The organism is Streptomyces sp. NPDC027189, from assembly GCF_055566975.1.
Window position 1 is genome coordinate 287,118 of record NZ_JBVHRI010000004.1, and the last position, 57,671, is coordinate 344,788.

Annotated in this window: 47 protein-coding genes, 2 tRNA genes and 1 pseudogene (1 of these 50 only partly in view); 20 read left to right on the forward strand and 30 right to left on the reverse strand. The window is 68.9% G+C overall.

Features of this window, described 5'->3' with window-relative positions; genetic code table 11:
- Positions 1-311: 311 nt before the first annotated feature.
- The 13 genes from ACZ4RZ_RS12240 to ACZ4RZ_RS12300 form a co-directional block, all read right to left on the reverse strand.
- Entirely contained in the window at positions 312-2,372 is a 2,061-nt protein-coding gene (locus ACZ4RZ_RS12240) for a restriction endonuclease (RefSeq protein ID WP_467744324.1), read from the reverse strand.
- A 465-nt stretch (positions 2,373-2,837) separates the two neighbouring features.
- Positions 2,838-4,802 (reverse strand): TIGR03960 family B12-binding radical SAM protein, encoded by a 1,965-nt coding sequence (locus tag ACZ4RZ_RS12245; protein ID WP_467743894.1) that lies wholly within the window; start codon positions 4,800-4,802, stop codon positions 2,838-2,840.
- A 70-nt stretch (positions 4,803-4,872) separates the two neighbouring features.
- The gene (locus ACZ4RZ_RS12250; RefSeq protein ID WP_467743895.1) at positions 4,873-6,387 is read right to left on the reverse strand and encodes a CYTH and CHAD domain-containing protein; all 1,515 of its coding nucleotides are present in this window, start codon (positions 6,385-6,387) and stop codon (positions 4,873-4,875) included.
- Positions 6,388-6,604: 217 nt separating this feature from the next.
- Entirely contained in the window at positions 6,605-7,804 is a 1,200-nt protein-coding gene (gene rodA / locus ACZ4RZ_RS12255) for a rod shape-determining protein RodA (RefSeq protein ID WP_467743896.1), read from the reverse strand.
- 69 nt (positions 7,805-7,873) lie between these two features.
- Positions 7,874-10,129, reverse strand: a complete 2,256-nt coding sequence (gene mrdA, locus ACZ4RZ_RS12260; RefSeq protein ID WP_467743897.1) for a penicillin-binding protein 2 — start codon at positions 10,127-10,129, stop codon at positions 7,874-7,876.
- Between the two features lie 212 nt (positions 10,130-10,341).
- Positions 10,342-11,013, reverse strand: coding sequence for a rod shape-determining protein MreD (gene mreD / locus ACZ4RZ_RS12265; RefSeq protein WP_467743898.1), 672 nt, complete (start codon positions 11,011-11,013; stop codon positions 10,342-10,344).
- A gap of 18 nt (positions 11,014-11,031) precedes the next feature.
- Positions 11,032-11,970, reverse strand: coding sequence for a rod shape-determining protein MreC (gene mreC / locus ACZ4RZ_RS12270; RefSeq protein WP_467743899.1), 939 nt, complete (start codon positions 11,968-11,970; stop codon positions 11,032-11,034).
- Between the two features lie 251 nt (positions 11,971-12,221).
- A complete protein-coding gene (locus ACZ4RZ_RS12275; RefSeq protein ID WP_037747701.1) occupies positions 12,222-13,241 on the reverse strand; it encodes a rod shape-determining protein in 1,020 nt (339 codons plus the stop codon).
- 374 nt (positions 13,242-13,615) lie between these two features.
- Entirely contained in the window at positions 13,616-14,029 is a 414-nt protein-coding gene (gene ndk / locus ACZ4RZ_RS12280) for a nucleoside-diphosphate kinase (protein WP_467743900.1), read from the reverse strand.
- A gap of 210 nt (positions 14,030-14,239) precedes the next feature.
- Positions 14,240-14,641 (reverse strand): DUF4233 domain-containing protein, encoded by a 402-nt coding sequence (locus tag ACZ4RZ_RS12285; protein WP_467743901.1) that lies wholly within the window; start codon positions 14,639-14,641, stop codon positions 14,240-14,242.
- A gap of 5 nt (positions 14,642-14,646) precedes the next feature.
- Positions 14,647-16,185: a bifunctional tetrahydrofolate synthase/dihydrofolate synthase gene (gene folC / locus ACZ4RZ_RS12290; protein WP_467743902.1), complete on the reverse strand. Its 1,539-nt coding sequence runs from the start codon at positions 16,183-16,185 to the stop codon at positions 14,647-14,649.
- A gap of 205 nt (positions 16,186-16,390) precedes the next feature.
- Positions 16,391-16,894 carry a sensor histidine kinase gene (locus tag ACZ4RZ_RS12295; RefSeq protein WP_467743903.1) on the reverse strand — a complete coding sequence of 168 codons (504 nt, stop codon included), beginning with the start codon at positions 16,892-16,894 and terminating at the stop codon, positions 16,391-16,393.
- A 38-nt stretch (positions 16,895-16,932) separates the two neighbouring features.
- Positions 16,933-19,557, reverse strand: a complete 2,625-nt coding sequence (locus ACZ4RZ_RS12300) for a valine--tRNA ligase (protein ID WP_467743904.1) — start codon at positions 19,555-19,557, stop codon at positions 16,933-16,935.
- A gap of 136 nt (positions 19,558-19,693) precedes the next feature.
- Here ACZ4RZ_RS12300 and ACZ4RZ_RS12305 point away from each other — a divergent pair, with 136 nt between their 5' ends.
- Positions 19,694-20,650 carry a hypothetical protein gene (locus tag ACZ4RZ_RS12305; RefSeq protein ID WP_467743905.1) on the forward strand — a complete coding sequence of 319 codons (957 nt, stop codon included), beginning with the start codon at positions 19,694-19,696 and terminating at the stop codon, positions 20,648-20,650.
- A gap of 547 nt (positions 20,651-21,197) precedes the next feature.
- On the opposite strand, the gene clpX is transcribed toward ACZ4RZ_RS12305, so the two are convergent.
- The 5 genes from clpX to ACZ4RZ_RS12330 form a co-directional block, all read right to left on the reverse strand.
- On the reverse strand, positions 21,198-22,484 hold the full coding sequence (gene clpX, locus ACZ4RZ_RS12310; RefSeq protein WP_189185069.1) for an ATP-dependent Clp protease ATP-binding subunit ClpX: 1,287 nt from the start codon (positions 22,482-22,484) through the stop codon (positions 21,198-21,200).
- Between the two features lie 160 nt (positions 22,485-22,644).
- Positions 22,645-23,325 (reverse strand): ATP-dependent Clp protease proteolytic subunit, encoded by a 681-nt coding sequence (locus tag ACZ4RZ_RS12315; RefSeq protein WP_266624702.1) that lies wholly within the window; start codon positions 23,323-23,325, stop codon positions 22,645-22,647.
- Between the two features lie 117 nt (positions 23,326-23,442).
- Positions 23,443-24,051 (reverse strand): ATP-dependent Clp protease proteolytic subunit, encoded by a 609-nt coding sequence (locus tag ACZ4RZ_RS12320; RefSeq protein ID WP_189185427.1) that lies wholly within the window; start codon positions 24,049-24,051, stop codon positions 23,443-23,445.
- A gap of 418 nt (positions 24,052-24,469) precedes the next feature.
- The gene (tig, locus tag ACZ4RZ_RS12325) at positions 24,470-25,870 is read right to left on the reverse strand and encodes a trigger factor (protein WP_467743907.1); all 1,401 of its coding nucleotides are present in this window, start codon (positions 25,868-25,870) and stop codon (positions 24,470-24,472) included.
- Positions 25,871-26,072: 202 nt separating this feature from the next.
- Positions 26,073-26,149, reverse strand: a tRNA-Pro gene (locus tag ACZ4RZ_RS12330).
- Between the two features lie 154 nt (positions 26,150-26,303).
- On the opposite strand from ACZ4RZ_RS12330, the gene ACZ4RZ_RS12335 reads away from it, so the two are divergent.
- A tRNA-Gly gene (locus ACZ4RZ_RS12335) sits at positions 26,304-26,377 on the forward strand.
- Between the two features lie 578 nt (positions 26,378-26,955).
- On the opposite strand, the gene ACZ4RZ_RS12340 is transcribed toward ACZ4RZ_RS12335, so the two are convergent.
- Positions 26,956-27,150, reverse strand: coding sequence for a hypothetical protein (locus ACZ4RZ_RS12340; RefSeq protein WP_016435177.1), 195 nt, complete (start codon positions 27,148-27,150; stop codon positions 26,956-26,958).
- Between the two features lie 624 nt (positions 27,151-27,774).
- On the opposite strand from ACZ4RZ_RS12340, the gene ACZ4RZ_RS12345 reads away from it, so the two are divergent.
- Positions 27,775-28,953 (forward strand): acyltransferase family protein, encoded by a 1,179-nt coding sequence (locus tag ACZ4RZ_RS12345; RefSeq protein ID WP_467743908.1) that lies wholly within the window; start codon positions 27,775-27,777, stop codon positions 28,951-28,953.
- Between the two features lie 106 nt (positions 28,954-29,059).
- Here the strand turns inward: ACZ4RZ_RS12345 and ACZ4RZ_RS12350 are convergent, their stop codons facing one another.
- The 4 genes from ACZ4RZ_RS12350 to ACZ4RZ_RS12365 all read right to left on the reverse strand — a co-directional run bounded on the left by ACZ4RZ_RS12350 (position 29,060) and on the right by ACZ4RZ_RS12365 (position 31,486).
- On the reverse strand, positions 29,060-29,515 hold the full coding sequence (locus ACZ4RZ_RS12350) for an HD domain-containing protein (RefSeq protein WP_467743910.1): 456 nt from the start codon (positions 29,513-29,515) through the stop codon (positions 29,060-29,062).
- Positions 29,512-29,655 carry a hypothetical protein gene (locus ACZ4RZ_RS12355; RefSeq protein WP_467743912.1) on the reverse strand — a complete coding sequence of 48 codons (144 nt, stop codon included), beginning with the start codon at positions 29,653-29,655 and terminating at the stop codon, positions 29,512-29,514. The genes ACZ4RZ_RS12350 and ACZ4RZ_RS12355 overlap by 4 nt, the downstream gene beginning before the upstream one ends.
- The gene (locus ACZ4RZ_RS12360; RefSeq protein ID WP_467743913.1) at positions 29,652-30,098 is read right to left on the reverse strand and encodes a hypothetical protein; all 447 of its coding nucleotides are present in this window, start codon (positions 30,096-30,098) and stop codon (positions 29,652-29,654) included. The genes ACZ4RZ_RS12355 and ACZ4RZ_RS12360 overlap by 4 nt, the downstream gene beginning before the upstream one ends.
- Positions 30,099-30,313: 215 nt before the next feature.
- On the reverse strand, positions 30,314-31,486 hold the full coding sequence (locus ACZ4RZ_RS12365; protein WP_467743914.1) for a SpoIIE family protein phosphatase: 1,173 nt from the start codon (positions 31,484-31,486) through the stop codon (positions 30,314-30,316).
- A gap of 160 nt (positions 31,487-31,646) precedes the next feature.
- Here ACZ4RZ_RS12365 and ACZ4RZ_RS12370 point away from each other — a divergent pair, with 160 nt between their 5' ends.
- Complete coding sequence (locus ACZ4RZ_RS12370) at positions 31,647-32,876, forward strand: GNAT family N-acetyltransferase (protein WP_467743916.1); 1,230 nt, start codon at positions 31,647-31,649, stop codon at positions 32,874-32,876.
- Positions 32,877-32,889: 13 nt separating this feature from the next.
- Here the strand turns inward: ACZ4RZ_RS12370 and ACZ4RZ_RS12375 are convergent, their stop codons facing one another.
- Both ACZ4RZ_RS12375 and ACZ4RZ_RS12380 read right to left on the reverse strand, forming a co-directional pair.
- On the reverse strand, positions 32,890-33,699 hold the full coding sequence (locus ACZ4RZ_RS12375) for an Fpg/Nei family DNA glycosylase (protein ID WP_467743918.1): 810 nt from the start codon (positions 33,697-33,699) through the stop codon (positions 32,890-32,892).
- A 212-nt stretch (positions 33,700-33,911) separates the two neighbouring features.
- On the reverse strand, positions 33,912-34,400 hold the full coding sequence (locus ACZ4RZ_RS12380) for a ribose-5-phosphate isomerase (protein ID WP_189185060.1): 489 nt from the start codon (positions 34,398-34,400) through the stop codon (positions 33,912-33,914).
- 206 nt (positions 34,401-34,606) lie between these two features.
- Here ACZ4RZ_RS12380 and ACZ4RZ_RS12385 point away from each other — a divergent pair, with 206 nt between their 5' ends.
- The gene (locus tag ACZ4RZ_RS12385; protein ID WP_467743920.1) at positions 34,607-36,082 is read left to right on the forward strand and encodes an amino acid permease; all 1,476 of its coding nucleotides are present in this window, start codon (positions 34,607-34,609) and stop codon (positions 36,080-36,082) included.
- A 140-nt stretch (positions 36,083-36,222) separates the two neighbouring features.
- Here ACZ4RZ_RS12385 and ACZ4RZ_RS12390 read toward each other — a convergent pair whose 3' ends face one another.
- Complete coding sequence (locus ACZ4RZ_RS12390) at positions 36,223-38,358, reverse strand: protein kinase domain-containing protein (protein ID WP_467743922.1); 2,136 nt, start codon at positions 38,356-38,358, stop codon at positions 36,223-36,225.
- 231 nt (positions 38,359-38,589) lie between these two features.
- On the opposite strand from ACZ4RZ_RS12390, the gene ACZ4RZ_RS12395 reads away from it, so the two are divergent.
- Complete coding sequence (locus ACZ4RZ_RS12395; RefSeq protein WP_467743923.1) at positions 38,590-39,312, forward strand: LPXTG cell wall anchor domain-containing protein; 723 nt, start codon at positions 38,590-38,592, stop codon at positions 39,310-39,312.
- Between the two features lie 87 nt (positions 39,313-39,399).
- On the opposite strand, the gene ACZ4RZ_RS12400 is transcribed toward ACZ4RZ_RS12395, so the two are convergent.
- The gene (locus tag ACZ4RZ_RS12400) at positions 39,400-39,585 is read right to left on the reverse strand and encodes a hypothetical protein (protein WP_467743925.1); all 186 of its coding nucleotides are present in this window, start codon (positions 39,583-39,585) and stop codon (positions 39,400-39,402) included.
- A 38-nt stretch (positions 39,586-39,623) separates the two neighbouring features.
- Entirely contained in the window at positions 39,624-40,214 is a 591-nt protein-coding gene (locus ACZ4RZ_RS12405; RefSeq protein WP_467743927.1) for a biotin transporter BioY, read from the reverse strand.
- A 644-nt stretch (positions 40,215-40,858) separates the two neighbouring features.
- Between ACZ4RZ_RS12405 and ACZ4RZ_RS12410 the strand changes: the two genes are divergently transcribed.
- From ACZ4RZ_RS12410 to ACZ4RZ_RS12440, 7 genes and pseudogenes are all read left to right on the forward strand, one after another.
- A complete protein-coding gene (locus tag ACZ4RZ_RS12410; protein WP_467743928.1) occupies positions 40,859-42,082 on the forward strand; it encodes an ROK family protein in 1,224 nt (407 codons plus the stop codon).
- Positions 42,083-42,289: 207 nt separating this feature from the next.
- The gene (locus tag ACZ4RZ_RS12415) at positions 42,290-43,357 is read left to right on the forward strand and encodes an ABC transporter substrate-binding protein (RefSeq protein ID WP_467743929.1); all 1,068 of its coding nucleotides are present in this window, start codon (positions 42,290-42,292) and stop codon (positions 43,355-43,357) included.
- Positions 43,354-44,205, forward strand: a complete 852-nt coding sequence (locus ACZ4RZ_RS12420; RefSeq protein ID WP_467743931.1) for an ABC transporter permease — start codon at positions 43,354-43,356, stop codon at positions 44,203-44,205. Before ACZ4RZ_RS12415 ends, ACZ4RZ_RS12420 begins: the two co-directional genes overlap by 4 nt.
- Positions 44,181-44,915, forward strand: coding sequence for an ABC transporter ATP-binding protein (locus ACZ4RZ_RS12425; RefSeq protein ID WP_467743933.1), 735 nt, complete (start codon positions 44,181-44,183; stop codon positions 44,913-44,915). Before ACZ4RZ_RS12420 ends, ACZ4RZ_RS12425 begins: the two co-directional genes overlap by 25 nt.
- Positions 44,912-46,234 (forward strand): annotated as a pseudogene (locus ACZ4RZ_RS12430) (LLM class flavin-dependent oxidoreductase); the annotation flags it as partial. The gene ACZ4RZ_RS12425 and the pseudogene ACZ4RZ_RS12430, both read left to right, overlap by 4 nt.
- Before the next feature lie 24 nt (positions 46,235-46,258).
- Positions 46,259-47,152 carry a TauD/TfdA dioxygenase family protein gene (locus ACZ4RZ_RS12435; RefSeq protein ID WP_467744326.1) on the forward strand — a complete coding sequence of 298 codons (894 nt, stop codon included), beginning with the start codon at positions 46,259-46,261 and terminating at the stop codon, positions 47,150-47,152.
- Positions 47,153-47,273: 121 nt separating this feature from the next.
- Positions 47,274-48,668 carry an amino acid permease gene (locus ACZ4RZ_RS12440; protein WP_467743935.1) on the forward strand — a complete coding sequence of 465 codons (1,395 nt, stop codon included), beginning with the start codon at positions 47,274-47,276 and terminating at the stop codon, positions 48,666-48,668.
- A 93-nt stretch (positions 48,669-48,761) separates the two neighbouring features.
- Here ACZ4RZ_RS12440 and ACZ4RZ_RS12445 read toward each other — a convergent pair whose 3' ends face one another.
- On the reverse strand, positions 48,762-49,391 hold the full coding sequence (locus ACZ4RZ_RS12445) for a histidine phosphatase family protein (protein ID WP_467743937.1): 630 nt from the start codon (positions 49,389-49,391) through the stop codon (positions 48,762-48,764).
- Entirely contained in the window at positions 49,388-50,851 is a 1,464-nt protein-coding gene (locus ACZ4RZ_RS12450) for an FGGY-family carbohydrate kinase (protein WP_467743939.1), read from the reverse strand. Before ACZ4RZ_RS12450 ends, ACZ4RZ_RS12445 begins: the two co-directional genes overlap by 4 nt.
- 272 nt (positions 50,852-51,123) lie before the next feature.
- Between ACZ4RZ_RS12450 and ACZ4RZ_RS12455 the strand changes: the two genes are divergently transcribed.
- The 7 genes in view from ACZ4RZ_RS12455 to ACZ4RZ_RS12485 are tightly spaced (at most 23 nt apart) and all read left to right on the forward strand, a layout consistent with a single transcriptional unit that may run on beyond the window.
- Complete coding sequence (locus tag ACZ4RZ_RS12455) at positions 51,124-52,545, forward strand: ABC transporter substrate-binding protein (RefSeq protein ID WP_467743940.1); 1,422 nt, start codon at positions 51,124-51,126, stop codon at positions 52,543-52,545.
- A gap of 5 nt (positions 52,546-52,550) precedes the next feature.
- Positions 52,551-53,507 carry a carbohydrate ABC transporter permease gene (locus tag ACZ4RZ_RS12460; RefSeq protein WP_467743941.1) on the forward strand — a complete coding sequence of 319 codons (957 nt, stop codon included), beginning with the start codon at positions 52,551-52,553 and terminating at the stop codon, positions 53,505-53,507.
- Positions 53,504-54,364 (forward strand): carbohydrate ABC transporter permease, encoded by an 861-nt coding sequence (locus tag ACZ4RZ_RS12465; RefSeq protein ID WP_467743942.1) that lies wholly within the window; start codon positions 53,504-53,506, stop codon positions 54,362-54,364. The genes ACZ4RZ_RS12460 and ACZ4RZ_RS12465 overlap by 4 nt, the downstream gene beginning before the upstream one ends.
- Complete coding sequence (locus tag ACZ4RZ_RS12470; protein WP_467743944.1) at positions 54,361-55,476, forward strand: ABC transporter ATP-binding protein; 1,116 nt, start codon at positions 54,361-54,363, stop codon at positions 55,474-55,476. The genes ACZ4RZ_RS12465 and ACZ4RZ_RS12470 overlap by 4 nt, the downstream gene beginning before the upstream one ends.
- A complete protein-coding gene (locus ACZ4RZ_RS12475; protein WP_467743946.1) occupies positions 55,473-56,282 on the forward strand; it encodes a DeoR/GlpR family DNA-binding transcription regulator in 810 nt (269 codons plus the stop codon). Before ACZ4RZ_RS12470 ends, ACZ4RZ_RS12475 begins: the two co-directional genes overlap by 4 nt.
- 23 nt (positions 56,283-56,305) lie before the next feature.
- The gene (locus tag ACZ4RZ_RS12480) at positions 56,306-57,394 is read left to right on the forward strand and encodes an ABC transporter ATP-binding protein (RefSeq protein WP_467743948.1); all 1,089 of its coding nucleotides are present in this window, start codon (positions 56,306-56,308) and stop codon (positions 57,392-57,394) included.
- Positions 57,391-57,671 carry the start of a 2-hydroxyacid dehydrogenase gene (locus ACZ4RZ_RS12485; RefSeq protein ID WP_467743950.1) on the forward strand. It continues 760 nt past the right edge of the window, so only the first 281 of its 1,041 coding nucleotides appear in the window; it begins with the start codon at positions 57,391-57,393; its stop codon lies off the right edge, out of view. Before ACZ4RZ_RS12480 ends, ACZ4RZ_RS12485 begins: the two co-directional genes overlap by 4 nt.

Consider the following 57,671-nt stretch of genomic DNA (forward strand, 5'->3'; position numbering starts at 1 on the left):
CCGACTGAATGGCTGCCCTACTCCCCAGCATGGGCAAAGGCGTACGGGAGGAGGCCGACAGCACCGGCCGACGCGGACGCGGAACACCCGCCGCAGCCATCAGCGCAGCCACCTCCTCTTCGCTAGCCCCCGCCAGCGCCTCAATCACCCGATCGAGTGCCCCGCTCACGTCAGTGCGTGTGACCACTCGATGCGGGCGCCGGACCAGCGTTCTTGACCGTCAGCGGCAGCAGCTTCTTGCCGGTCGGGCCGATTTGTATGGCCGTGTCCATCTGCCGGCAGGCGCAGCAATAGTCACGACATCACCCGGGCTACTCCACCTCGATGCCGTAATCCTGGACGAGCTCCTCCAGGCCTCCCCTGTAGCCCTTTCCGCCCAGTACAAAGTCCCAGTCGCCACTTGACCTGCGGCGGAAAGAACCGAGGACCAACGCCGTTTCGCCTGCGCGGCCGTCAGAGACCTCAAGTCGGTCGAGGTCGCTCATCGACCGGTCGAGCAACCGGATACAGGCATCAGTGAAGCCGGAAAGATCCGCGTCCGGATTGACCTCAGGGTCCACGGCCGCGACCAGGACGAACCGGTCAGCGCCCTGCGGCAGCGCGTCGAAGGCGACTCTGATCGCCGCTTTGTCCGGCGCCGAGGCCGGCACCGCACGTACCGAACCATCCGGTGTCTGCGGGTTGTTGAAGAAGACGAAGTGGTCCTCGCTGAGGACCCGGTTCCCCGTGCAGACCAGTGCACAGACGTCCAACGCGACGTTGCCGGACCACATCATGCCGAGCACGTTGTAGTCATCAGGCGGAGTCGCGGGCCCGGGCGGCGCGGGCTGCGCGGGAGCCGGTCTCCCACCTTCTCCCAGACGTCCACGGAGCCCGTGCCGGTGCAGCAGGTCTACGAGTTCGCCGCCCGAGATCAGCTCCAGCGGCTTGCCGCGGGCGAAGGTGTGCGAACCGGGGCCGAATCCCGACGTCGTCACCAGAACGCCCTTGTTGGCGCCCGCGTCCTGGACCGTGCCGTACAGGTCGCGTACCGCGGTAGGCGGCACGGTGTTGCGGTAGCGCTTCACCTGGACGACGATCTTGCCGCCCCGGATGGGAGTCGGGTCCAGCGCGTCGACGTCCACGCCACCGTCGTTCGAACGCTGCGTCGTCACTGCCTGCATACCCATGGCACGGAACAGGTCGGCGACGAGGGCCTCGAACGCGATCGGATCCATGTCGTACAGGTCCGGCTCCTCGCCCCCGCCGCCATGGGTGACGACCTGATTCCCGACCTCCTCGGGCTGCCGACTCGGCCGCACCGAGGTGAGCTGGTCAGGACGGGTCGTGAGCTGCCCCCGAAGTGCCTCCGTCAGGCAGCTGGTCGCGTCCACCTGTTCCAAGTACAAGTCCGTGAAGGCGGCTCGCTGAGCCATGACGGTGGCCAGGTAGATGTGGGACTGCCTACCGGTCGCGGGGTCGGGGGCGTCAACGAAGCCGTTCAACGCCACCGAATCCACAATGCCGTGCTCATCCGCAGCGAAGAGCTGGTGCAGAACCAGCAGCACGCTCTGCGCCAGTACCTCTCGATACAGTGCACGGCGCTGCGTCACGGGGCGCGCCGTCTCCTTGTCCTGGTCCTGGGCCGGTACGTACTTCACCGCCTTGGCCTCCGGCGCGACGTCGTAACCCGGCAGCTCCCAGTTCAGCACCAACTGCCTGGCCGCCGGATCGAAGGCGGCCGCCAATTGCCGGGGAAAGCCTTCAGGCCAGGCGGTCGACGCGTAGAGGGCGGCGGAGAAGTACTCGACCACAAGGTCAGGGTCACCCCGCCTGACACCTGCCGTCACCTCGGTGATGCTCGCGTTGTGCCGTCGCACCTCGGCTCTCTGCGCCTCGGCCCTCTGCTCGTAGTCCCTCTGGAAGGCGGCCAGTTGCTGTTGCCGTTGCGCTTCGGCAGCCTGTGCCTGGTGCCAGTCGTGCTCGAAACGGGCCCGTGCCTCGGCCTCCGCCTGTGCACGCCGGTTGGCCGTCCAGCCGCCCTGCGCCCGGTACTGATTCTGGTCAGGCATGCGGACGGGCCACGCGAGCGGGCCCGGGTCGAACGGCGGGATGTTTTCCACACTCATCAAGGACGCTGCACTGAAAGCCGGCGCCCGGCATCCTTCGGTCAGAAGCCCCTGCAGTGTCGCGACCTGTGCGTCCAGCTCCTCGGTCCGTCGCCTGGCCTCCGCCTGCCGGTACTCCCGGTACTCCTGGGCCGCTCGTCGCTGGTGGGCACGCGCCGCTCGGTCTTCCTCTCGACGCCGTCTCTGCTCGGCCTCGATCTGGCGCTGATGCGTGCGCTGCGCCTCGGCCCACGTGTTGACGAAACCAGCAGAGCGACGACTCATGCGCTCAGGCCCTCCCCAGGACGTCGGCAGCACCGACCAAACTTTGGTTGCCCCCGCAACCAGTTGTGACAAACCGACTTTATCCAGCAATCACCGTCCCGGACATCCGCTTGCCACGGGCGACTCAAATCAGTGGTCCGCGCAGGTCCCAGCGCGCGCACAGCACGGCGACGCCATGTCCTGCGAGGCCTCCAGCCCCACCCAGAAACGACGGAGCCCCCTCCAAGTCGAAGGGGGCTTCGCGAGGTCTACAGCAGGCCTCACAGCGTCGCGAAGGCTCAGACCCACTCCACTTCAGAGTGGATGTCCGAGGCTCCCCTAGGCTCCGGCAGAGGCGTGTGCGGTACAACCGGGAGTACTGGCAGCCGACGGCTCGACGGACCCATAGCAGTCAGCACAGCGACCACCTCGTCCTCACTCGCCCCAGCCAAAGCCTCAACCACCCGATCGAGTGTCTCGCTCACGTCAGTGCGAGTGCCCGCTAGGCGCCGGCGCCGAGTTCTTGACCGTCAGAGGCAGGAGCTTCTTGCCGGTCGGGCCGATTTGTATGGCCGTGTCCATCTGCGGGCAGACGCCGCAGTCGAAGCACGGGGTCCAGCGGCAGTCCTCGACCTCGGTCTCGTCGAGGGAGTCCTGCCAGTCCTCCCAGAGCCAGTCCTTGTCGAGGCCGGAGTCGAGGTGGTCCCAGGGGAGGACTTCCTCGTAGGTGCGCTCGCGGGTCGTGTACCAGTCGACGCCCACGCCGAAGGCGGGGAGGGTCTTCTCGGCGCAGGCCATCCAGCGGTCGTACGAGAAGTGCTCGCGCCAGCCGTCGAAGCGGCCGCCGTCCTCGTAGACCGCGCGGATGACGGAGCCGATGCGGCGGTCGCCGCGGGAGAGCAGGCCCTCGACGATGCCGGGCTTGCCGTCGTGGTAGCGGAAGCCGATGGAGCGGCCGTACTTCTTGTCGCCGCGGATCTTGTCCCTCAGCTTCTCCAGGCGGGCGTCCGTTTCCTCCGCCGAAAGCTGCGGGGCCCACTGGAAGGGGGTGTGGGGCTTCGGGACGAAGCCGCCGATCGACACCGTGCAGCGGATGTCGTTCTGCCCGGAGACCTTGCGGCCCTCGGCGATCACTTTCATCGCCATGTCGGCGATCTGGAGGACGTCCTCGTCGGTCTCCGTCGGCAGGCCGCACATGAAGTACAGCTTCACCTGGCGCCAGCCGTTGCCGTAGGCGGTGGAGACCGTGCGGATCAGGTCGTCCTCCGAGACCATCTTGTTGATGACCTTGCGCATGCGCTCGCTGCCGCCCTCCGGCGCGAACGTCAGGCCCGAGCGGCGGCCGTTGCGGGTCAGCTCGTTCGCCAGGTCCACGTTGAAGGCGTCCACGCGGGTGGAGGGGAGGGAGAGGCCGATCTTGTCTTCCTCGTACCTGTCCGCCAGGCCCTTGGCGATGTCGCCGATCTCCGAGTGGTCGGCCGACGACAACGAAAGGAGGCCCACCTCCTCGAAGCCCGTTGCCTTCAGGCCCTTCTCCACCATGTCGCCGATGCCGGTGATCGAGCGCTCGCGCACGGGGCGCGTGATCATGCCCGCCTGGCAGAAGCGGCAGCCGCGCGTGCAGCCGCGGAAGATCTCGACCGACATGCGCTCGTGGACCGTCTCGGCCAGCGGGACCAGCGGCTGCTTGGGATACGGCCACTCGTCGAGGTCCATGACCGTGTGCTTGGACACGCGCCACGGGACGCCCGACTTGTTCGGGACGACGCGGGCGATACGGCCGTCGGAGAGGTACTCGACGTCGTAGAAGGCCGGGATGTAGACCGAGCCCGTCTTCGCGAGGCGGAAGAGGACCTCTTCGCGGCCACCCGGGCGGCCCTCCGCCTTCCAGGCGCGGATGATCTCGGTCATGTCGAGCACGGCCTGCTCGCCGTCGCCGATGATCGCCGCGTCGATGAAGTCGGCGATCGGCTCGGGGTTGAAGGCCGCGTGGCCGCCGGCCAGCACGATCGGGTCGTCGAGCGTTCGGTCCTTGGACTCCAGGGGGATCCCGGCCAGGTCCAGCGCCGCCAGCATGTTCGTGTAGCCCAGCTCCGTGGAGAAGGACAGGCCGAAGACGTCGAAGGCCTTCACCGGGCGGTGGCTGTCCACCGTGAACTGGGGAACCCGGTGCTCGCGCATCAGCTCCTCCAGGTCCGGCCACACGCTGTACGTGCGCTCGGCGAGGACGCCCTCGCGCTCGTTCAGTACCTCGTAGAGGATCATGACGCCCTGGTTGGGCAGCCCCACCTCGTAGGCGTCGGGGTACATCAGCGCCCAGCGGACGTCACAGGCGTCCCAGGGCTTGACCGTGGAGTTGAGCTCTCCGCCGACGTACTGGATCGGCTTCTGCACATGCGGGAGCAGAGCTTCGAGCTGCGGGAAGACCGACACAGCGGATTCGGCAGGCATCTCGCGAACCTTCGTGAGCTGACAGGGGTGACCATCTAGCGTAACGCGGCCGGAGGGACCCCCCGGACCGTCAGACCGCTCCCTGCCCCTCGATGGCCTCCCAGGCCTCCGGCAGCGCGGCTTCGACCGCCGCCGCCCGCTGCTCCTCGCGCCCGTACAGCACCCCGTACGTGAAGGAGCTCTCTCCCGCCGCGTACGCCAGCTCCGCGATTTCGCGCAGACTGTCACGGGCCATGACGCTGTCCTGGTGTTCGCCGAGCAGACTCTGCAATGACTTCATCGACTTGACCAGGGACTCGGCGGGCTTGCCCAGCGCGGGAGCCGCAGCCTCCGCCGCGTACCTGGTGCGCTTGGCCTTCTTGCGGGCCTCGTGCATCGCGTGGTCGCGGTCGGTGCCGGGCGGCAGGTCGAGGGCCTGCTCCACCAGGGCGGAGACCTTCTTCAACTCCTTCCGTACGGCTTTGGCGAGCACCTTCTCCGGATCGCTCGCGGCCGCCTGGCGCAGGGGGGGCTCCGCGAGGAGCGTGTCCTGCGCGGAGAGCAGGTCCAGGTACCGCTTGCCGTCCAGTACGGCGATCAGCCGGTCCCTGGAGCCGCTGCGCCGATCACGGGACCAGGTCTCCACGCGGTTGCGGACCGGGCCGACGACCAGGGCGTGCGACAGCTCGTCGAGCGCCGCCGTGAGCCGCTCGGTGAGTACCTCCTGGTCGCGGTCGACGCCCAGCTCGCCGGCAACCCACTTCAGCTCGTCCGCGATCGGATCGGTGACGGCACGGTCCAGGACCTTGCCGTACGAGCGGAAGGTGCTGCGCATCCGGCGGGTGGCGACGCGCATCTGGTGCACGGAGTCCTCCACCTCGAGGCGGACCGCTGGGTCGAGTTCCACGATCGCGTCGCGCTGGGCACGGACATAGGCGAGTACATGGTCCCCGGCGGTCGCCGGAGGCTGCTCCACGATCGTCTCGTGCTGCTTCTTGCCGCCGGTCTCCTCCAGCGCCCTGGCCAGCTTGGACGGCGACGTGGACCGGCGCAGTCCGGCCTTGCGGAGCTTCTTCTCGACCTTGTCGAGGAAAGCCGGGTCGCCGTCGTCGGCCAGCTCCACCTCCATCTCGGTCCACTCGGCGGTGCCCTCGTCACCGCTGAGCCGCTCGGCGCGGACGCGGTCGAGGCTGGCCTCGGCGAGCAGGGCGCCATCGGCGTCCACGAGGTGGCGGATGTCGCGGGTCGACCGCAGGCGGACGAGGGGGACGAGTTCCGCATCGCGCACGCGGGAGCGTACGAGGCCCTTCAGCGACTGGGGCAGGTCGTCGGAGAGCGGTGCGTGGACTTCGTCACGCACGCCCTCGGAGACGGGGAGTTTGAGGTGCCAGCCCGCGTCGGCTCCGCCGGTGCGGTGGCGGAGGGTGATGGAGGCTGCGGCGAGCCGCTGGTCGGGCGTGTCGTAGTAGGTGGCGTCCAGTTCGGCCACGCCCTTGTCGATGACGCCGGAGACTCCGGAGACGCCGGTCAGGTCCGGCAGGTCGGCGTCGTCGCCGGCCGGGGGGCCCTCGTACTTCCGCTCGATTTCGCGCTTTGTGTCCGCCATGAACTGAATCTAGTGGCAGCGGGGCCGGGATGGCAGTGCCGGAGCCCGCCAGGAAGGAACGGTTTTTCGCCCCCTTCGCCCCTACCCGTCACGTACCAGCCTTTCGGCTGCGGGTGGGTGGGGCTTGTCGCGCAGTTCCCCGCACCCCTGAAAGCGGCCCCCAGGGACGCTGCGGGTAGGGGCGGAGGGGGCGAAGACCCACCACCCCCACCCCGCCCTACGCCGACATGGGCCGCTGCACCCTGATCGACTGCAGCAACCCCACCGCCACCCACACCGCGAACATCGACGAGCCGCCGTAGGAGACGAAGGGCAGTGGGAGGCCCGCGACCGGCATGATGCCGAGGGTCATGCCGATGTTCTCGAAGGACTGGAAGGCGAACCAGGCGATGATGCCGGCGGCGACGATCGTGCCGTAGAGCTCGGTGGTCTCGCGCGCGATGCGGCAGGCGCGCCACAGGACCACGCCCAGCAGGAGCAGTATCAGGCCCGCGCCCACGAAGCCCAGCTCCTCGCCCGCGACCGTGAAGACGAAGTCCGTCTGCTGTTCGGGGACGAACTGGCCCGTCGTCTGCGAGCCGTGGCCGAGGCCTGTGCCGAAGAGGCCGCCCGAGCCGATGGCGATGCGGGCCTGGTTGGTGTTGTAGCCGACGCCGGCCGGGTCGAGGTCGGGGTTGGCGAAGGCGGCGAAGCGGTTGATCTGGTACTCGTCCAGGATGTGGAGCTGCCAGACGGCGATCGCGCCCAGAGCGCCTGTGGCGAGCAGGCCGAAGACCCAGCGGTTGGAGGCCCCCGACGCCAGCAGTACGCCCAGGATGATGATCACCATGACCATGACCGAGCCGAGGTCGGGCATGAGCAGGACGATCATGATCGGGACGGCGGCCAGGCCGAGGGACTGCAGCACCGTGCGGTGATCCGGGTACTGCTTGTCACCGGCGTCGACCCTCGCCGCCAGCAGCATCGCCATGCCGAGGATGATCGTGATCTTCACGAACTCCGACGGTTGCAGGGAAAAGCCGCCGCCCAGGACGATCCAGGCGTGCGCGCCGTTGACCGTCGCGCCCAGCGGGGTCAGCACCATCAGGATCAGGGAGACCGAGAGGCCGTACAGGATCGGCACGGCCGTGCGCAGGGTGCGGTGGCCGAGCCAGATCGTGCCGATCATCAGGCCGAAGCCGATGCCGGTGTTCATGAGATGGCGGATGAGGAAGTAGTACGGATCGCCCTGGTTGATCTCGGTGCGGTTGCGGGTCGCCGAGTAGACGAGCGCCGAGCCGATCATCGAGAGCGCGATGGCCGAGAGGAGTATCGGCCAGTCGAGGCGGCGGGCGAGCGAGTCGCGGGCGAACAGGCGGGTCCAGCGCGCACGCTCGGGTCCGTATCCGGAGACGGAGAAGTTGTTCGCTCCGGTCACGTCAGCCTCCCCCGCCGCTTCGTCACTCTGGTCATGTCTGGTTCCTCTGCCGCTGCGTCGCTCCGGTCGTCATGTCAGGAGCCTCCGCCTCTTCTTCGGGCGGGCCGTGCGCCTACGGGTATCGCGGTTGCTGTCGGTCGGCGACGGCGTCGTACCGGCGGGCAGTTGCTGGTCGGTGGCCCCGGGTGAGGGGGACGCACTGGCGTGCTGGTCCTTGGCCGGGTCCTTGGAAATGGCCGGGGCGTCGATCGAGCCGTCGGACTGGATCTTCGGCAGGCTCTTCTCCGGGGTGGGCAGCAGGGCCTTCTTGTTGTCGATCGAGCCGTCGGACTGGACGCCATACAGCGCGTTGTAGATGTTGCGCACGGCCTCACCGGAGGCGCCGGATCCCGTACCGGCCTGGGCGATCGTCATGACGACCGTGTAGTCCTTGCTGTACGTGGAGAACCACGACGTGGTCTGCTTGCCGTAGACCTCGGCAGTACCCGTCTTGGCGTGCAGCGCGATCTTGTCCTGCGGCCAGCCGCCGAACTTCCAGGCGGCGGTACCACGGGTGACCACGCCCGCGAGGGCCTCGTCCATGCCCTTGAGCGCCGCCTTGTTGACCGGCAGCTTGCCCTTGGCCTTCGGCTTGATGTCCTGGACGGTCTTGCCGTCGGGGCTGACGATCGCCTTGCCGATGGTCGGCTGGTACATGGTGCCGCCGTTGGCGAGCGCGCCGTAGATCACGGCCTCCTGGATCGGCGTGACGAGGGTGTCACCCTGGCCGATGGAGTAGTTGATCTCGTCACCCTCGCGCATCTTGTTGCCTTCGAGGCAGTTCTCGTACGCGATCTTCTCAACGTAACTGCCGTCCTTCTTACCCGTCTTGCACCAGGCGTCCTTGTTGGCCTTCCAGTAGCTCTCCTTCCACTGGCGGTCCGGGACGCGGCCGGTGACCTCGTTGGGCAGGTCGACGCCGGTCTCCTTGCCGAGGCCGAACTGGTGGGCGGCCTTGAAGAAGTAGTCCTTGGGCTCGCCCTTCTTCGGGTTGATGCCGCCGTCCTTCTTCCACTCCCTGTCGGCGAGGCCGTAGAAGACGGTGTCGCAGGAGACCTCCAGGGCGCGGCCGAGCGAGATCGGGCCGAAGCTCTCCCCCTCGAAGTTCTTGAAGACCTGACCGCCCACCGAGTACGAGCTGGTGCACGGGTAGCCGCCGTCCCACTCGTAGCCGGCCTCGACCGCGGCGGCCGTGGAGACCACCTTGAAGGTCGAACCGGGCGCGGACTGACCCTGTATGGCCCTGTTGAGCAGCGGGTAGTCGGATTTCTTCCCGGTGAGGTTCTTGTAGTCCTTGGCGGAGATGCCGCCGACCCAGACGTTCGGGTCGTATGTCGGAGCGGACGCCATGGCGACGATCCGGCCGGTCTTGGCCTCCATCACGACGACGGCGCCCGAGTCGGCCTTGTAGTTCTCGCCGGTGATCTTGTCGAACTGTTGACGGGCGACCTTCATCGCGTTGTTCAGCTCGTATTCGGCGACGCGCTGGACGCGGGAGTCGATGCTGGTGACGAGGTTGGAGCCGGGCTCGGCGGCGTCGCTCTCGGCCTTGCCGATGACCCGGCCGAGGTTGTCGACCTCGTAGCGGGTGACGCCGGCCTTGCCGCGCAGCTCCTTGTCGTACTGGCGCTCCAGGCCGCTGCGGCCGACCTGGTCGGAGCGGAGGTAGGGCGAGTCGCTGTCCTTGGCCTTGGTGATCTCGTCGTCGGTGACGGGCGAGAGGTAGCCGAGGACCTGCGCGGTGTTGGACTTGCCGGGGGCGGCGTAGCGGCGCACGGCCTCGGGCTCGGCGGTGATGCCGGGGAAGTCCTCGGAGCGCTCGCGGATCTGCAGAGCCTGCTGGGTGGTGGCCTCGTCGGTGACGGGGATCGGCTGGTAGGGCGAGCCGTTCCAGCAGGGCTGCGGCGTCTTGGCGTCGCAGAGGCGCACCTTCTCCATGACCTCTTGGGGCTTCATGCCCAGGACCCCGGCGAGCTTGGTGAGGACGGCCTTGCCGTCGTCCTTCATCTTCAGCAGGTCGGTACGGGAGGCGGAGACCACGAGCCGGGTCTCGTTGTCGGCGATCGGCACCCCGCGCGCGTCCAGGATCGAGCCGCGCACGGCGGGCTGCACGACCTGCTGGACGTGGTTGCCGGACGCTTCCTTGGCGTACTCGTCGCCGTTGCGGATCTGGAGATACCAGAGGCGTCCGCCGAGGGTGCCGAGGAGGGAGAGTACGAGAATCTGGATGACGACGAGTCGGATCTGGACCCGTGGGGTCCGACCGGTCTCGGGGATGTTGGTCACTGCTGCTGCCTCCCCCTCTCAGTGTGTGTACGAGACATACGAGTACACGGTGAACCTGTGTGCGGCGACGCCGCGGTCGCCCAACTTCCGTGACACGAGCGGCGCTTGAGGTCCCCGCACGGCTGTCCTCACGGCTCTCCTCACGGCTGTGCGCGCAACCGCACTCGCAGGTGTCCGCGCAGTTGTCCTCACCGCCGTCCTCACCCCTGTCCTCACAGCCGCTTGACCCCCTTGATGCGTCCCGCGCGGGCGACGCGCGCCTTGGCGGCCTTCACCCGAAATCCGCCGCGCTGCCTGCCGATGCGCAGCCCGGTGCCGGACGACAGCCAGCCCGCGGAGACGTCGGCCGCCTTGGCGGATGTGCCAGCCTCGGCGAGCGGATTGTTCTCGGCGCGCCGGGCCAGGGCCATCAGCGCCGGGACGACGAACGGCGCGAGCAGCAGGTCGTACAGGGCTGCCGTGAACAGCAGGCTGCCGAGGCCGACATGGCGGGCTGCGGTGTCGCCGACGAGGGCGCCGACACCGGCGTACAGCAGGGTGGAGCCGACCGCGGCGGCGACGACCACGGCCATCGGGCCGGTCGCGGACTTGAGCTGGCCGTTCTCCGGCTTCACCAGTCCGGCGAGGTATCCGATGACGCACAGTACGAGGGCATAGCGCCCGGCGGCGTGGTCGGCGGGTGGGGCGAGGTCGGCGAGCAGGCCCGCGCCGAAGCCGATGAGGGCGCCGCTGACATGGCCGTAGACCATGGCCAGGGCCAGCACGGTCAGCAGCATCAGGTCCGGGACGGCGCCCGGGAGGTGGAGTCGGGCGAGCACGCTCACCTGGATCACCAGGGCGACGACCACCAGGGTGGCGGAGAGCAGCATCCGGTTGAAACGCATGGGATTCGGCTCCTCCTGCTACTGCTGCTGGTCGTCGAAGGACACGGACTCCGAGGGGGTGACCGTCACGGTCACCGTCGGTCTGGGCGTCGGCTTGGGTTTCGGCGGCAGCACGGTGTCGCGCGGGTCCTTACTGGGGGCTTGTACGACGACACCGACGATGTCGAGCTTGGTGAACGAGACGAAGGGCTTGACGTAGATCGTGCGGGTCAGGTCGCCGCCGGAGGGGTCCACGCGGGACACCACGCCGACCGGGACGCCGGGCACGAACGGCTTGTCGGCCTGCGAGCCGAAGGTGACCAGACGGTCGCCCTTGTTGATCTTCGCCTTGCCGTTGAGCAGTTCCACCCGCAGCGGGCGGTCGCCCTGTCCGGAGGCGAAGCCGAGTTCGTCGCTCGTTTCCATCCGCGTACCGACGGTGAAATCGGGGTCGTTGGCGAGCAGCACGGTGGCCGTGTTCGGCCCGACGGTGGTGACCCGGCCGACCAGACCGTCCCCGTTCAGCACGGTCATGTCGCGCTTGATGCCGTCGTTGGCGCCGACGTCGATGGTCACGGTCCAGGAGAAGCCCTGGGCCGCCCCTATGGCGATGACCTCGGCACCCTTGATGCCGTACTGGCCCTCGGCCGCCACGTTGATCATCTTGTTGAGCTGCTTGAGGCGGCTGCGGTTGCGGTCGTCGCTGCCGAGCTTCGCCTTCAACGCGGCGTTGTCGTGCTCGAGTTGGGCGATGCGGTCGTGCCGGTCGCCCGAGTCGCGAATCGCCGAGATCGCGTTGCCGACGGGATCGACCGCGGACGACACCCCGTTCTCGATCGGGCCGAAGACCGTCGCGGCGGCCTGGCGGGCACCGTCGACCGGTGAGTCCTGCCCACCGCGGATGTCCACCGTGATCAGTGCGAACGCGATGGCGATCAGCAGCACCAGGAGCAGCCGGCTCTCTCGTGTGTCCCTCACGTGCGGCGGCCGTGCCTTCCTCATTGGATTGGGTCAACAGGGGCGCACCCCGAGCAGAAGAACGCCCATGGGTGTGATGAGGCTGTTATGGGGGGGTGTTGTGCGTGGCTGGTGTGGAGGCCGTTGTGGGGCTTGTGTGGGGGCTGTTATGGGAGAGCTTATGACTCTATGCCGGAGGAGTTTATGCCTCCATACCAACGATCCGCCGTACGAGAAGGGTTCATCTCGTACGGCGGAATCGAAGTGTTGCTTCATCTGCGCGGCTGGGCGTCCAGGACCTGCTGGAGCGCCTCGAACTCCTCGACGCACTTGCCGGAGCCGAGCGCCACGCTGTCCAGCGGGTCCTCGGCGATGTGGATCGGCATACCGGTCTCGCGGCGCAGCCGCTCGTCGAGGCCGCGCAGCAGGGCGCCGCCGCCGGTCAGAACGATTCCACGGTCCATCACATCGCCGGACAGCTCCGGCGGACACTTGTCGAGGGTCGTCTTCACGGCGTCGACGATGGCGTTGACGGGTTCCTCGATCGCCTTGCGCACCTCGGCCGCCGAGATGACCACGGTCTTGGGCAGCCCGGAGACAAGATCCCGGCCGCGGATTTCGGTGTGTTCGTCATTGTCGAGGTCGTACGCCGAACCGATCGTGATCTTGATCTGTTCGGCAGTCCGCTCACCGAGAAGAAGGCTGTACTCCTTCTTGATGTGCTGGATGATTGCGTTGTCCAACTCGTCGCCCGCGACGCGGATGGACTGGGCGGTGACAATGCCGCCGAGCGAGATGACCGCGACCTCCGTGGTGCCGCCGCCGATGTCCACCACCATGTTGCCCGTGGCCTCGTGGACCGGCAGGCCGGATCCGATGGCCGCGGCCATGGGCTCCTCGATGATGTGCACCTGACGTGCGCCGGCCTGGGACGACGCCTCGATGACGGCACGGCGCTCGACACCCGTGATGCCCGAGGGCACACAGACGACGACACGGGGGCGGGCGAGGTAGCGCCGCTTGTGAATCTTCAGAATGAAGTAGCGGAGCATGCGCTCGGTGATCTCGAAGTCGGCGATGACACCGTCCTTCAGCGGGCGCACTGCAACGATGTTGCCCGGCGTCCGCCCGATCATCTTCTTCGCTTCCGCGCCGACCGCGAGGATCCCGCCGGTGTTGGTGTTGATCGCGACGACGGACGGTTCGTTGAGTACGATCCCGCGACCCCTGACGTACACCAGCGTGTTGGCGGTCCCGAGGTCGACAGCCATGTCACGGCCGATGAACGACATTGAGTTCCCCATCAGGATTCGTCTGGCCTTCCCAAGTGGAGCTTTGACGGCTTTTTAGGACGGCGAGTTGGGTGCAGTGACGTGAAGGCTTCCATCGTAGACGCGCCTGCCCGAACACTGCGCGAGGGTCTTCGCCATTGTCAGCAGATGACGAGCCGCCCCGCTTGTGGAGACGGTCCATCGGGGGAACGCGTTCCCCCGATCGGCACGCATATGCCACGGGACGACCGAAAAGAATCGGCCGTCCCAGGTCAGGCATCCGAGTGACGTGACGGTGCCTCAGAAAAAATGTTGGAAAATTGATCTCGGCGTGATGTCCGCGCGGCGCTTCGAACGACCCCCGTGCGACGCTTCGGACGATGTCCGGAGGACGCTCAGACGCGGCCGGGGAAGAAGATCTTCAGCTCGCGCTCGGCGGACTCCTCGGAGTCGGAGGCGTGGATCAGGTTCTCGCGGACGATCACGCCGTAGTCGCCGCGGATGGAGCCGGGGGCGGCCGCGATCGGGTCGGTCGGACCCGCCAGCGCCCTGAGGCCCTCGATCACGCGCTCGCCCTCGACGACCAGCACGACGACGGGCCCGGACGCCATGAACTCCACCAGCGGCTCGTAGAAGGGCTTGCCCTTGTGCTCTCCGTAGTGCTGCTCCAGCGTGTCCTGGTCCAGCGTCCGCAGCTCCAGCGCGGTGATCTGCCAGCCGGCCTTGCGCTCGATACGGCTGATGATCTCGCCGGTCAGGCCGCGACGAACGGCGTCGGGCTTGAGAAGGACGAGGGTGCGCTGGCTCACGGGGTGGCTCCTTCAGGTCACAAGTGTGCGGGTCACCGAGGCTACAGGGCGTAGCCGGGTGCCCTTTCAGCCCGTCCGACGTTTGGCCTGCAGCCCGTCCGGCGTTTGAGGATGAGGCCGTTCAGGCCGAAGCGGGGGGTCTGGGGGGCGCCAGCCCCCGGATGCGGGACGGGTAGGGGCGGAGGGGGCGATGAAACGCGACGGCCACCCCTACGCCGGGTTCCCCCCGGCCTCGGCCGGCGTGGACGCCGACGCCTGCGCCTGCGCCTGCGCCTGCGCCTGCGCCTGCGCCGCAAACCTCGCCTTCGCCTCGTCGATCTTCCGCCCGTAGTGCACCGACGCCCACCACAGCGCGGCGAAGATCGCCCCCAGGAAGAACATCGACGGCACCACGAACCCACTCGCGATCAGCGCGATCTGCAGCGCCCAGCCGAGCTGGACACCCCCGGGCCGCGTGATCATGCCGCACAGCAGCACGCTCAGCGCCATGACGACCCCGCAGACCGTCCACACCGTGGACGTCGAAAGGTCGGGGTCCTTCATGGCGACGAGCCCGGCGAAGCCGATGACGAAGAACTCGCCGATCAGCGTGGAAGCACAGAGCGTACGCACAGTGGTCAGCCCCTCCCCAGGAGCAGTCGGGCCTCGCCGACGGTGATGACGGAACCGGTGACCAGTACGCCCCCGCCCGCGTACTCGCCCTCTTCCTCGGCGAGCGTGATCGCGGCCTCCAGCGCGTCGTCGAGCCGCGGCTCGACCTGCACCCGGTCCTCGCCGAAGACCTCCACGGCGATCCCGGCCAGCTCGTCCGCGTCCATCGCGCGATGACTGGAGTTCTGCGTGACGACGACCTCGGCGAAGATCGGCTCGAAGGCTTCGAGCAGCCCCCGTACGTTCTTGTCGCCGCTCGCGCCGACGACCCCGATCAGCCGGCTGAAGTCGAAGACCTCGCTGACGGCCTCGGCGGTGGCGCGGGCGCCCGCCGGATTGTGCGCGGCGTCCACGACGACGGTCGGCGAGCGGCGTACGACCTCCAGACGGCCCGGCGAGGTCACCGAGGCGAAGGCCTTGCGGACGGTGTCGATGTCGAGCCGCTGGGCGTGCGCGGAACCGACACCGAAGAACGCCTCGACGGCGGCGAGCGCCACGGCCGCGTTGTGCGCCTGGTAGGCGCCGTGCAGCGGCAGGAAGATCTCTTCGTACTCGCCGCCGAGTCCGCGCAGCGTCACCAGCTGCCCGCCCACGGCGACCTGTCGCGCGACCACCCCGAACTCCAGGCCCTCCCGGGCCACGGTGGCGTCGACCTCGACGGCTTTCTTCAGCAGCACCTGGGCCGCGTCCACCGGCTGCTGCGCCAGGATGACTGTGGCGTCCTGCTTGACGATGCCGGCCTTCTCCGTGGCGATCTCGCCGGGCGTCTCGCCGAGCCGGTCGGTGTGGTCGAGATCGATGGGCGTGACGACGGCGACGTCTCCGTCGATGACGTTGGTGGCGTCCCAGCTGCCGCCCATGCCGACCTCGACGACGGCTACGTCGACGGGAGCGTCCGCGAAGGCCGCGTAGGCCATGCCGGTCAGCACCTCGAAGAACGACAGCCGGTACTCCTGCTGCCCGTCGACCATCTCCACGTACGGCTTGATGTCGTTGTACGTCTCGATGAACCGCTCGGCGGAGATCGGGGCGCCGTCGAGGCTGATCCGCTCGGTGATCGACTGCACGTGGGGGCTGGTGTAGCGGCCGGTGCGCAGGTCGAAGGCGCCCAGCAGGGCCTCGATCATGCGGGCGGTGGAGGTCTTGCCGTTCGTGCCCGTGATGTGGATCGAGGGGTACGCGCGCTGCGGCTCCCCGAGGACGTCCACCAGCGCGGCGATACGGCTGACCGACGGCTCCAGCTTGGTCTCGCCCCAGCGGGTCGCCAGCTCCGCCTCGACCTCGCGCAGTGCCTTGTCGACCTCGGGGTCGGCCGGGCGGACGGGGACGTCGGCCTGCCGGCCGTCGGCGCCCTGCGTGCGCAGGGTGCGGCTGCCGGCCTCGATCACCGCGAGGTCGGGGTCCCGGTCGGTCTCGGCCGCGACGATCTCGTCGAAGAGACCGAGCGAATCGCGCGGCTCCGGCTCGTCTGACTCGCTGCTGTCGTGCGGGGGGAGGTCACTCACGAGGCCAGTCTACGGAGCCGCCGCTGTGTCTGGGCGTGTGGGGGTTTCGCCCCCTCCGCCCCTGCCCGTCCCGTACCTGGGACTGCGCCCCAGACCCCGCTGGGTTGTTCCTTCGCTGCGGGCCGGTGGGGGTTGTTCGTGCGGTTCCCCGCGCCTCTGAAGGGGCGCGGGGAACCGCACGATCAGGGCGGAGGGGGCGAAACCTCTACCTCGCCGGCAGCTCCGTCAGCACCTCGTACCTGCCGTCCTGGCGCCCCGCCGAGAAGGAGCCGCCGACCGTGCGGGCTCGCTCCGCCATCCCGGCGGTGCCGGTCCCCGCGGAGACCAGGGCGGACGGCACGACGGCGGGCACGCGGTTGCGGACCTCCACCCGCAACCGCCCCGCCGCGACCAGGACGTGCACCTGCACGGTCTCACCGGGCGCGTGCTTCGCCGCGTTCGTGAGGCACTCCTGCACCACCCGGTGCACAGCGGCCTGGCGGAGCGGCGACAGCCGGTACGCCGCACCGTCGACGAGCAGCTCGTCGGGGCTGCCGGCCCGCTCACTCGCCGCCGCCAGCGCGGGCAACGCGTCCAGCCCGGGCGTGGGCGCACCGTCGACACCCCGCTGGACGATGATCTCGTTCAACATCTGATGGGCACCGCGCGCGGTCTCCGACAGTTCTTCGAAGCCGTCCGTCGTACGACGGACGAAGGCCCCAGGAACCATGGAGGTTCCGGGGGCCTTCGCTCACGTACAACCGGCGGCTACGCCTCCGGCAGGCGGTCCAGCTGCGCCTTGATACGGGCGATGTCCTCGTCCGCCTTGGCGAGCCGCGTGCGGATCTTCTCCACGACGTGGTCCGGGGCCTTGGCGAGGAACGCCTCGTTGCCGAGCTTGGCGTTCGCCTGGGCCTTCTCCTTCTCGGCGGCGGCGAGGTCCTTGGCGAGGCGCTTGCGCTCCGCTGCGACGTCGATCGTGCCGGAGAGGTCGAGCGCGACGGAGGTGCCCGCGACCGGCAGCGTCGCCGTGGCCGAGAAGCTCTCGCCCTCCGGCTGGAGGCGCAGCAGCTGGCGGATGGCCGTCTCGTGCGGGGCCAGCGCGGTCCCGTCGAGGGTCAGCCGGGCCGGGACGCGCTGGCCGGGCTGCAGGCCCTGGTCGGCACGGAAGCGGCGGACCTCCGTGATGACCTGCTGGAGCGTCTCGATCTCCCGCTCGGCGGCGGCGTCGCGGAAGCCACTGTCCTTGGGCCACTCGGCGATGACGATCGACTCGCCACCGGTGAGCGTGGTCCAGAGGGTCTCCGTGACGAACGGGACGATCGGGTGGAGGAGACGCAGGGTCACGTCCAGGACCTCGCCGAGGACCCGGCCGGAGACCTTCGCAGGCTCGCCGCCGCCCATGAACGTCGTCTTGGACAGCTCGACGTACCAGTCGAAGACCTCGTCCCACGCGAAGTGGAACAGGGCGTCGGACAGCTTGGCGAACTGGAAGTCGTCATACAGGGCGTCGACCTCGGAGACCACCGAGTTCAGGCGGGACAGGATCCAGCGGTCGGTGGCCGACATCTGCTCGGGCGAGGGCAGCGGGCCCTCGACCGTCGCGCCGTTCATCAGCGCGAAGCGCGTGGCGTTCCAGATCTTGTTGGCGAAGTTGCGGGAGCCCTGGACCCAGTCCTCGCCGATCGGGACGTCGACGCCGGGGTTGGCGCCGCGGGCGAGCGTGAAGCGCAGGGCGTCGGAGCCGTACTTGTCCATCCAGTCCAGCGGGTTGACCGCGTTGCCGAAGGACTTCGACATCTTCTTGCCGAACTGGTCGCGGACCATGCCGTGCAGGGCGATGGTGTGGAACGGCGGGGTGCCGTCCATCGCGTACAGGCCGAACATCATCATCCGGGCGACCCAGAAGAAGAGGATGTCGTAGCCGGTGACCAGGACGGAGTTCGGGTAGAACTTCGCGAGCGACTCGGTCTGTTCGGGCCAGCCGAGGGTCGAGAAGGGCCACAGGCCGGAGGAGAACCAGGTGTCGAGGACGTCCGTGTCCTGGTGCCAGCCCTCGCCGGTCGGGGCCTCGTCGTCGGGGCCGACGCAGACGACCTCACCGTTCGGGCCGTACCAGACCGGAATCCGGTGACCCCACCACAACTGCCGTGAGATGCACCAGTCGTGGAGGTTGTCGACCCAGTCGAAGTACCGCTTCTCCATCTCCTGCGGATGGATCTTGACCTTGCCCTCGCGGACCGCGTCACCGGCCGCCTTCGCCAGCGGGCCGACCTTGACCCACCACTGCATGGAGAGCCGGGGCTCGATCGTCGTCTTGCAGCGCGAGCAGTGGCCGACGCTGTGGACGTACGGCCGCTTCTCGGCGACGATCCGGCCCTCGGCGCGCAGGGCGGCGACGATGGCGGAGCGGGCCTCGAGGCGGTCCAGGCCCTGGAAGGGACCGTGGGCGGTGATGACGGCGTGCTCGTCCATCACGGTGAGGGCCGGCAGGTTGTGACGCTGGCCGATCTCGAAGTCGTTCGGGTCGTGGGCCGGAGTCACCTTGACGGCGCCGGTGCCGAACTCGGGGTCGACGTGCTCGTCGGCGACGACCGGGATGGAACGGTCGGTCAGCGGCAGCCTGATGAGCTTGCCGACCAGGTGCTTGTACCGCTCGTCCTCGGGGTGAACGGCGACGGCCGTGTCACCGAGCATGGTCTCGGCACGGGTGGTGGCGACGACGATCGTGTCGTCCCCGTCGCCGTACTTCATCGAGACGAGCTCGCCGTCGTCGTCCTGGTACTCGACCTCGATGTCCGAGATCGCGGTCAGACAGCGCGGACACCAGTTGATGATGCGCTCGGCGCGGTAGATCAGCTCGTCGTCGTAGAGCCGCTTGAAGATGGTCTGAACGGCCTGCGAGAGCCCTTCGTCCATGGTGAAGCGTTCACGGGACCAGGCGACGCCGTCACCGAGGCGACGCATCTGCCCGGAGATCTGCCCGCCGGACTCGGCCTTCCACTGCCACACGCGCTCGACGAAGGCTTCGCGCCCCAGATCGTGCCGGGACTTGCCCTCCTTGCCCAGCTCCCGCTCGACGACGTTCTGCGTGGCGATGCCGGCGTGGTCCATGCCGGGCTGCCACAGCGTCTCGTAGCCCTGCATGCGCTTGCGGCGCGTGAGGGCGTCGATGAGGGTGTGCTCGAAGGCGTGCCCGAGGTGCAGGCTGCCCGTGACGTTCGGCGGCGGGATGACGACGGTGTACGGAGGCTTGTCACTCTTGGCGTCGGCCTCGAAGTAACCCCGCTCTACCCAGCGCTCGTACAGCGGCCCCTCTACATCGGCCGGCGCGTACTGGGTCGGCAGTTCGGTGTGGGGCGCTGATGGCTGCTGCTGAGCGTTGTCGGTCACGGGGTCAGTTTAGGGGCGTCACACCCCTGTCCCGAAACGCGATTCTTTCGTAACGGTGCGCCCCCCGGGGACTTGGCCGCGTGACCAGTGCGCCAGGATGTTCGGAACACATAAGCATCTGGAGGGGAACCCAGAAATGAGCTACAACCAGCCGGGCCCGTACGGCGGGCAGCCCCAGCAGCCCGGACCGTACGGTCAGCCGGGCCCCTACGGCCAGCAGCCGCAGGCCCCCCAGCCCGGCTATGGCTACCCGCAGCAGGCTCCCCCCGCGCAGCCCGGCTACGGCTACCCCCAGCAGGCTCCCCAGGGTGTCCCGCCGCAGACTCCCCCCTACGGCCAGCAGCCCGCGTACGGCCAGCAGCCTCCCTACAGCCAGCAGCCCTACGGCTCCGTGCCGCAGCCGCCGGCCCCGAGCGGCGGCAAGAAGAAGACGGGCCTGATCATCGGCGCGGTCGCCGTTGTGGCGGCCATCGCGGTGGGGGCGTACTTCGTGATCGGGGGCGGTGGGGGTTCCGACGTCGCCGACGACGGTCCGCACAAGCTGACAACTCCGGCCAAGGTGCTCAGCGGTGGGTACACGAAGAGCCAGAGTGACAGCGGCACGATGTCCAAGAGCGACATCGAGGACGCCAAGAAGTGGGGTGTGCAGGACCCCAAGGACGTCAGCGCCCAGTACACGTCCGGCGACAAGAGCAACCCGCTGTCGCAGAAGCTGCTGCAGTTCAGCGGTGTCTACGGCAACATCGAGGACCCGGAGAAGGTCGTCGACGCCATGTACGCGCACATGAAGTCCGAGGCTTCCAAGGACGACAGCGAAGGCACGCCCGTCGGCAGCCCGCAGAAGTTCGACTTGGACGGCGCCGTCCTTAAGTGCCAGGCCGTGAAGATCAAGAACGACGAGGCGTCGTCGAGCAGCGCCGCCTCCGGGCCCAAGGAGTTCACCGTGCCGACCTGCATCTGGGGTGATCACAGCACCCTCGGCCTGGTGATCTCCACCGACGTGGCGAGCATGATGGCCGGTAAGAGTGGATCCCTGTCGGACACCGCGGACATGACGGGCAAGCTCCGCAAGGACGTGCGCGTCAAGATCTGACGGCAGGTCAAAGAAAAACGTCGAGAAGGTAGTCAGCCATGAAGGGGGCGCCCGGCAATCCCCTGCCGGGCGCCCCGCCTTCGTCAAGCGCGGCGACAAGCGCTCACCGCGTGAGACTTTGTGACGCCTATGTTTTCCAGATGTCCGGTGCAGATGGGGTTGGGGATCTCGCCGCCGAAAGGCTGCGGAAAGGCCGCATGTCCGCACGCCTCCTTCACCTTCGGGCCGACGTCGTACCCAGCCCAGGCCAGGTAAGCCCTGCAGTCCGAAGCCGTCGCTGACGCAGGCGCGGCCACCATGAGCGGCATCGCTCCAGCCGCTACAACCACACTCGCCGCAACCACGATCCGTCTGATCTTCCGTGCCTTCATGTCGTCCCTCCCGTTCGATTGCCGCGAGGTGGTCGGCCTCGCAGTGATCAAGAAGATCACCCGGAGCAGGCATCGCACAAGTGAGCGATCTCGATGTGGCTCGATCCCGGCGTGGATCGACGAAGGGGGCGTCCGGCGGACTTCGCCGGGCGCCCCCTTCGTCGTACAGGCGTTGCTTACGCCGTCTTCTGCTCCCCCGGCCCCCGCCCGCGGGCATCCCGCGGAATCAGCGTCGGGTTCACGTTCGAGTGGACGACATCCGCGGTGATGACGACGCGGGCCACGTCCTTGCGGGACGGGACCTCGTACATCACGGACATGAGGACTTCCTCCATGATGGCGCGGAGGCCTCGGGCGCCGGTCTGGCGGAGGATGGCCTGGTCGGCGATGGCCTCCAGGGCCTCGCGCTCGAAGTCCAGTTCCACGCCGTCGAGTTCGAAGAGGCGCTGGTACTGCTTCACCAGGGCGTTGCGGGGCTCCACCAGGATCTGGAGGAGGGCCTCGCGGTCCAGGTTGTGGACCGACGTGATGACCGGGAGGCGGCCGATGAACTCGGGGATCATGCCGAACTTGACCAGGTCCTCGGGCATGACGTCCTCGAACTGGTCCTTGGATTCGAGTTCGCGCTTGGAGCGGATCGTCGCACCGAAGCCGATGCCCTTCGCCCCGGCACGGGATTCGATGAGCTTCTCCAGGCCGGCGAAGGCGCCGCCCACGATGAACAGCACGTTCGTCGTGTCGATCTGGATGAACTCCTGGTGGGGGTGCTTGCGGCCGCCCTGGGGCGGGACCGAAGCCGTCGTGCCTTCGAGGATCTTGAGGAGGGCCTGCTGCACGCCCTCGCCGGACACGTCTCGCGTGATCGACGGGTTCTCGCTCTTACGAGCCACCTTGTCGATCTCGTCGATGTAGATGATGCCCGTCTCGGCCTTCTTGACGTCGTAGTCCGCCGCCTGGATGAGCTTCAGGAGGATGTTCTCGACATCCTCGCCGACATACCCCGCCTCCGTCAGCGCCGTCGCGTCGGCGATGGCGAACGGAACGTTCAGCATGCGGGCCAGGGTCTGGGCGAGCAGTGTCTTGCCGGAGCCCGTGGGGCCCAGCAGCAGGATGTTTGACTTCGCCAACTCGATGGCGTCATCGCGGTTTTGGCCCGTGCTGTTCTCGCCGGCCTGGACCCGCTTGTAGTGGTTGTACACCGCGACCGAGAGAGCTTTCTTGGCCGACTCCTGGCCGACCACGTACCCCTCGAGGAACTCGTAGATCTCGCGGGGCTTCGGGAGCTCCTCCCAGCGGACCTCGCTCGTCTCCGCGAGCTCTTCCTCGATGATCTCGTTGCAGAGATCGATGCACTCGTCGCAGATGTACACACCGGGGCCTGCGATGAGCTTCTTGACCTGCTTCTGGCTCTTGCCACAGAACGAGCACTTGAGCAGATCGCCGCCGTCACCGATGCGTGCCACGGTGTGCTTCCCCTTCGCCTGGGAGACGCCTAGGTCCGGCGGCTCCTGGTGCTGCCTTATGTCCGACGGTACCTTGCCGAGCCCCCCGTTCGGGCCCCCCTTGGCATGGTTCACTTTGTCGTGAACCACGCCAAGGAGCGGCAGACGATACAGCGATACGTCAGACGATCGCGGAACTGTTCATCTTGCGGGTGGAGATGATCTGGTCGATCAGGCCGTACGCCAGTGCGTCCTCAGCAGTGAGGATCTTGTCGCGCTCGATGTCCTCGCGGATCTTCTCGATCGGCGTGGTCGAGTGCTTGGCCAGCATCTCTTCCAGCTGCGCACGCATCCTGAGGATCTCGTTCGCGGCGATTTCGAGGTCGGAAACCTGGCCGCGGCCGGTCTCGCTGTAGGGCTGGTGAATCAGCACACGGGCGTTCGGAAGCGCCATGCGCTTGCCCGGCGTACCGGCGGCCAGCAGGATCGCGGCGGCGGAGGCCGCCTGGCCCATGCAGACCGTCTGGATGTCGGGCTTCACGAACTGCATCGTGTCGTAGATGGCCGTGAGCGCCGTGAAGGAGCCACCGGGGCTGTTGATGTAGACCGAGATGTCACGGTCGGGGTCCATCGACTCCAGGCACAGCAGCTGCGCCATGACGTCGTTGGCGGAGGCGTCGTCGATCTGCACGCCGAGGAAGATCACGCGCTCCTCGAAGAGCTTCGCGTACGGGTCGTACTCACGCACGCCCTGCGAGGTGCGCTCGACGAAGCGCGGGATGACGTAGCGGGACTCCGCGCGAGGACCGGTGTACTCGGCCTGCGTGCGGGCGTAGAGGCCGCTGCCGGGGAAGTCGTTCACTGTGTCTCCTGAAGAGCCTGATAAGGGCTGAGGCGGTCGGCTGGGGCGCCGGACGGCTCGCGCCGCCCCGGGGGCGGTGGAACCGGGCCTGCGCCGCCCTGGAGGGCGCTGAGGGGCTTACGCCGCCCCGGTGCCGCCGCCGCCCGGCATACCGGCAGCGGTGGGCATGATGTCGTCGATGAGGCCGTACTCCTTGGCCTCGATCGGGTCGAACCAGCGGTCGCGGTCCGAGTCACGAGTGATCTGCTCAACCGTCTGGCCGGTGTGGAAGCTGGTCAGCTCCGCCATCCGCTTCTTGGTGTGCAACAGCCGCTCGGCGTGGATCTTGATGTCCGACGCGGAGCCGGCGAGGCCGGCGGAGGGCTGGTGGATCAGGATCTCGGCGTTCGGCAGGGCGAAGCGCTTGCCGGGGGTACCGGCGCTGAGCAGGAACTGGCCCATCGAGGCCGCCATGCCCATGGCGATGGTCACCACATCGTTCTTGATGTACTGCATGGTGTCGTAGATCGCCATGCCGGCCGTGATCGATCCGCCGGGGCTGTTGATGTAGAGGTAGATGTCCTTGTCCGGGTCGGAGGCAAGGAGCAGCAGCTGCGCGGTGATCTTGTTTGCGATGTCGTCGTCGACCGGCTGGCCGAGGAAGATGATCCGCTCGTTGAGCAGCCGGTTGTAGACCTGGTCGCCGAGGCCACCACCGATGGAAGGCTCGCCGGCGGCGGAGGGCATCAGATTCGTCACGTATCCACCTGCTCGTCTTACGACGGCGCCGGGCCGTCTCACGTCTTCTGCTGGGGGCGTGGGACCCCGGTCCAACACCGCTCGGGGCGGCTTCGGGGACTCCCCTGCCCTCGTATTCATGGACCCTAACGCGCGGGTCCCTCCGGTGAATCCCGCAGAAGGAACTGTTCGCTGTGAGCGCAGGTCGGGCGCCCCGCCGGGGGCGGCCCGAAGGGGCGCGGGGAACTGCGCGATCAGCCCACTGCAAGCCGCACCCGCCGATGCACCGGGCGGGGCTGACGCGTCTGGTTTTCGCAGACGCCTCCGCCGCCTTGTGGGGGCGCTCTCGGAGCTCACCGCGCCCCTGAAAAGCCCGACGGGGCCCCCGGTGTCCCCGGGAGCCCCGTCCAGCTGTACAGCGAGGCGATCAGGCCTCGGTGCTCTCCTCGGGGGAGCCGTCGGCGGCCTCACCCTCGGTGACCTCGGCGGCGACCTCCGTGGCCGTCTCCGTCTCGTCCTCGTCCTCGAGGTCGACGATCTCGCCGTTCGTGTCCTTGACCGTGGCGGCCTCGACGACGACCGCGAGGGCCTTGCCGCGGGCGACCTCGCCGACCAGCATCGGGACCTGGCCGCCCTCGACGACGGCCTGGGCGAACTGGTCGGGGGACATGCCGGAGGAGGCAGCGCGCCGCATGAGGTGCTCGGTGAGCTCCTCCTGGTTGACGTTCAGCTTCTCCTTGTTGACGAGCTCGTCAAGGACGAACTGGGTCTTGATGCCCTTGATCGCCGCTTCCTTGGTCTCGGCGTCGAACTCTTCCTCGGTCTTGCCCTGGATCTCCAGGTACTTCGCGAGGTCGAGACCCATCTGGCCGAGCTGGTGGTGCTCGAGGTTGTGCTTACGGGTGTTGATCTCGTCCTCGAGCAGCTTCTCGGGGACGGGCACCTCGACCAGCTCGAGCAGCTTCTCCAGAACGCGCTCCTGGGCCTGCGTGGCCTGGTCGTACTGCTTCATGTTCTCGAGGCGCTTGCGGCTGTCCGCCTTCAGCTCCTCCAGGGTGTCGAACTCGGAGGCGAGCTGCGCGAAGTCGTCGTCCAGCTCGGGGAGTTCGCGCGCGGCGACCTGGGTGACCTTGACGGTGACCTCGGCCTCCTTGCCGGCCGCGGAGCCGCCCTTGAGCTCGGAGGCGAAGGTGGCCTCGCCATCGGCCTCCAGGCCCTTCACGGCCTCGTCGATGCCGTCGAGCAGCTCGCCGGAGCCGATGGTGTAGGAGACACCGCTGGCGATGCCGTCCTCGAGGACCTCGCCGTCGACCTTGGCCTCCAGGTCGATGGTGACGACGTCGCCGTCCTGGGCGGCGCGCTCGACCGGGGAGGTCGACGCGAAGCGCTCACGCAGGTCGGAGACCGCCTTCTCGACGTCCTCGTCGCTGACCTCGATGGCGTCGACCTCGACCTCGATGCCGGAGTAGTCCGGGATCTCGATGGTCGGGCGGACGTCGACCTCGGCGGTGAAGTTCAGCGTCTCGCCGTCCTTCAGCTCGGTGATGTCGACCTCGGGCTGGCCGAGGACGTTCAGCTCAGCCTCGTTGACCGCTTCGGTGTAGAACTTCGGGAGCGCGTCGTTGACGGCCTCTTCGAGTACGGCGCCGCGACCGAACCGCTGGTCGATGACGCGCGCCGGGATCTTGCCCTTCCGGAAGCCCTTCACCGTGACCTGCTGGTTGATCTTCTTGTACGCCGCGTCGAGGCTGTCCTTGAGCTCCTCGAAGGGCACCTCGACAGTGAGCCGAACCCGGGTCGGGTTCAGGGTCTCCACGGCGCTCTTCACGGTTCGGTCTCCTTGTGGCTGACTTCTTGGGGGTTCTGCTGCGTGCTTCTGCCGAGTCGGGCAGAGCCTTAGGCGGATTCGCGGCCCTTGAGAGACGTAACAGTGCAGACATACGGGCGCGCAGCTTGCATAGTAACCGCAGGCGGTACACGCCCCAAAAGGTGATCTTGCGACGCGCGGAGCCCTGGCGGGTTCCGGCCGGTGGTCGGGGTGGCGGGATTTGAACCCACGGCCTTCCGCTCCCAAAGCGGACGCGCTACCAAGCTGCGCCACACCCCGTCGGTGCGACACGTAGGGTACATGCCCGCAGGCAGTGGGGCTGCCGCATTTCCCGAGCGCCCGTGCGGCACGGGAACGGGGTGTGCATCGAAGGGGTACGACCCGCTACGATGCCTCCTGTGCCGCGGTCACTGACCTGCGGCGCGACCTGCTCGCGGGCGTAGCTCAATGGTAGAGCCCTAGTCTTCCAAACTAGCTACGCGGGTTCGATTCCCGTCGCCCGCTCCAAATGGCGTAGGGCCAGGCCAGAGGTTCGATCCTCTGCCTGGCCCCGTGTCGTTTCCGGGGGCGTGTTCAGTCCGCCGTGTCCCCTGCGCGCCCCTCGCGCTTCCGGCCTTGCTTCTTCTTTGCCTTCCGGATCTTCTTCCGCCCCTTGCCGACGAGTTCCGCCCCTTGTCGACGAGCCCGCTCACTGCGCCGGCGATCAGCCGATCGCGGTCGGCGCCGGCCTGCTGATGGATCAACGCGGCGCGGGCGGTGCATAACAAGGACGACAGCCGACGCCGGGTCGCCCGGGACCTGGCGGACTACCTCGGCCGGTCTCTCGCGGATGACGGAGACGGCTGGTACCAGTGGCGAACGCGACCGGAAGCTCCGTCGGCCCAGGACGCGGCTCTGGGTGCCTGGGTCCCGGACGGCACCGGGCTGGTACGCCGGCCAAGGGCGGAAACTACCGAGGGCGCGAGCGGCGTCGTCGGCGAGCATCACGTTGGCCGGTTTCAGGTCGCGGTGGATCCCCGCGCCGGATTCCCCGACGCCCGCCGAAAGCGCGACGAGCGTATGCGTCCCGTGCGGCCCCGTCCCGTTCAGAAGCTGATGGAGTTGATCGTCTCCGCTATCGAGTTCAGGAACCGGTTGATGGACGGAGCCATGCCGGTCGACGCGAGGAAGAAGCCGAAGAGCACCGCGACAATGGCAGGTCCCGCCTTGATCGATCCTCCTCGGATCAACACCACAAGGATGATCGCCAACAGCAGCACCACTGACAGCGAAATGGCCACAACTGATCACACCCTACGGTCGGTCCGCTCTCCCGGCCCGGAGGTGCAACCCCTCACACCCCCGCCAGAACCATCGTGCCACCAACCAGGCTTTCGTATGCGGCGGGTGACGCATCGTCGGCCACGGACACGCCGGACCTGCACGCCCGCACTGCCTCGGCGCGGACCAACGACGGGACTCCGCACGGCAATTCGAGAGTGCACCCGCACCGTTCCCACAAGGGAAATTCAGAGGGACCGTTGCCATGTCCACACAACCTGTTCGCAGGTAATTCGAATTGTTGCCACAGGCACATCGAGGACCCCGTAGACGGGCAACTAAAGGCTAATGAACCGGACATATCACCAGAGTCGCCCGCGAGCCTTATGCACCATTTAGTCGGGATGTATGTGGATAGAACAGCCCCATACGGTAAGCAAATCGGTATGCTCAACCACTTGCGAACCGACAGGCAGACATCTCCAAATCCTGGGTAGTCGCAGGCGATAAGCAGGAATGACGTCGAGCGTTTTACGAAAACGCATAGACAACGCTAGGGTGCCTCAGATGTTCCACGCCGCCACGTCCCCCGCATGTGCAGCGAGGTCCCGGATCGTCTCCCCGAGTTCTTGGTGGGAGGGCCTGTGACGAACTCGCTCCGACCGCACGGCCACCAGAGAGCGCCGCTCCCCCCGGCAGAGCAGCCGGCAGCAGGAGTGCCGAGTCCGCGCTCGCCCCAGACCCCCAGAGCGGCCACCGATGCCGCCGCAGCGGGCGCCAAGCCCGCCAAGCAGCGCGACGCCTTCTTCGACAACGCCAAGTACCTGGCCATCGTGCTCGTGGCCATGGGTCACGCGTGGGAGCCGCTGAAGGGCCAGAGCCGCATCGTCGAAGCGGTGTACACGGTCGTGTACACCTTCCACATGCCGGCCTTCATCATCATCTCCGGCTACTTCTCGCGCAGTTTCGACATGCGCCCCGACCGGCTCAAGCGGCTGGTGACCGGTGTCGCCGTGCCGTACGTCCTCTTCGAGACGGCGTACTCCCTCTTCGATCGCTGGGCCGGCGGCGATCCGAGCCAGGCGATCAGCCTCCTCGACCCCTGGTACCTCACCTGGTTCCTGGTCGCACTCTTCGTCTGGCGACTGACGACGCCGCTGTGGAAGCTGGTCCGCTGGCCTCTTCCGCTGGCACTCGTCTTCGCGGTGCTCGCGTCCGTCTCCCCGGACATCGGTGACGACCTGGACCTCCAGCGCGTGCTGCAGTTCCTGCCGTTCTTCGTCATGGGCCTGTTCATGAAGCCCGAGCACTTCCAGCTGGTGCGGCGCCGTGAGGTGCGGATCCTGTCGGTGCCGATCTTCGCGACGGCGCTGGTCGTGGGCTACTGGGCGGTGCCGCGCATGAACACCGCCTGGTTCTACCACCGTGACAGCGCGCAGGAGCTGGGCGCGCCCTGGTGGGCGGGTGTCGTCATGACGCTCGCGCTCTACGGCTGCTCGCTGCTGCTCACCGCGTGCTTCTTCGCCTGGGTGCCGCGGCGCTCCTTCTGGTTCACGGCGCTCGGCGCGGGCACGCTGTACGGCTATCTGCTGCACGGCTTCGTGGTCAAGGCATCCGAGTACTGGGGCTGGTTCGACCACCCGTGGCTGCACAAGCCGCTCGGCGAAATCCTCGTGACGGTCGTCGCGGCCGCGCTGGTCACCGCGCTGTGCACGCCGCCCGTCCAGCGGATCTTCCGCTTCGCGATGGAGCCCAGGATGGCGTGGGCCTTCAAGCAGGACGCGACGGAGCTGGCCCGGGAGCGGGCGAAGGCGAAGGCGTAGCCACGCGGCTGACCGCTCGAAGTGCGGGCCCGGGATCTCCCGGGCCCGCACTTTTTCTGTGCCGGCCACCCGTGTGCGCGCTGCCCGCGCAAGCGGCTCGGGCCGCTCAGGACGGCGGCAGTCCCAGCAGCGCCCGCATCGTCGCGTACTTCTTCGTCAGCCGGGCCCGAGTGTGCTCGTCCAGGACCGCGAGCCGGGCCGGATCGGCGTTGTGCGCCAGGTCCGACACCTTCACCAGGAGGGCGCCCGGGGTCTTACGGATGCGCCGCGCGTACGACTCCGGCGGCTCGCCCTCCCGTTTGGTGAGCGCCAGCACGATGTCCTTGGTACGCCGGGTCAGCGCGGCCTCGTGCAGCCAGTCCGCGGAGAGCGCGTCGTCCTCGACCGCGTCGTGCAGCCAGGCCGCGGCTATCTGTTCGTCGTCGCCGCCGCGCTCGCGGACGCCCTCCGCCACGGCCTGGAGGTGCTCGGCGTACGGCCGCCCGGCCTTGTCGGTCTGGGCGGCGTGCGCCTCGCGGGCGAGGGCTTCGACTTCGGCCAGGGTCAGAAGAGTCTGCGTCACTCCTCCAGTGTCTCCCCGCGCAGCGCCGCTCGGGCCGGGACGGTCGCAGCCGTCACGCCGAGCACGACGATCGCCGCGGCGAACGAGCCGTACAGCAGCGGCGGTATGTACGGCCCCTGCCCGGTCAGCCCGTTCATCATCGGCACGAGCGTGGCGAGCGGATGGCCGTGCCGATCGCGATGCCGGCGAGGACGACCAGCAGGGCCTCCCAGTGGATCATGCGCAGCACCTGGCGGCCGGTGGAGCCGATCAGCCAGCGCGTGCCGAGTTCACGATGGGGGTCCCCCCCTGCTCGAGCGAAGCCGAGAGCTTGGGGGAGGTCGAGGACCGTCATCACCAGGGTGTTGACGGCGGCGACGGCCGCGAATCCGCCGAGCACCGCCGCCATCACGGTGTTCGCCCAGGCGTTCAGCTCCCGGTCCAGGGACTGGGCGGTGGTGCAGTCGCCTCGGTCCAGGACCGTCCCCAGCTTCGCGGGCGTGCTCGTCGTGCCGCCCTTCGTCCAGATCTCGGCGTCGAAGGAGTTGGTGACGTGGGCCGCCAAGTCGACGCGATTCAAGGTGACTTGGGACAGACCGACCACTCCACCCTCCACCCCCTGATCCGCTTGTCACACAGACCAACGAGCCGCACCGGGACAGGTCACCCGTTCCCACCACGAACATCTCGGCGATCCGCCCGCCGCAACCGAGCAGAGCAGCGAATACGCATTGATGAACCCTTGTATGCAGTAATACGCAGAAAAACGGCAGCGTTGAATACCCCACCGTTGGCGTCGAGAGCGAAAACCCCCGGTCGTCAGCGGGTAGTTGAAGGGCCCTCCCGGCAGATCAGGAGGAGGGCGCGGTCGTCGTTGACGTCCCTGGCCACGGCTTCGATGAGGTGCCAGGCGGCTCCGTGGAAGCCGCCGGCCACATAGCGGTCGGCTTCGCCCGTGAGGCGGTCGATGCCCTCGACGATGTCGCGGTCGGAGGTCTCCACCAGTCCGTCCGTGAACAGCATCAACACGTCTCCGGGACGCAGCGACCCCTTCACGGGGTCGAATTGGGCTCCGTCGTACACACCCAGCAAGGGCCCTTCCGCGGCCTTCTCCTCCCAGCGCCCGCTGCCCGCACTGAGCTGCAGACCCGGCGGGTGTCCGGCGGAGAAGAGTTCGTAGTCCCCCGAGTCCAGATCGAGGACCAGGTGGATCGAGGTCGCGAAACCCTCGTCCCAGTCCTGGCGCAGGAGGTAGCCGTTCGCGGCGGGGAGGAAGGCGTGCGGTGGGAGGGAGCCCAGGAGACCTCCGAAGGCTCCGGAGAGGAGGAGCGCGCGCGAGCCCGCGTCCATGCCCTTGCCCGAGACGTCCGTGAGGACGACCTCCAGGGTGCGGCCCCCGTTGGTACGGCCGGCCACCACGAAGTCCCCCGAGAAGGACTGCCCGCCGGCCGGCCGCAGCGCCATCTCGCGGTGCCAGCCGAGCGGCAGCTTCGGCAGCTTGCTCTGCACCCGGATGCGTTCGCGGAGGTCGAAGAGCATGGTGCCGCCCCGTCGCCAGGGCACGCCCACCCGGCTGCGGAACTGCGCGATCAGGAGTCCGAAGAAGCCGCAGGCCGCGACCACCAGGACCACGCCCGGTGTGACCCGGGACGGGCCCTCGGTGTACGGGCCCAGCTTCACGGACTCCACTATCAGCGCGGTGGCCGCGGCCGCGTACAGGCCGAGCAGGCTGGCGGGGCGGAGCAGGAGGCCTCCGGCCACGATCGGCAGGACCAGGGCGGCGGGCGAGCACCACACCGAGTTCACCAGCGTCGTGGCCGCGATCAGGGGAATCGTGAGCAGCAGACCGGCCAGCGCGACCCAGTCCGAACCGTCCCCCCGGAAGTAGTCGACGGCGGATCTGCGCAGCCCTGTGCGGGCCCGGTGCCACTGCATCTTCAACCGGGCCGTGAACGTCTCGGCTTCCGCGCGCCGCTCTCGTCCTGCTGCCATTAGTTCGGGACCCTATCCATCGGACCAGGTGCTTGGCACGGGAGGTCCCACTTGTCCCCCGTCCGAGCGCTCAACTTCACAGAGAACTTCACACCGGCCACCGCGACGGCGGGGGAGAAATTCCCTCGCTCGTACCGCATTGCCCTGGTAGTCATGGGCTATGACGACTGACGTGCGGGTGCTGCAGCAGACCGACTGGGATGTCTGGTACGACAACCTGATTCGCGCGTTCGGTGGTGTCCCGGAGTCGTCCGAGGAACGCGAGCTGTACAACGCGCTCACAGAGTACGACCGTTCCCTGGGCGTGTGGGACGGCGATCAGTGCGTGGCCACGGCGGGCGCCTTCTCCTTCCGCGTCACCGTGCCCGGCGGCGCCTCCGTCCCGGCCGCGGGCATCACCATGGTGAGCGTCGCGGCCACGCATCGCAGGCGCGGGGTGCTGACCGCGATGATGCGGCGCCAGCTGGACGACATCCGCGCCGGGGGCGAGCCGCTCGCCGTCCTGACCGCCTCGGAGCCGGCGATCTACGGCCGGTTCGGCTACGGCATCGGCACACTGCAGCTCAACGCCGAGATCGACACCACCCGCGTACGACTGTCGGTGCCGCCCGGCACCGACGACGTACATCTGCGCTACGCCGTGCCGGCCGAGGTGCTCGACGCGTGCGAGGCGGTGTACGCGCGCCTGGTTCCGGGCCGGCCGGGGATGCTGGCGCGGCAGCCCGGCTGGGAACGCCTCCAGGTCCTCGACCCGGAGAGCGAGCGGGGCGGCGCGTCGCCGCTGCAGTGCGTGGTCGCCGAGCGGGCCGGCGAGGTCGTCGGCTATGCGCGCTTCCGGGTCAAGCCGGAGTGGGGCCCGTCCGGGCACAACGGCGCGGTGATCCTCAGCGATCTGGAGGGGCTCGACCCGGCGGCGCGGGCCGCGCTGTGGCGGATCCTCTTCGACATCGACCTGACGTCCACGCTGCGCACCCGGGCCCGGCCCGTCGACGAGGACGTGCAGCACCTGGTGTCCGACATCCGACGCTGCAATCTGCGGATGAAGGACTCGCTGCACGTACGGCTCGTCGATGTCGGCGCAGCGCTGGAGGCGCGGACGTATCAGGCGCCGGTGGACGTGGTGTTCGAGGTCGAGGACGCGTTCTGCCCCTGGAACGAGGGGCGTTGGCGGCTCACCGGGGACGCGAAGGGCGCGTCGTGCGTGCGTACCGGGGACTCGGCCGATCTCGCCCTTTCCGTACGGGAGTTGGGGGCCGCGTATCTCGGTGGGGTGTCGCTCGCCTCGCTCGCGGCGGCCGGGCGGGTGCGGGAGCTGCGGCAGGGGGCGCTGGCGGAGGCGTCCGTGGCCTTGTCGTCCGTGGTCGCGCCCTGGCTGCCGCACGGGTTCTGACGGCAGCGCTCGGCTACGCCTTCTGGCAGATCGGGCACCAGAACAGGTTGCGGGCGGCGAGATCGGCGGTGCGGATCTCGCCGCCACAGATGTGGCAGGGCAGGTTGGCCCTGCGGTACACGTAGACCTCGCCGCCGTGGTCGTCCACGCGCGGCGGGCGGCCCATCGCCTCGGGGGTGTGTTCCGGGCGGACCGTGTCGATGCGGTTGTTGCGGACGCCCTCGCGCATGAGCCCGACGAGGTCCGTCCAGATCGCGTCCCACTCCGTGGGGGTGAGGTCCTTGCCCGCGCGGTACGGGTCGATGCCGTGCCGGAAGAGGACCTCCGCGCGGTAGACGTTGCCCACGCCCGCGATGATCTTCTGGTCCAGGAGGAGCGCGGCGATCGTCGTACGGCTGCGGGAGACGCGGTGGTACGCCGCTGAGGGGTCGGCGTCGGGGCGCAGGGGGTCCGGGCCGAGGCGGTCGTGTATCGCCTGCTTCTCGGTGTCCGTGATCAGGGCGCAGGTGGTGGGGCCGCGGAGGTCCACGTACGCGGTGGTGTTCGCCAGGCGGAGACGGACCGTGTCCGTGGGCGGTGGGGCGGGGGCGTCACCGAAGCCGACCTTGCCGAAGAGGCCCAGGTGGATGTGGATCCAGTCCGCTGCGCGGAAGCCGAGGAAGAGGTGTTTGCCGTGGGCTTCCGCGGTGCTGAGCTCCGCGCCGTCCAGGAGGGCGGCGGCGTCGGTGAACTTGCCCTGGGGGCTGGTGACGCGTGCCGGGCGGCCACCGAAGCTCGCGAGGTAGTCCTCGGCGAGCCGGTGAATCGTGTGCCCTTCGGGCACGGGGTCCTCCTGCTGTTGTCTGTCGTCCGACGGCTCGGGCGTTTTTCGCCCCCTGCGCCCCTACCCTCCCCCACTCTCGGCTTCGCTCGAGCGGGGGACCCCCATCGTCCCTGGGGGCTGCGCCCCCAGACCCCCCTAAAAGATCGCGCAGTTCCCCGCGCCCCTAAAAAGGGGCGCGGGGAACTGCGTGAACAACGGAGGGGCCCCGGTGCCTACGGCTGCTGCGGGTGGTGGGCCGGGATCGGGGGGAGTTCGCGGGTCGTCTCGTAGGTGGAGAGCATGTCGATGCGGCGGATGTGGCGCTCGTCACCGGAGAAGGGGGTGTTGAGGAAGGTCTCGACGAACTTCGTCGCCTCTTCCTCCGAGTGCATGCGGGCGCCCACGGCGACGACATTGGCGTTGTTGTGCTGGCGGCCCAGCGACGCCGTCTCCTCGCTCCAGGCGAGCGCGGCACGCACCCCGGCCACCTTGTTCGCGGCGATCTGCTCACCGTTGCCCGAGCCGCCGATCACGATGCCGAGGGACTCGGGATCGGCCGCCGTGCGCTCCGCGGCGCGGAGGCAGAACGGCGGGTAGTCGTCCTGGGCGTCGTAGATGTGGGGCCCGCAGTCGACGGGCTCGTGACCGGCGGCCTTGAGCCACTCGACGAGGTGGTTCTTGAGTTCGAAACCGGCATGATCGGAGCCGAGGTACACGCGCATGGTCCGAGTGTGACACGGCTGTTTCGGCGCCGCGCCGCGGGGGTTCGACCGCGGAAACTGTGAGCAATACTACAGAACCTCAGGTAAACCTCAAGTAACGATCTGGATTCAAAGGTTCACGAATTCCTTTGCCTCAGATTCACTGGTCCAACCCGTACACCGCTCATGCACGGGAATCTGCTCACCGGCGCAAAGGAATCCCCCTCATGACCTCGCAGCCGACCCCCACGACGGCCGCAAGCGGCCCCGGAGAACCCGGTGGCGGCCTCCAGGCCGGACTCAAGAACCGTCATCTGTCCATGATCGCCATCGGTGGTGTCATCGGAGCCGGGCTGTTCGTCGGCTCCAGCTCCGGTATCGCCACCGCCGGACCCGGCATCCTCCTCTCGTACGCCCTCGTCGGCACGCTCGTGGTGCTGGTGATGCGGATGCTCGGGGAGATGTCCGCCGCGAACCCGACCTCCGGTTCCTTCTCCGCGCACGCCGACCGCGCGCTCGGCCGCTGGGCCGGCTTCTCGATCGGCTGGCTCTACTGGTTCTTCTGGGTCGTCGTGCTGGCCGTGGAGGCCACCGCCGGGGCCAAGATCCTCGAAGGCTGGATCCCGGCCGTGCCCCAGTGGGGGTGGGCGCTCATCGTGATGGTCGTCCTCACCGCCACCAACCTGGTGTCCGTGGGGTCCTACGGCGAGTTCGAGTTCTGGTTCGCCGGGATCAAGGTCGTGGCGATCGGCGCGTTCATCATCGTCGGCGCGCTCGCCGTCTTCGGTGTGCTGCCGGGCGTCGACAGCGACAAGGCCGGGCTCGGCAATCTGACCGACCACGGCGGCTTCCTGCCGCACGGCCCCGGCGCGATCCTCACCGGCGTACTGCTGGTCGTCTTCTCCTTCATGGGCAGCGAGATCGCGACCCTCGCGGCCGGTGAGTCCGAGGACCCGCAGCGGGCCGTCACCAAGTCCACCAACAGCATCATCTGGCGGATCGGCGTCTTCTACCTCGGCTCGATCTTCGTCGTCGTGACCCTGCTGCCGTGGAACGACCCCTCGATCAAGGACAAGGGCTCGTACGTCGCCGCCCTCGACTCCCTCGGTATCGCGCACGCCGGTCAGATCATGAACTTCATCGTGCTGACGTCCGTGCTGTCCTGCCTCAACTCCGGGCTCTACACGGCCTCCCGCATGGCCTTCTCGCTCGGTCGGCGCGGCGACGCGCCGAAGGCCTTCGCGAAGACCACCTCGCGCGGTGTACCGATGGCCGCGATCGTCGTCTCGGTCGTCTTCGGCTTCGTCGCCGTCTTCTTCAACTACAAGTTCCCGGACTCGGTCTTCCTCTTCCTGGTCAACTCCTCCGGCGCGGTCGCCCTGTTCGTCTGGCTGGTCATCTGCTTCTCGCAGCTGCGGATGCGGAAGATCATCCAGCGCGAGTCGCCGGAGAAGCTGGTCGTGAAGATGTGGCTGTACCCGTACCTGACCTGGGCGACGGCCGCGCTGATCGTCTTCGTGCTCGGCTACATGCTGACCGACACCGAACACGACGGCCGGGAGACCGTGCTGCTGTCGCTGCTGGTCGCGGCGGTGGTGCTCGTCATCGCCGTCATCCGGCAGAAGGTCGGGGCGGGCACGTCCTCCGTGAAGCACGTCGCGGCCGCCGAGCCTCGGGACGAGGATCCGGTGAAGGTCGGCTGAGCCGATGGTGACGTCGGGTCCGACGTCGTTGATGTGACGTGTGGGAGGGGCTCCTCGGCGATTGTCTTCGCCGCGGGGCCCCTTCTTCCGTTGTCTTCGCCGCGGGGCCCCTCCTTCCGTTGGCCCCGCGCGGTCCCGGTTCACAGCACCGTGAAACTGTTCTTGACCTGCTGGTAGACCTGGAGCGCCTGGTTCTCGATGTCCGGCTGGTACCAGGTGTTGATCTGATACGACTTGCCGTCGGCGTCGAAGCCGAGCAGCAGCGCGTGCCAGTGCACACCTTTGAGCGTGAAGGTGTACTCCCACACGACCGCGGGCCTGCCCCGGAACGTCGTCCTGTCGAGGCGGATCTTCTGGTAGTCCCGCCCCTGGCGGGCGTTCTCTTCCGAAGTCTGCCAGGTCTGCATCAGGTCGCCCTTGGCCAGCGAGGACTTGGCCGCGAGTTCCTGCATGCCGTCGGGCGAGGTGTAGTGCACCTCCGAGCCCGTCTTCACGTCACGGCGCCAGCCCTTGGGCGTCACCCACGCGTACCCGCCTGCCTCCCGATGGGCTCCCGGGGGCAGGCTGGGGGGCCGCGAGGTGCCCTCGACCGTGGACGAGGGAGACGGGGAGCCGGCGGCTCCCGACGAGGCGGCCGGCACGGACGATCCGGAGGAAGCCCCGGTCCTGCCGTCGGGCGATCCGCCCGTCGCGGCGATGACGACCCAGGCGACGACGCCCGCGGCGACCACACCACTGGCCGCGGCCAGACCCATACGGCGCCTGCTCCGTCGCGGACCGCCGGACGGCACGGCGGGGCCGGGGAGTTCGCCGGGGGGCATCCCGACAGGCCCCGGCGCCGTCGGCAGCCGTGCCGCAGTCACGGCCGTCGCGGTCTGCGCCAACGTGTCGGGGGTACCGGCGGAGGAGACCTCCGAGCCGACCTCCGCGCGCAATTCGGAGGGGACTTCGGTGGAGGCGTTGGGTGCGGAGACAGGCGGCTGCTCCGGGTGCCTCTTCGGGTGCCTCTTCGGATTCTCCTCCCGGTGCTTCTCGAAGTCGGGTGGGCTCTTTCGCGTCGGGGTGCGGTGCGGCGGTATCGCGTCGTGTACGGGCTCGGGTTCGGGTTCGGGGGCGCGCCCAGGAGGACGCTCTTCTTCCGGAGGTGGGATGGCCTCGGGGAGGTCCGACGGGGGCTGCCGCGCGGCACGTAGCAGCTGGGCGTCGAGGAGCGCGGGCGTGGGCGGCTCCCCGCGAGCCGGCTGAAGGAGCGGTGGGGTGGCATTCGGCACGTCCGGCTCCGGATCCGGCTCGGTCCAGGACGCGGGCTCGGAATCGGACCTGGAAACGCGCTCGGACCTGGAGCCGGACGCGGACCCGAGCTCGGGCTCGCACCTGGGCTCGGGCACGGGCTCGGACTCGGACCCGGGCTCGACCTCGGACCCAGCCTCGGTCGCGTACTCGAATTCGTACTCGGAGTCGAAGTCGTACTCGGGCTCCGTATCCGGCAGTTCGGCGGAAGCCGTGCCCGCCCCTGCCCCCGATCCCCGGTACACAAGCTCCGCGAGCTCCGCCTCAAGTTCCGCCAGGCCGGGCCGGGTCGACGGCTCCTTCTCCAGGAGCGCGGCCAGAATGTCCCGCAAGTCACCTGCGGAAGCGGGGAGTTCGGGCTCCTCGTACAGGACGGCGTGCAGCGTCGCCAGCGTGGTGGAGCGGGAGAAGGGGGAGCGGCCGCCCAGGGCCGCGCAGAGGGTCGCGCCCAGGGACCACACATCGGACGGCGGGCCCTGTGGGCGGCCGGAGACGCGTTCGGGCGCCATGTAGTCGGGGGAGCCGACCAGCATCCCGACCATGGTGAGCGCCTCCGCGTCCTGCAACGCGGCGATGCCGAAGTCGGTGAGGACGACGCGATGGCCACGCCGCTCGACCAGGACGTTGCCCGGCTTGATGTCGCGGTGCAGCACTCCGCCGGCGTGCACCTGACGCAGCGCCGAGACCAGTTCGAGCCCGATCCGGGCCGCCTCGCGCGGGCCGAGCGGTCCGTCCTCCATCACGATCCGTTCCAGGGAACGCCCGGCGACGAGTTCCATGACGATCCACAGCCGCTCGCCCTCGTCCACGACGTCGTAGATGCGGACGACGTTGGGATGGTCGATCCGGGCCGTGGCCCTGGCTTCGCGCAGTGTGCGTTCGCGGCGCGTCCTCGTGTCCTCGGGATCGAGTCCGTCGATACGCATTTCCTTGACCGCGACCTGCCGGTCGAGCATTTCGTCGGCGGCTCGCCACACCCGCCCCATTCCCCCCTGCCCAATACTTTCGACCAGCCGATAACGCCCCGTCACCAGTAATCCCGGAACACCGCCCTGTACGTTCGCCGACAATCCCTGCACCCCCTCAACATCAGCCACAATCGCCCGTCACAACAGAAACACAATGGTCACACTTCGGGCCGTACCAGCATAGTGCGGAGAAATCTTGTGGTACCTCTTCAAGTACTGCGAATTCAGGCGCAGCCAAGGGGGACGAACATGAGTTCTCGTCACACGACGACCATCGCGGGATCGCTGCTCACGGCATCTTTCTCGGCCGTGATGATCCTTTCCTTCACCGCCGTCGCGGACGACCAGGGGCCGGGGAGCAGCAAGGGGGGAAAGGTAATTGACGAGGCGCCGGCAGGTGTAAAGCTGACCACGCTACTGCCCGAGAAGATCTCGGTCGACAACAGTTCCCAGAAGACGGCCATTACCGCCACGGTAAAGAACGAAGGGACCAAGGACAGCGGCGACATCAGGCTTTTGGTGGTCGGTTTCGACGGCCTTCAGGTCAAGGGCGTCAAGGGCTGCACCGCTCTGGCGGACAAGGATCTGCCCAAGGGCTCGAACAGTGGTTTCGTTTGCTCGGTCGGCAATCTCGCGGTCGGCAAGTCGAAGTCGTACGCGGTCGACGCGACGTTCGATCTGGGCAAGACCGGAAAGATCTGCCTCCCGGTACAGACGAGCGACGGGAAGAAGACCTACTGGCAGCAGGGCCCGGTGCCGTTCGGTACGACGAACCCGTCGCCGAACGCCCCGGCCACCCCGCTGCTGCTCGGCACCGACAACAAGCCGGTGGCACCCGGCGGCGACCAACTGCCGAAGACCGGCGCGGGGAGCGACGTCCTGCCGCTCGGCGCGGCGGGCGCGGCGCTCATCTCCGCGGGAGCGGCGGGACTGTGGTGGGCGCACCGCCGCCCGCGGCAGCAGCAGTCCTGAACAGCGACCGTTGAGGGTGGGCCGGGATGCCGAGCGCGGCATCCCGGCCCATCTCTTGCGTGATCCCGGAAAACGTGACGGCAGTTGTCAAGTAATGCCGCCACGATGAGCCGCATGAACACCGCCGACAACACCGCAGACCAGGACCGGAACACCGAAGACCAGGACCGGAACACCGCGGACCGTGACCGGCTCGTCCTCCGCCCCGGTGACCCCGGGTACGACGAGGAACTCGGCGGTTTCCAGAACGGCTTCGCACAACCTCTTCCGCACGAACTACAACATCAAGGACCAGCAGGCCACTTGAGCCGTCACTTCTTGTCGACGAGCTTCCAGGCGGTGGGCAGCACGCCCATCGCCAGCGCGGCCTTGAGGGCGTCGCCGATCAGGAACGGGGTGAGGCCCGCCGCGATGGCCGCGCCGGCCGACATACCGGTGGCCAGGGCCAGGTACGGGACGCCGATCGCGTAGATGATCGCCTCGCCGAGCAGCATCGCGCCCGCCATGCGCAGCACCGAGCGGTCGGCGCCGCGGCGGGCGAGGGCGCCCACCACGGTGGAGGCGAGGAGCATGCCGAGGATGTAGCCGAAGGACACGGAGACGCCGGAGGAGCCGCCGGCGAACCACGGGACGCCGGCCAGGCCGAGCAGCGCGTACAGGGCGAGGGAGAAGAGGCCCCGGCCGGCGCCGAGCGCCGTGCCGACGAGGAGCGCCGCGAAGGTCTGGCCGGTCACCGGCACCGGGGAGCCCGGCACCGGGAGGGAGATCTGGGCGGCGAGGCCGGTGAGGGCGGCGCCGCCGAGCACGAGGGCGGCGTCCCTGACGCGGGAGGCGGGGAGCAGGTCGGCGAGGACCTCGCCGGGGCGGGTGCCGGTGCGGGGCGTGGCGGCTGCGGTACTCATGGGGACTCCGGCGGGGTTCAGGCACGTTGGGACACGGTGACGCTATCCCAGGGGTGCGTAGGCGATCACCGTCAGTGGTCGACAAAGGGGGGATCCCGAGCTTGGTGGACTCTTCACAAAGGGGTGGGGGTACACCCGCCGGGGCGTGATGCTGATCACTGAGGTGGGGGTCGATTTATCCGGGGTGGCGGGGTGGGCGACGACTGTAGAGTCCCGCCAAAGATTCTCGTCGCCCCTCCGCCCCTGCCCATTCCCGACCTTGGTGGCTCCGCCCCCCCGAACCCCCGCTCCTCACACGCAAGAGGGGCGGAACTCTTGCCGGCCGGGGCTGGAGATTTTCAGCCCGTTCGGCGTTCGAGGACGAGCGCGACAGCGGGGGGCTGGGGGGGGCGGCAGCCCCCCCGGTACGCGACGGGTAGGGGCGGAGGGGGTGAAAACACACCCTGGCCGAAGTCGGCCGGCAGCGCCTACCCTTCGACGCATGCTCGCCCAGGCCCGGAACTTCTCGTCGCGTCGCCATGTCGACCTGCGACGTGTGAGCGCGGCCGCCTGTCGCCGTCCCTAGCGAGGCGGGCGGAGCGGATCCCGTGCGCCTCGCTTCACGAGACGGCGCAGTGTCGGACCCGTTCCCGAGGATGATCGCCATGCCCCGTACCGCGGCACCCACTCTCACCTCCCCCTTTCCCTCCTCTTCCGCTTCCCGTATACCGCGCGCGGCCGACCCCGACCGGCGCAGGACGAGCGCGAGCGTCGTCCTGCGGTCCGTGCTGGAGCACGGTCCGGTGGCGCGCAGCACCATCGCCCGGCTGACCGGTCTTTCGCCGGCGTCGGTGACGGACTACTGCGCCCGGTTCGCCGAACTCGGCCTCATCCGCGAGGCGGCCGCGCCCCGGCGGTCGAACGGAGTGGGGCGTCCGCACGTCCCCGTCGACCTGGACGACTCGCGGTTCGTGGTCGGCGGGGTCCATGTGGCGGTGCCGTACACCACGGTCGCGCTGCTCGATCTGCGCGGCCGGGTGGTGGCCCGGCGCGAGCTGAAGCACGAGCGCACCGATCCCGGGGCGGTGCTGGCACGGGCCGCCGACGGGCTGGGGGCTCTGCTGGACGAAGCCCCGGGATGCCGACCGCTCCGAGTCGGCGTGGCCGTCGGCGGCTGGGTGGACCGGGAGTCCGGGACCGTCGTCGAGCACCCGCTGCTGGGCTGGCGCGACGTGGCGGTGCGGGAGGTCATCGGCGAACGCACCGGGCTGCCGGTCCATGTGGACGGGCACGCACGGGCGTTGGTCAACGGGGAGCGGCTGTTCGGGCGGGCGCGGGGCAGCGGAAGCGTGCTGCATCTGTTCGTCGGCAACGTCGTCGACGCGGCGTTCGCCACCAACGACGAGGTGCACCACGGGCCGCGCTCGCAGGCGGGCGCCATCGCCCATCTGCCGGTGCCGGGCGGCACGGAGCCCTGCGACTGCGGGCGCATCGGCTGCCTCCAGGCCGAGTTGAGCGAGCGGACGCTGTGCCGGCGGGCACGGGAGGCGGGCGTCGTCGAAGGCGTGAACCCCCTGCACGTGGTCGCGGCGGCGGCGGGCGGTGACCCGGAGGCCGTACGGCTGCTGGTGGAGCGGGCGCGCGCCATCGGACGGGCGGCGCGGCTGCTGCTGGACGTGCTCAATCCGGAGACGGTGGTCGTGACCGAGGTCGGGATCATTCACCGGGAGGACTGCCTCAGCGCGCTGCGCGAGGGGGTCGGTGACGAGCGCGGGGCTTCCGTCGTGCCGACGAGTTTCCCGGAATCCGTACTCGCCGTGGCCGGCGGTTCGGTGGCGCTCGACGTGCTCTACCGGGATCCGCTGGCCGCTTCACCTGAGGCTATTTAATTCAGAAACTCCGAATGTTGACAGGGACTGTGCATGACCAGGAACATCCTGGTCATGAGCCTGTTCGTGAGCTGTCGCACCCTTTGTTGCTGACACGTTGCCGCGTGTGAAGCGCTCATTTTTTCTGCGTGAATTCCTTTTCCCTGGGCTTCCTCGTGACCGGAATTCCGCATGTATTCCTGCCTTCTGATCTCACGGAGTCCTCCCATGCCTTCTTCTCCCGTGTCGGGTGTCGACCGACGGCTCTTCCTCACCTCCCTGCTCGGCGCCGCGGCCGGCGTCGCCGGGCTGAGCGGCTGCGCGGGAAGCAGCGCGGCCGCCGACACCAAGGGCGCCTCGTCCGCCCCGCTCGCCGACAAGATCCCGGCCGGTACGAGCCTGAAGATCGCGTCCTATCAGAACACCCAGCAACTCCAGTTCAAGCTCGCCAAGCTGGACGACCTGCCCTTCAAGGTGTCGAGCTGGGTGAACATCGGCGCCGGCCCCGACGTCATCAACGCTTTCCGCGCCAAGTCCCTGGACGTCGCCAACAACGCGGGCATTCCGCCGATCCAGGCCCACTATCAGGGCTTCGACGCGAAGATCGTCGCGATCAACGTCACCCGTAGGCCCAACTACCTCTTCGCCACCAAGCCCGGCAGCGACATCCGGTCGGTCGCGGACTTCAAGGGCAGGAAGCTCGCCTTCTCGCAGGGCCAGGCCCAAGGTGTCGTACTCCTGAGGGCGTTGAAGAAGGCCGGGCTGAAGTACGACGATGTCGAGCTCGTGCCGCTGACCAGCAACCAGTTCCTGACGGCCCTGCAGTCGGGCCAGGTGGACATCGCCCCGCTCGCCAACAGCCAGGCGCCCGCCTATCTGCAGCAGTACAAGTCCAAGGGCGCCCACGTCATCACCACGGACGTCGTCGACCTGCTCAACCTGCTGTGGGCGCCGACCTCTGTGCTGGGCGACTCCGCGAAGGCCGCCGCCGTCGCCGCGTACATCCCGTACTGGGCCAAGGGCCAGGTCTGGACGTACGAGAACCCCGACATCTGGAACGAGGAGTTCTACGTCAAGACGCAGAACCTGACCCTCCCCCAGGCCCAGTCGATCACCAGGCTCGCCAACAAGCCGCTGTTCCCGCCGAGTTGGGACGAGGCCATCAAGTGGGAGCAGAAGACCGCCGAGCTGCTGGCGGAGGGCGGCTTCGTGAAGAAGTTCGACGTCTCCTCGCTCTTCGACCACCGCTTCGAGGACATCGCCGCCAAGGCCGTACCGGCGGAGTACCGGAGGTGAGCGCCGTGACCACCACGACCACTGTCGCGCCGGTGGCGGCTCAGGAAGAGAGCCATCGGGCAGGACGGCGGCGCCGAGGCCTCTCCCCCGGCAAACGCCTGCCCGCGTCCCGGCTGATCGGCCCCGCCCTGATCGTCGCCCTGTGGGCCGTCGCCTCCGCCGCCGGACAGCTCGATCCCGGCGCGATCCCGGCCCCCTGGACGGTCCTGAGGACGGCCGGTCATCTGTGGACCGCCGGGACCCTGCCCACCGACATACTGACCTCGCTGGAGCGCGCCGGGTACGGATTCGCCATCGGCCTCACCGCCGGAGTCGCCCTCGCGCTGGCGTCCGGGCTCAGCCGGGTCGGCGAGGCGTTGATCGACGGGACGGTGCAGCTCAACCGGGCGATACCGACCCTCGGGCTGATCCCGCTGTTCATCCTGTGGCTGGGCATCGGCGAGACCTTCAAGATCGCGATCATCGCCATCGTCGTCTACATCCCGATCTACCTGAACACACATGCCGCGCTGTCCGGCATCGACAGCCGCTTCGTCGAACTCGCCGAGGTCCAGGGCCTGTCGAGGTGGGCCTTCGTCCGCCAGATCGTCATCCCCGGCGCACTGCCCGGCTTCTTCGTCGGACTCCGGCTCGGGGTGACCGGCTCCTGGCTGGGCCTGGTGGTCCTTGAGCAGATCAACGCCACCAGCGGACTCGGCTACCTGATGTTCCAGGCCCAGAACTACGGCCAGTCCGACGTCATCCTCGTAGGCCTGCTCGTCTACGGCGTCTTCGGCCTCATCTCCGACAGCGCGGTCCGTATCGTCGAACGGAGGGTGCTGTCATGGCGCCGCACACTGAGCAGCTGACCCGGCCTGCCGTCCAACTCCGGGGACTGACAAGGTCGTTCGACGGCCGTACCGTCCTCGACGGCATCGACCTCGACCTGCCGGCCGGACAGTTCACGGCCCTGCTCGGGCACAGCGGCTCCGGCAAGAGCACCCTGCTGCGGGCGATCGCCGGCCTCGACCACAACGTCACCGGAAGCGGCCGGCTCACCGCCCCGGAACGGGTGTCCGTCGTCTTCCAGGACTCCCGGCTGCTGCCCTGGCGCCGGGTGCTGGACAACGTGCTCCTCGGCCTCGACGGCAAGGAAGCGGCGCAGCAGGGCCGCGAAGCCCTCGCCGAGGTGGGCCTGAAAGGCCGCGAACGCGCCTGGCCCAACGAGCTGTCCGGCGGCGAGGCCCAGCGCGCCGCCCTCGCCCGCTCGCTCGTCCGCCAGCCCGAACTGCTACTGGCCGACGAACCGTTCGGCGCCCTCGACGCGCTCACCCGGATCCGGATGCACGTCCTCCTGCGTGAGCTGTGGGAGCGCCACCGGCCCTCCGTCCTGCTCGTCACGCACGACGTGGACGAGGCGATCGTGCTCGCCGACCGGGTGCTCGTGCTCGACCAGGGCCGTATCGGCCTCGACCTGCCCATCGACCGTCCGCACCCGCGCTCGTACCGCGATCCGCTGCTCGGCGACTACCGCGAACGGCTCCTCACCGCCCTGGGAGTCACGGAGGACCACAAGTGACCCGTCAGCTCCACCTCAACGCGTTCCTGATGAACACAGGCCATCACGAGGCCTCCTGGCGCCTGCCGGAGAGCGACCCGCACGCGCACGTGGAACTGGCCCACTACGTCCACCTCGCCCGCATCGCCGAACGCGGCACCTTCGACTCGCTCTTCCTCGCCGACGGGCCGGTCCTGTTCAACAGCGTCGGCCAGCGCCCGTCCGGCGCGCTCGAACCCATCACCCTGCTCACGGCGCTGGCCACCGCCACCGAGCACATCGGCCTGATCGCCACCGCCTCCACCTCCTACAACTCCCCCTACAACCTGGCCCGCAGATTCGCCTCCCTGGACCACATCAGCGGTGGTCGCGCGGGCTGGAACATCGTCACCACGGCCGGCGCGGAGGCCGCCCGCAACTTCGGCCTCGACGACGAGCCCGCGCACGCCACCCGCTACGAGCGCGCCGCCGAGTTCCTGGACGTAGCCCTCAAGCTCTGGGACAGCTGGGAGGACGACCTCGTCGTCGCGGACAAGGCAGCGGGCGTCTGGGGCTACGAGAGCAAGATTCATCCACCGCGCCACCAGGGGACGTACTTCAGCGTCGAGGGCGCCCTCAACGTGCCGCGCGCGCCCCAGGGTTACCCGCTCCTCGTGCAGGCGGGTTCGTCGGAGGACGGCAAACGGTTCGCGGCGCGGTACGCGGAGGCGGTCTTCACCGCCCAGCAGACGCTCAAGGACGCGCAGAGCTTCTACGCCGACCTCAAGTCCCGCACGGCAGCCGCTGATCGCGACCCGGACCACATCAAGATCCTGCCCGGGATCGTCCCCGTCATCGGCTCGACGGAGGCAGAGGCACGCCGTCACGAACAGGTCCTGGAGGACCACATCGTGTACGAGCACGGGCTGAACCGCCTGGAACACCTGCTGCACCTGGAGCCCGGCACCCTCGGCCTCGACGTGGGGCTCCCCGCCGATCTGCCGCCGGAGAGCGCGATCGAGGGGGCCAAGAGCCGCTACACGCTCGTCGTGGAGCTCGCCCGGCGCGAGCGGCTCACCGTCCGCGAACTCATCGGGCGCCTCGGCGGCGGGCGCGGGCATCTGACCTTCGCCGGTACGCCCGAGCAGGTCGCCGACGCCATCGAGGAGTGGTTCCGGCTGGGCGCGGCCGACGGGTTCAACATCATGCCCGCCGTACTGCCGTCCGGCCTCGACCTCTTCGTCGACCACGTCGTGCCGATCCTGCGCACCCGGGGCCTGCTTCGTACCGAGTACGGGCCCCGCCGGACCCTGCGGGAGAGATACGGACTCCCGCGCCCCGCCAACCAGTACGCCAGCCCCCTCGTCCGAAAGGAACCGCCCCACATGGCCGACATCCAGATCCACAAGGTCACCGGCAACATCGGCGCCCGGATATCCGGCATCGACATCGCCAAGCCGCTCGACGACGACACCCTCGCCGCCGTGCGCGCCGCCCTCAACGAGCACAAGGCCCTGGTCTTCGACGACGTCGACCTCGACGACGAGGGCCAGCAGGCCTTCGCCCAGCGGTTCGGCGACCTCACCACCGCCCACCCCACCGTGTCCGCCGTGGCCGGCGCCCCGAACGTGCTGCCCGTCGACAGCGAGCGCGGCCGCGCCAACCACTGGCACACCGACGTCACCTTCGTCCTCAACCCGCCACAGGCCAGCACCCTGCGCAGCATCACGATCCCGCCGTACGGCGGCGAGACGCTCATCGCCAACTCGGCGGCCGCCTACCGCGACCTGCCCGAACCCCTCCGCGCGCTCGCCGACACGCTGTGGGCCGAGCACACCAACGACTACGACTACGCGGTGCCGGACGAGCAGATCGACGAGGAGAAGGCAGCGCAGCGCGCCGAGTTCACCTCCATCAAGTACCGCACCGCCCACCCGGTCGTCCGGGTCCACCCGCTGACCGGTGAGCGCGGGCTGTTCATCGGCGGGTTCGCGCAGCGGATCGTCGGCCTGTCGGTGGGCGAGTCCCGCAGGATCCTCGATCTGCTCCAGGCCTATGTCACCCGGCCGGAGAACATCCTGCGCTGGCGCTGGTCCCCGAACCAGCTGGTCCTGTTCGACAACCGGATCACCCAGCACTACGCCATCGACAACTACGACGGTCTGCCGCGCCGGCTGCACCGCGTGACGGTCGCCGGTGACGTGCCGGTCGGCATCGAGGGCAAGGAGAGCTACTCGATCGCGGGCGACGCCTCGCACTACACGTCCGTCGCCGCGTAACCGGGAGGTCGCGCACTGTACGGCGCGCGTCCGCATTCTGGGCAGCCCCTCCCTCTGAGCGGAGAGGCTGCCCAGACTGTGGGCGTTTTTGCCCCTCGCACGTAAGGGACCACCCGCTCTCATGTCCCGCACCACCCTCGACGCCCCACCCGGCCCCCCCGACACGGACGTCTCCCTCTCCCACGGCCTCAAGCAGCGCCACCTGTCGATGATCGCCCTCGGCGGTGTGATCGGCGCGGGCCTGTTCGTCGGGTCCGGCGCGGGGATCGCCGCCGCCGGGCCTTCGATCGTCATCGCGTACGCCGTCTCCGGTCTGCTCGTCATGCTGGTGATGCGGATGCTCGGCGAGATGTCGGCCGCGTATCCGTCGTCCGGTTCCTTCTCCGCGCACGCGGAGCGGGCGATCGGGCCGTGGGCGGGCTTCACCGCGGGCTGGTCGTTCTGGGTGCTGCTGTGCACGGCGGTCGGCCTGGAGGGCATCGGCGCCGCCAAGATCGTCACCGGCTGGCTGCCGGGCACGCCCGAGTGGGCGTGGGTGGCGCTGTTCATGGTCGTCTTCTGCACGGCCAATCTCGGCGCCGTGAAGAAGTTCGGCGAGTTCGAGTTCTGGTTCGCCGCGCTGAAGGTGGGCGCGATCAGCCTGTTCCTGGTCCTGGGCGTGCTGGCCATCGCGGGCGTGCTGCCGGGCACGGACTCTCCGGGCGCCTCGAACCTCACCGGTGAGGGCGGCTTCCTGCCGAACGGCAGCGAGGGGCTCGTCATCGGTCTGCTCGCGTCGGTGTTCGCGTACGGCGGCCTGGAGACGGTCACCATCGCGGCGGCCGAGTCGGAGAACCCGGTCAAGGGCGTCGCGAGCGCCGTACGCACCGCCATGTGGCGGATCGCGCTCTTCTACATCGGCTCGATGGCGGTCATCGTCACCCTCGTCCCGTGGGACTCCGAGGAAGTCGTCGAGAAGGGCCCGTACGTCGCCGCCCTCGACCACCTGGGCATCCCGGGCGCCGCGCAGCTGATGAACGTGGTGGTGCTCGTGGCCCTGCTCTCGGCGATGAACGCCAACATCTACGGAGCCTCGCGCATCGGGTACTCGCTGGTGGAGCGCGGCCAGGGCCCGAAGGCGCTCGGCCGGGTGTCTGGGGGCGTCCCGCGCATCGCGGTGCTGACGTCCTCCGTCTTCGGCTTCGTGTGCGTCGTCCTCAGCTACTGGCGCCCGAACGACGTCTTCCCCTGGCTTCTGAACATGATCGGCGCGGTGATCCTGGTCGTCTGGGTCTTCATCGCGGTCTCGCAGCTGCGGCTGCGGCGCCGGGTGGAGCGGGAGGCCCCGGAGAAGCTGGTCGTACGGATGTGGGCGTTCCCGGTGCTGACGTGGGTCGCGCTGGCAGGCATGGCGGCGATCTTCGTCCTGATGGCCCGGGAGCCCGACACCCGCGTACAGCTCTACTCGACGGGCGGGATGACGCTGTTCCTGGCGGCCGTCGGCTACGGCTGGCAAAAGGCGCGGGCCCGCCACTGACGCCCCTCAACTGGTGATCGTCTTCCCACCCTTCACGTGGCAGGCGGAAAGAAGGAAAGCCCCCGCGAGGACCTGACTCGCGGGGGCTTTCCCTCATGGTGCGCACGGCACGTTGAGCGACAGCAGGGAAACCGCCCCGTCTTCGACCCTGATTTCAGTGATCGCCGCGTTGCGCAGTCGCGGAAAGACACGGCGGTACTCGCCCAGCGGAATGGACAGGACGGAGCAGAGCACCAGGCGGAGCAGGGTGTTGTGGGCGACGACCAGGACGCGCTGGCCGGGGTGTGCGGCGGCGATGCGGCGCAGGGCACCCGCGCCGCGGGCGGCGGCCGTGCGGGGGTCCTCCGCCTCCGGGAAGGGATACGACACCGGGTCGGCCCGGAAGGCCTTGGCGCGCGCCGGGTTCTCCGCCTCGAACTCGGCGAGGGTGCGGCCCTCCACGACCCCGAAGTCGCACTCGCGCAGAGCGGGTTCACGGTGCGGGGTGAGGCCCAGGGCGCGGCAGGCGGGTTCGGCCGTGGCGATGGCGCGGGAGACCGTGGACGTCCAGATCGCGTCGACCGGGTGTGCGGCCGCCCAGCGGCCGAGGGCCTCCGCCTGGGCGCGGCCCTCGTCGGTGAGGGGCACGTCGCTCACGCCGGCGTAGCGGTTCTCGGCATGCCAGACGGTCTGCCCGTGCCGGGCCAGCAGAAGGGTCGCACCGCGGGTGCTCGTCGTACTCATGACCCGGCAGTATCCAGGTTCACGCGCGCTCGCGCGTGCGCTGCGACGGAAGCCGGCAGCCAGCCGCGCTGTTCCAGCTCGTCGACGAACCGCGTGTACGGGTCGACGAAGAGTGCTGTACGGGCGGTGCGGGGTTCGAGGACCGTGCGGATGCGAACCATGGCTTCGGCGGCGTCGGCGAGAGTGCGGGCGGCGCCCGTGCCGTAGGCCGCCAGCGCGGCCATGCCCAGCGCGGGTTCGGTCTGTTCGGGGACGCGGGCGGGGCGGCCGAGGATGTCGGCGCGGAGCTGGTTCCAGTACGGGCTGCGGGCGGCGCCGCCGGTGAAGGTGAGCGGGCCGTCCAGTGGGGCGCCGAGGTGGTGCAGGTAGTCCAGGCAGAGCCGCTCGGTGAGGCCGACGCCCTGGAGGAGCGCGGCCCACAGGTCGGCGTCGGAGGCGGGTTCGCCGAGGACGAAGGCGGTGGCGTCCGGGGCGAGAAAGGGAAAGCGTTCCCCGGGTGAGGTGAGGGGGTAGGCGAGGACGGACGCGGGCTCGTGGGCCGGGGCGGCCTTGTCCATGGCGGCCGGTGAGGCATGCGGGAAGTACGCCGCCAGCGTGCCCGCGCCGACACTCGACGCACCCCCGGGCAGCCAACTCCCGCCCGGAGCGAGGTGGTTGTAAACGACGCCGGTCGTGTCCCGTACCGGCCGCGCTGCCGCGCCCTTGAGCACGAGCGTCGTTCCGAGCACCGAGTTCCAGGAGCCCTCGCGCAGGGCGCCCGAGGCGATCTGGGCCGCGCAGCCGTCGGTCATCCCGGCGATCACGGGAGTGCCGGCGGGGATGCCGGTGCGTTCGGCGGCGGCCGAGCAGACCTCGCCGAGCCGGGTTCCGGGGCGTACGACCTCGGGCAACAGGTCCTCGGGCAGGCCCAGTTCGGCGAGGGCCGCGTACGGCCAGGTGTCGCGCTCCAGGTCGTAGGCGGTCTTCAGGGCATGGCTGGAGTCGGTGGGCGTCGGGTGGCCGGCGAGACGGGCGGTGATGACATCGGCCTGGTGCGCCAGGCGAGCGCCTCCGTACTCCCGCATCAGCCACAGCGCCTTCGGCAGCCCCCAGCCGTTCTGCACGTAGAGCCCGGCCGCCCGGGCCCGCTCCCCCTGGGCCACGGCGCGTGCGTCGTCGTACATCAGGCCCGGTGTCAGCGGGCACCCCGAACCGTCCGTGAGCAGCACCGTCCCGGACGTGGCGCACACCGCCAGCCCGCCGATCCGTACGCCCTCGAGCGGCCGCAGCGCCGCCCGGGACGCCGTGCACACCGCGTCCCACCAGTCCTTCGCGTCCTGTTCGTGGCGTGGGCCCGCCCGCCGTCCGGTGAGCGGGGCCGTGCCGCCGCCGAGGACGCGTCCGGCGCCGGTGACGACGAGGACGCGAACGCCCTGCGTGCCCAGGTCGACGCCCAGCCACGCCGTTCCGTCTTCCGCCATCCGGACCTCCCCGCTTTTTTGGCTCACTCGCGCGCATCCCGACCCAGACTGTGAACTTCTCACTCTGCCCTGAGATTTTCCCCTGCGCGAGGGATTGACGGTCAACCCCCGCCGTTACACCCTCTGTTAACGAGTCGACTCGACGTGTTACTCAGGCTTGCCGCGCTGAGTCATCGCCAAGCTGCCCGGCTGACCCGCCTTTCCGGCTGGGGGTCCGGGGGTTATCCCCCGGATGGATGCAGCACCGGACCGATCCGACGTGGAGGTCACGGATGGACATGCACGTGCACGACCGCCGGCGCTTCCTCGCGCTGGCCGCCGCGGCGGCCTCGGCCCCGCTGCTGACCGCCTGCGGCGCCGGGTTCGGCGGGGACGACAAGAAGAACGACGGGTCGGCCGCCGCCGACGTCACCGGGTCCTTCGACTGGAAGCGGGAGAAGGGCAAGACGGTCAGGGCGCTGCTGAACAAGCACCCCTACACGGACGCGCTGATCGCCGACCTCAAGACGTTCACCGAGAAGACCGGCATCAAGGTCGAGTACGACGTCTTCCCCGAGGACAACTACTTCGACAAGCTCACCGTGGACCTGTCCAGCGGGCGCGCCTCGTACGACGTCTTCATGCTCGGCGCCTACATGGTGTGGCAGTACGGGCCGCCGGGCTGGCTGGAGGACCTCGGGCCCTGGATGCGCAACTCCTCGGCCACCGGCGACGAATGGGACCGGGCCGACTTCTTCCCGAACCTCCTGCAGGCCGACCAGTGGTCCCTCAAGGCGGGCGCGCCGCTCGGGCAGGGCGGGCAGTACGCGCTGCCGTGGGGCTGGGAGACGAACGTCGTCGCCTACAACACGGACGTCTTCAAGAAGCTCGGCCTCAAGCCGGCGGAGAGCTTCGACGAATTACGGGACGTGGCGTCCGTCATCAAGCGCAAGGCTCCGGGCGCCGGATTCGACGGGATGTACGGCATCGCGGTGCGCGGCTCGCGCAGCTGGGCGACGATCCACCCCGGCTTCATGACGATGTTCGCGCGGAGCGGACTCAAGGACTTCACCGTCACCGACGGCAAGCTCAAACCGGCCATGAACACCCCGGAGGCCATCGCCTTCACGCAGGACTGGGCGGGCATGGTCAAGCAGGGCGGCCCGCCGTCGTGGACGTCGTACACCTGGTACCAGTGCTCCAGCGACCTCGGCGCGAAGAAGGCCGGGATGCTCTTCGACGCGGACACGGCCGCGTACTTCCAGGCCGTGAAGGGGGCGAGCCCGGCGTCCGGAAAGATCGCCTTCCATCCGGGGCCGAAGGGGCCCGACGGGTCGCTCGCCACCAACATGTGGATCTGGTCGCTCGGCATGAACGCCAAGAGCAAGAAGAAGAGCGCCGCCTGGCTGTTCCTGCAGTGGGCCACGGGCAAGGAGCATCTGCGCAGGGGCGCGATCATGTACAACCACATCGACCCGGTGCGGAAGTCGATCAGCCAGGACGGCGCCTACAAGGACAAGATGAAGCACCTGGAGGGCTTCATCGACACCTTCGAGACGGTCGTCGACCAGACGAAGATCCAGTTCACCCCGCAGGAGCAGTTCTTCGACGCGACGACGAGCTGGGCGTCCGCGCTCCAGGAGATCTACGGCGGCAAGAACGCCAAGTCCGTGCTCAACGGCCTTGCAAGTGACCTCGCGGCCAAGGTGAGTTGAGCCCGATGACCTCGTTGACGGAGACCGACCACGGGGCGGCCTCCCGCGAGGAGGGGGCACGGCAGGTACGGGCCGTTCCGCGCTGGCGACGCGGCCTGCGCCCGTACCTGCTGATCGTGCCCGCCCTGCTGCTCACCGGCGGGATCCTGTACCCCTTCGGACTCGGCCTCTACTACACGCTGTTCGACTTCTCGGCGAGCAAGCCGCAGCCGGACATGGTGGGCTTCGAGAACTACCGGACGGTCTTCACCCAGGAGGCCTTCTGGAACTCCGCCTGGGTGACGGTGCTGTACGCGGTCGGGGCCGCCGCCGTCGAGACCGTGCTCGGGGTCGCGGTGGCCCTGCTGCTGCACCGGTCCTCCCGCGTCGGCCGAGTGCTGGAGAAGATCCTCATCCTGCCGCTGATGATCGCGCCGGTGATCGCCGCGATCATCTGGAAACTGATGCTCCAGCCGTCCGTGGGCGTGATCAACCACTTGCTGAAGCCCTTCGGCCTGGGCGGCGTCCCGTGGACGGACACTCCGACCGGCGCGCTGCTGTCGTCGATCGCGGTGGACGTGTGGGTGTACACGCCGTTCGTGGCGATCCTGGCGCTGGCCGGGCTGCGGTCGCTGCCCACCTCCCCCTTCGAGGCGGCGGCCGTGGACGGCGCGGGCTGGTGGTACACCTTCCGGCGGCTCACGCTGCCCATGCTGTGGCCGTACGTCCTGGTCGCGGTGATCTTCCGGTTCATGGACTCGCTGAAGGTCTTCGACATCATCTACGCCCTCACCGAGGGCGGGCCCGGCGACTCGACGGTGGTGCTGCAGATCCGCGCCTATCTGGAGGCGATCCGTTTCCAGCGCTACTCCTTCGGGATCAGCTACACGATTGTGCTGTGGGCCGTCGTCTATCTGGCCGCGATGGTGCTGGTGCGCTATCTGGGCAGGCTTCAGAACTGGGCCGCGGAGGTGTCCAAGTGACCCGCAGAAACGGGCTGCCGGAACGGAAGCCGGGCAGGAAGCCGTGGCTCGGATGGCTGGCGGACGCCGCGCTCATCCTCTACTTCGTCTTCGCGCTCTTCCCGATCGCCTGGATGGTGATCCTCTCCCTGAAGCCGGCCGACCAGCTCTTCAGCACCTACTTCTCCTTCACCCCGACCCTCGACTCCTACCGGACGGTGCTCGGCGACAGCGAAGGGATTCCCTTCGTGCGCTTCTTCGTCAACAGCCTGGTCGTGTCGCTGGGCGCGGTGGCGCTCTCGCTCGTGGTCGGCCTGCCGGCGGCGTACGCGTCGGCGCGCTGGCGGTTCAAGGGCTCCGAGAACCTGATGTTCACACTGCTGTCGTTCCGCTTCGCGCCCGAACTCACCGTGATCATCCCGCTGTTCGTGCTCTACCAGAAGCTCGGCCTCTTCGACACGTACGTCGGCATGGTGTGGGTGCTGCAACTCGTCACCCTGCCGCTGATCGTGTGGATCATGAGGTCGTACTTCGCCGATCTGACACCGGAGCTGGAGCAGGCGGCGCTTCTCGACGGCTACACACGCAAGCAGGCCTTCTTCAAGGTCGCGCTGCCGCTGGTCAAGCCGGGGATCGCAGCCGTGTCGCTGCTCGCCTTCATCTTCGCCTGGAACAACTTCGTCTTCCCCCTCATCCTCACCTCCTCGCAGGCCCAGACCGTGACGGTGGGCGCGCTGTCCTTCCTCGGCGGCGACCGGCCCAAGTACAACCTCACGGCCGCCGCCGCGCTCGTCTCCGTCGTACCGCCGCTGCTGCTCGCGCTGACGATCCAGCGGTATCTGGTGCGGGGGCTGTCGTTCGGGGCGGTGAAGTCATGAGCATCGCTCTCCGAGGCGTGCGCAAGACGTACGGCCGGACCACCGCGCTGGACGGGCTCGAACTGGAGGTCCACGAGGGCGAGTTCTTCTGCCTGCTCGGCCCCTCCGGCGCCGGCAAGACGACGACCCTCAAGACCGTGGCCGGACTCGAACAGCCCGACGCCGGCACGGTCGAGCTCGACGGCACCGACATGACCGGGGTCGAACCGTACGACCGGGGCGTGGCCATGTGCTTCGAGAGCTACGCCCTCTACCCGCACCGCTCGGCGTACGACAACCTCGCCTCCCCGCTGCGCTCGCCCCGGCACCGGCTGCCCGCCGCCGAGGCCCGCGACCGCATCGGCGCGATCGCCGAACTCCTCGGCATCAGCGGCCTGTTGGACCGTCCGGTGGGCCAGTTGTCGAACGGGCAGCGGCAGCGGATCGCGCTCGGCCGGGTGCTGGTACGCCCCGCCCGCGCCTTCCTCCTCGACGAGCCGCTCTCCCACCTGGACGCCAAACTCCGCCAGTCGATGCGCGCCGAGCTCAAGGCGATCGGCGCCGTGCAGCACACCACCACGCTGTACGTCACCCACGACTCCGTCGAGGCACTGGCACTCGGCGACCGGATCGGGGTCATCCGGGACGGCCGGATCGTACAGACGGGGACGCGGGAGGAGATCTGGTACGGGCCGTACGACACGGAGGTGGCACGGGCGTTCGGGCGGCCGCGGATCAATCTGCTGCCGGGGAGGATCACCGAGGGCGGCGGCTTCCGCTCGGCGGACGGGGCGGTGGAGCTGCCCGTCGGGGCGGAGGCATCCCCGGGCACGGACGTGCTGGTCGGGGTGCGTCCCCGGGATCTCGCGCTGGGGCGCGAGGGACCCGGCACCGAGGGCCGGCGCTCGGTCCTCACCGGCACCGTCTACGTCACGGAGGTGCTCGGCCGGGCCGTCGAGGTCACCGTACGGCTGGGCGGGCAGCACGTCTCGCTCGTCGCGCCACGCGCCGAGGCGACACACCTGCGTCCCGACGATCCGGTACGGCTGACCGTACGGCCTGAGAACCTGCTGCTGTTCGAGGCCGACCGGCCGGAGCGTCCAGGACGAAGGATCGAGACGAGCACGCGATGAGCAGCAGCGGCAACACCAGTGGCGCACAGCAGGGGCCCGCGGTCCGGCAGGCCGCCATGGCCGAGCAGGTACTGGCCGACGGGTCGGCGACCGCGGCCGAGCTGGCCGAGCGCTTCGGCGTGAGCCTGATGACCATACACAGGGACCTCGACGAGCTCGAACGACAGGGAATCGTACGGAAGTTCAGGGGCGGTGTGACCGCGCAGCCGTCCGGGGTGTTCGAGTCGAACGTCCAGTACCGGCTGAAGACGATGCGCCCGCAGAAGGCGGCCGTCGCCGAGCGCGCGCTGAAGCTCGTCGAGCCCGGTATGGCGGTGCTGCTCGACGACTCGACCTCCGCGCTGGAGATAGCCCGGAGGCTGGGCGATGTCACCCCGCTCACGGTCGTCACCAACTTCCTGGAGGCGATCAACCTCCTCTCCGACCGGCGCGGCATCCATCTGATGGCCCTGGGCGGCGACTACGACCCGCTGCACTCGTCGTTCCTCGGGGTGTCCTGCGTGGAGGCGGTGCAGTCGCTGCGCGTCGACATCTGTTTCGCGTCGACGTCGGCGGTCTTCGGCGGGTACGCGTACCACCAGGAGCAGCACATCGTGTCCGTGAAGCGCGCCATGCTCGACTCGGCCGCTCGCAACATCCTGCTGCTCGACCACACCAAGCTCGGCCGGGTCGCGCTGCACCGCGTCGTCCCGCTGTCCCGCTTCGACCTGGTCCTCGTCGACGACGGGGCGCCGGCCGAGGCGCTGCGCGATCTCGACGAGCACAAGGTTCCGTACGAAGTGTGCGCCACCGGCACCGGTGGCTGAGTGCCCAGCGGAAAGGGCTGCGGATGACCGAATTGGCGCTGCGCGAGCTGCGCAAGACGTACAGGTCCCGGGGTCGCCCGGCCGTGGACGCGGTGCGCGGCATCGACCTGGAGCTGCGCTCCGGCGAACTCCTCGGACTGCTCGGCCCCTCCGGGTGCGGAAAGTCCACGACCCTGCGCATGATCGCGGGTCTGGAGACGGTGACCGGCGGCGACATCCTGGTGGGCGGCGCCTCGGTCGTGGGGCGGCCCGCGCAGGCCCGCAACATCGGGGTCGCCTTCGAGAACTACGCGCTGTATCCGCCGCTGAGCGTCGCCGAGAACCTGGCGTTCGGGTTGAAGGCCCGCAGGCGGGGGGCACGGGGATCCCGGGAGGACGTCTCCCGCAAGGTCACCGAGATCGCGGAACGGGTCGCGCTCACCGATCTGCTTCAGGCCCGGCCCGCCGGCCTGTCCAGCGGCCAGAAGCAGCGCGTCGCCCTCGCCCGCGCGCTGATCCGCGAGCCTGACGTCCTGCTCCTCGACGAACCGCTGTCCCACCTCGACGCGGCCCAGCGGGACACGACCCGTCGCGAACTCAAGCGCATCCAACGGGACTTGGGGCACACCACGATCCTGGTCACGCACGACCAGGAGGAGGCCCTCTCCCTCGCCGACCGGATCGCCGTGATGAAGGACGGCGTCATCCAGCAGCTCGGCACGCCGTACGAGATCTACGACAGCCCCGCCAATGTCTTCGTCGCCGACTTCGTCGGGGAGCCCGCGATCAATCTGCTGCCGGGGATCTCGACGGGGGACGGCCACGCCCGGCTCTCACGGACGGTGAGCTTCGCGCTGCCGGTGAAGGTGGCGCAGGGCCGCGAGGTGGTGATCGGCATCCGGCCGGAGGATCTGGAACTGTCCGGCGAGGGCGGGGTCCCGGCACGGGTGAGCGCCCACGAGCCGCTCCTGGAATCGGGCATCGCCACCCTCGCCCTCGAAGGAGTCGTACGACCGCTCGTCGCCCTCACCGGCCCCGGGGTGCGGCTCGCCCGGGACGAGCGGGTCCGGGTGAGCGCCGATCCCGGCCTCACCCATGTCTTCGACGCCGAGACGGGAGACTCTCTGCGATGACCGGTTCCGTGAGTGTGGTGGCCGCCGGCGACCACTTCGTACTGCCGCGGCTGATCGTGGAGGCGGTCCGCGCCGAGCTCGGCGATCACCCCTTTTCCGTACGGGAACTGATGCTCGGCTGGCCCCTTGAACCCTTCGGCCCGGTCGCCGAGGTCGAGGAGGCGAGCGACGCCGAGGACGAGCTGATCGAGGCGCTCGCCGACGCGGACGTCCTGGTCACCCAGATGGGACCGGTGACCGAGCGGGTACTGGCAGCCACCCCCCGGCTGCGGCTGGT

Bases quoted from the DNA above. Each gene is read 5' to 3' on its own strand.
- ACZ4RZ_RS12440 (WP_467743935.1), top strand. From the start codon at position 47,274: ATGTCCCGCACCACCCTCGACGCCCCACCCGGCCCCCCCGACACGGAC.
- ACZ4RZ_RS12470 (WP_467743944.1), top strand. From the start codon at position 54,361: ATGAGCATCGCTCTCCGAGGCGTGCGCAAGACGTACGGCCGGACCACC.
- ACZ4RZ_RS12410 (WP_467743928.1), top strand. From the start codon at position 40,859: ATGCCCCGTACCGCGGCACCCACTCTCACCTCCCCCTTTCCCTCCTCT.
- ACZ4RZ_RS12355 (WP_467743912.1), bottom strand. From the start codon at position 29,655: ATGATGAACGGGCTGACCGGGCAGGGGCCGTACATACCGCCGCTGCTG.
- ACZ4RZ_RS12450 (WP_467743939.1), bottom strand. From the start codon at position 50,851: ATGGCGGAAGACGGAACGGCGTGGCTGGGCGTCGACCTGGGCACGCAG.
- ACZ4RZ_RS12460 (WP_467743941.1), top strand. From the start codon at position 52,551: ATGACCTCGTTGACGGAGACCGACCACGGGGCGGCCTCCCGCGAGGAG.
- ACZ4RZ_RS12380 (WP_189185060.1), bottom strand. From the start codon at position 34,400: ATGCGCGTGTACCTCGGCTCCGATCATGCCGGTTTCGAACTCAAGAAC.
- ACZ4RZ_RS12390 (WP_467743922.1), bottom strand. From the start codon at position 38,358: ATGGGGCGGGTGTGGCGAGCCGCCGACGAAATGCTCGACCGGCAGGTC.
- ACZ4RZ_RS12250 (WP_467743895.1), bottom strand. From the start codon at position 6,387: ATGGCGGACACAAAGCGCGAAATCGAGCGGAAGTACGAGGGCCCCCCG.
- ACZ4RZ_RS12295 (WP_467743903.1), bottom strand. From the start codon at position 16,894: ATGGTTCCTGGGGCCTTCGTCCGTCGTACGACGGACGGCTTCGAAGAA.
- ACZ4RZ_RS12275 (WP_037747701.1), bottom strand. From the start codon at position 13,241: ATGTCGTTCATCGGCCGTGACATGGCTGTCGACCTCGGGACCGCCAAC.
- ACZ4RZ_RS12445 (WP_467743937.1), bottom strand. From the start codon at position 49,391: ATGAGTACGACGAGCACCCGCGGTGCGACCCTTCTGCTGGCCCGGCAC.
- ACZ4RZ_RS12480 (WP_467743948.1), top strand. From the start codon at position 56,306: ATGACCGAATTGGCGCTGCGCGAGCTGCGCAAGACGTACAGGTCCCGG.
- ACZ4RZ_RS12370 (WP_467743916.1), top strand. From the start codon at position 31,647: ATGACGACTGACGTGCGGGTGCTGCAGCAGACCGACTGGGATGTCTGG.
- ACZ4RZ_RS12320 (WP_189185427.1), bottom strand. From the start codon at position 24,051: ATGCCCTCCGCCGCCGGCGAGCCTTCCATCGGTGGTGGCCTCGGCGAC.
- ACZ4RZ_RS12455 (WP_467743940.1), top strand. From the start codon at position 51,124: ATGGACATGCACGTGCACGACCGCCGGCGCTTCCTCGCGCTGGCCGCC.
- ACZ4RZ_RS12385 (WP_467743920.1), top strand. From the start codon at position 34,607: ATGACCTCGCAGCCGACCCCCACGACGGCCGCAAGCGGCCCCGGAGAA.
- ACZ4RZ_RS12475 (WP_467743946.1), top strand. From the start codon at position 55,473: ATGAGCAGCAGCGGCAACACCAGTGGCGCACAGCAGGGGCCCGCGGTC.
- ACZ4RZ_RS12395 (WP_467743923.1), top strand. From the start codon at position 38,590: ATGAGTTCTCGTCACACGACGACCATCGCGGGATCGCTGCTCACGGCA.
- mreD (WP_467743898.1), bottom strand. From the start codon at position 11,013: ATGCGTTTCAACCGGATGCTGCTCTCCGCCACCCTGGTGGTCGTCGCC.
- ACZ4RZ_RS12405 (WP_467743927.1), bottom strand. From the start codon at position 40,214: ATGAGTACCGCAGCCGCCACGCCCCGCACCGGCACCCGCCCCGGCGAG.
- ACZ4RZ_RS12435 (WP_467744326.1), top strand. From the start codon at position 46,259: ATGGCCGACATCCAGATCCACAAGGTCACCGGCAACATCGGCGCCCGG.
- ACZ4RZ_RS12365 (WP_467743914.1), bottom strand. From the start codon at position 31,486: ATGGCAGCAGGACGAGAGCGGCGCGCGGAAGCCGAGACGTTCACGGCC.
- ACZ4RZ_RS12425 (WP_467743933.1), top strand. From the start codon at position 44,181: ATGGCGCCGCACACTGAGCAGCTGACCCGGCCTGCCGTCCAACTCCGG.
- ACZ4RZ_RS12415 (WP_467743929.1), top strand. From the start codon at position 42,290: ATGCCTTCTTCTCCCGTGTCGGGTGTCGACCGACGGCTCTTCCTCACC.
- ACZ4RZ_RS12245 (WP_467743894.1), bottom strand. From the start codon at position 4,802: ATGCCTGCCGAATCCGCTGTGTCGGTCTTCCCGCAGCTCGAAGCTCTG.
- ACZ4RZ_RS12305 (WP_467743905.1), top strand. From the start codon at position 19,694: ATGAGCTACAACCAGCCGGGCCCGTACGGCGGGCAGCCCCAGCAGCCC.
- ACZ4RZ_RS12240 (WP_467744324.1), bottom strand. From the start codon at position 2,372: ATGAGTCGTCGCTCTGCTGGTTTCGTCAACACGTGGGCCGAGGCGCAG.